Genomic DNA, 57,671 nt, shown 5'->3' on the forward strand with positions numbered 1-57,671 from the left:
GGGCGGACTGCCACCATGCCAGCTCAAGTTCGGCCCCCACGGAGCCTGCGGGAACCTCGCGCTCGGCGAGGTCGGCGAGGAGCTCACCGAGCCCGTGCTCGCGCATGTTCTCAACCAGCAGGGTGCGCTCGGGCAGTGTCTTCAGTGTGTCGGTATCCGCCACCAGCCGTCCAAGGCGCTCCATGAGCTCTTCGTAGCGCACGGCAGCCAAGGAACCGCCGGCCTCCGTGTGCCGCAGGGCCTCACCCAGGCGGGCCAGGTCGCCGTCCAGCGAACGGTACATCGCGTTCATCTCGGCGAGCCCGGACGGCACGGCGGGATGCCGCTGCGTGGTCGCATAGCCTGCCCACAGCGCCCGCTGCTCCTGCACCAGCAGCAGGGAGGTGTGAAGGTCGGCAATGTGGACCCCGGGCCGTACGTACTCCTTCGCGACCCTGCGCAGCCTTGAACGCTGCATCGAGGTCATCTCAATGCCGCGCTCCTTGCGCCAGGCCGAGGGCGCGGTGGCGGAAATGAGGTCCGTGACCGGGCGGTCGAAGATGTCCGGCGTGAACTTGTCCAGGCTGCCCCGCACCGCCACCAGGAGCTCAAGCTGCTCGCCCCACTCCGCAAAGGAGGCACCCAGCCGGATTTCCGCGTGCTCGGCAACCGCCTCCATGCGGTCGCGCAGCGCAGGCAGGCTCTTCTCCACGGAGCGGACCAGTTCCTGCGCTTCCTCGGTCTCTTTGCGCGTCAGCAGCCGGGCGCCATGCCACGGGCTGGTGGTGGAGGCCTTGCTGAAGCTGCCCAGCTCAGCTGCCCGGCGGAGCCTGCCTGCAAGCTCGTCACGGTCCCGGATGCTGTCCAGGACGCTCCGCTTCAGCCGGACGGTGGTGGCCGGGGCAGGGTGGATGGAGGTGAGCTCCGCCAGCGACTGCATGGCCTGGTACGGGGAGCAGCCCCACCGCTGCCTGACGTTGTGGAGCGAGGCCACGTGGTCCATCAGGGCGTGGCGGTGCTCCGTGAGGGTGTTGTGGAGATTTCCCAGCTGGGGTTCAAGCGACTTTTCGTTGCGGACGATGGCCCGGACCAGCTGGGCTTTCAGCTGCTGGGCGGTGACGTTTCCGGACAGCTGGAAGAGGATGGACTCCAGGCCCAGTCCCTCCAGCTGGCCGGATACTTCGTTGAGGCTGGCGCGGCGGTCCCCCACCACCAGGACGGTTTTTCCGGCATCCACCAACGCACCGATGGTGTTGATGGCGGTCTGGGTCTGGCCGGTGCCCGGCGGGGTCCTGACCACCAGGGAATCCCCGGCACGGGCAGCATCTATGACGTACTGCTGGTCCGTGTCCGCGTCCAGCAGGAGCAGTTCGTCCTGGGGGTGCCTGCTGTCCAGGGGAGGGAAGCGTGAGGGATCCGGCTCCTCGACGTCCACCATTTCGCCTCCGCCCGCGGTGGCCAGCGCGGAGATGAGCGGGTTGGAGTCGTTGATCCACGGGTCATCCAGGTTGCCCGAGAGGTCCGCGAAGGTTGAAACCAGCAGGTTGTGCTGGGCTTCTGCGCCGTGGATGGGCCTGATAAGCGTGCCCAGCCGGTCCAGGACGGGCTGCGGATCGAAGCGGGCCGTGCTGTACGCAAGCCGGGTGACGGCGTTGACGTCAAAGACAATGCCGTGGATGTTCTTCAGGTGCCGCACCAGGGCGGGGTTGATGTGCGCCTGCTCGGTCAGCTGGAGTTCGTAGTCGTCCTCCCCCGGCCGGACGGTCAGGGAAATGGCCGTGAGCATGACCGGCGCCGAGACGCGCTGGGGCTTGCCGCCGACGGCGGACGTCCACACCACGGTGCCTGCGGAGAGGTAGCCGGCGTCAATGCCGCGCTCATTGGAAAGCTCGAAGATCTTAGACCTGATGTTCCGGGATGCCCTGGCTGCGACGACGTACTGCTGGCGGTCCCGGATCAGGGTGGACAGCCGCGTCTTGCGTCCGGCCATGAGCTGGGCCAGCCCGGACGGGTGGGCGTGTGTCAGATCGATGGAACCTTCGGGAGTCTTGGTGAAGCGCAGCATTGTGTCCGCCCCGGTGACGGGTTTAAGCCCGGACAGCCATTTGCGGAGCTCCTCGGAGCCCTCCGGGTGGCCTTGACCAACTGACACTACTGCCTTCTTTTCTGCGCTTGCACGTGACGTCCTGGACCATACGGGCATAGGTTCGAGAGTAGCCGCTTAGGCGGCGGGACTGAGAGACCGCAACACTGCGCGCCCCGAAATTCCGGAGGATTTCACCCCGGAACACCAGTGGCCGGCCTCCCTTGACGGAGGCCGGCCACTCAGGATGCTACTCCCACTCGATGGTTCCCGGCGGCTTGCTGGTGACGTCGAGCACCACGCGGTTGACGCCTTCCACCTCGTTGGTGATGCGGTTGGAGATCCTGGCCAGCAGTTCGTACGGAAGCCGGGACCAGTCCGCCGTCATGGCGTCCTCGGAGGAGACGGGGCGGAGCACGATGGGGTGGCCGTAGGTGCGGCCGTCACCCATGACTCCGACGCTGCGCACGTCAGCCAGCAGCACCACGGGCATCTGCCAGACCTCGTTGTCCAGGCCCGCGGCGGTCAGCTCGGCGCGCGCGATGGCGTCGGCCTTGCGCAGCAGGTCAAGGCGCTCCTTGGTGACCTCGCCGACGATCCGGATCCCGAGGCCGGGGCCGGGGAAGGGCTGGCGACCCACGATTTCCTGGGGCAGGCCCAGCTGTGCACCCACGGCGCGGACTTCGTCCTTGAAGAGTGCCCGAAGCGGTTCGACGAGCTCGAACTGCAGGTCCTCGGGCAGGCCGCCCACGTTGTGGTGGCTCTTGATGTTCGCTGCGCCCTCGCCACCGCCGCTTTCGACGACGTCCGGGTAGAGGGTTCCCTGGACCAGGAACTTGATCTTCTCGCCATGGGCGGCGGCCTCGGCGATGATGGCCAGTTCGGCTTCCTCGAACGCGCGGATGAACTCGCGGCCAATGATCTTGCGCTTGGTTTCGGGATCGCTGACGCCGGCAAGCGCGGACAGGAAGCGCTCCTGCTCGTTCGCGACATACAGCTTCACGCCGGTGGCGGCCACGAAGTCGCGCTCCACCTGCTCGGCTTCGCCTTCGCGCAGCAGTCCGTGGTCCACGAACACACAGGTCAGCTGGTCACCGACGGCGCGCTGCACCAGGGCTGCGGCGACGGCGGAATCCACGCCGCCGGAGAGGCCGCAGATGACCCTCGCATCACCGATCTGCTTCCGGATCCGCTCCACCTGCTCCTCGAGGATGTTCCCGGTGGTCCAGTTGGGCTCGATCCGGGCACCCTTGAAGAGGAAGTTTTCCAGGACCTGCTGGCCGTAGGCGGAGTGCTTTACCTCGGGGTGCCACTGCACGCCGAACAGGCCCTTCTCCTCGTTGGCGAAGGCAGCCACTTCGGCGCCCGCCGTCGTCGCCAGCACTTCAAAGCCTTCCGGGGCCTCGTGGACGGAGTCGCCGTGGCTCATCCAGGTGTTCTGGTGCTGGGGCATGCCTTCCAGGACCGAGCGGCCTTCACCGATGATGGTGGTCTGGGTTGAGCCGTACTCGCGCAGCCCGGTCTTGTCCACCTTGCCGCCGAGGGCGTTCGCCATGGCCTGGAAGCCGTAGCAGATGCCGAAGACCGGGACCCCGGCCTCGAAGAGGTCGGCACCGACGCTCGGGGCCCCGTCAGCGTAAACGCTGGAGGGGCCGCCGGACAGGATGATGGCGGCGGGGTTCTTGGCCAGGAGCTGCTCGGTGGTGTAAGTATGCGGAACCACTTCCGAATACACGTTTGCTTCCCGGACGCGGCGGGCAATCAGCTGCGCGTACTGGGCACCGTAGTCAACAACCAGCACCGGCTTCTGGGAAGTCTGGGATGCAGTGGGAGTAGTCACCGTCATAGCCTACTTTGCGCCGTTGCGCCGGCGCACCTTGAGAAGCGGTGCTGTGACGGAGCAGACTCCCCGGCGGGCAGCCCCGGCCATTGCCGGTCAGTAGCGCCGGGGTGCCTGGGGGTTGGCGGCCAGCTCCGCGTCAACCTCGGCGTGGACCTTCTTTTCCACGATGAAGGAGAGGAAGGGAACCACGCCGCCCAGTGCCAGCAGGACCAGCTTGAGGAACGGCCAGCGCATCAGGGACCAGAGCCGGAAGTTGGAGATCAGGTACACCACGTACATCCAGCCGTGCACAATCAGGACGGCCACGGACAGGTTGACGCCTCCCAGCACACCCGGAGGCTCCGCATCGGCAAAACCGAAGCCGAAAGGCTGCCCGGTGACGGCGTTGGTGCCACCGGCAAACAGGTACTGCCCGAAGCCGTACCGGGCGGCCAGTTCGGCGCAGAGCAGCAGCAGCATGGTGCCGGTCAGGTAGGCGAGCACCTTGTAGAACTTCAGGGCAGAGCGGACCTGGGCCTCAGTCCCGCCGAAGCGCCGCTTCCTGCCGGCGGACTTTCCTGCCGGGCTGGTGCCGGTGTTGGTGCCTGTGGCAGAGGCGGGGTTGGCCGGTTTCGGGTCGATCATGGCTGTACCTTTTGCTGGTTGTGTTCGGGATGCAGGGTGTCTTCGTCTTCTTCCTCAAGGCTGTCCTCGAGGTCGCGGTGGTAGTCGTCCTTGACGAGCCGCCACCAGATGAAGAGGGCAAAGCCGGCGAAGACCACCCATTCGAGGGAATAGAAGAGGTTGAGCCAGTTGATCTGCTGGGCCGGCGGCTGCGGGCCGATGTTCAGGGGAAGGAGCTCGCCGGGCACGGCAGCCGGGCTGACGTCCTCGCCGCCCGTTATTTCCGCGGTGGCGGCGACGAAACCGGGGTAGCTGCTGACCTCCCAGTAGTTGATCAGCTCAGCCACGGAAACCGCGGTGGCTTCTCCCGGCCGGGGTGCCGTTCCCGGCACGGGCGCCTCGGACGGCAGGAGCCGCCCCGTCAGTTGGAGGATGCCCGACGGCGGCGCTGGAGCAGCCGCGCGGTCCGCCACCCAGCCGCGGGCCACCGGGATCCACGTCTGGGGTGAGGCGGCAACGCCGCTCAGCGTGGGTGCGCCGGAGACGGCAAAGGCGGTAACTACCCAGTAGCCTGGCCTGCCGTCGTGAAGCCGGCCGGGAACCAGCAGCTGCTTTGCGGGGTCATAGGATCCCTCTGCCGAAACCATCTGGTCGGCATCCGTTCCGTGGAAAAACTCGCCGGGCTGCAGGGTTTCAGTGAGGGGCCGGACCTGTTCGGTGGCGGGGTTGGCGGGGATTTCGGGCCTGGTGGACCGCCCGAACTGCCACTGGCTCAGCAGCACGAAGACCCCGGAGATGGCGATCGCGAAGACAAAACCGGCGATCCATCGGGGCTTAAGGGCTGTTTTCCACACGTCTTAACCGTACTTCGTGCCGCTGTAGAACAACTAAACGCCGGGACGGCGGCAGGAACCGCACCGGACGCTCGGTCCCGGTGGCCCGGGTGGTTGGCTGGGGCTGCCTAGTGATCGAAGAACACCAGGCTCGAGTTGATGAGCTCCGCAATCACCTCAGGATCGTAAGCCCGGCGCAGCGACTCCCGGAACGACTCCTTGGACAGCGACCGGGCCAAGGTTGCCAGGACTTCGAGGTGGTCCGAGAAGGAACTCGCGGGGGTGGCGATGAGCAGGATCACGGTAGCGGGACCGTCCGCCGCGCCAAAGTCCAGGGCATGTCCGTACTTGGCGATGCCGACGGCAATGGACGTGCGGGAAACAAACTCGCTGCGGGCGTGCGGAAGGCCAATCCCGCCGGGAAGCCCTGTGGCCAGCTGGTGTTCCCGGGCATTCACATGCTTGAGGAATCCGTCCAGGTCCGAAATCCGCCCGGCGGCATACAGCCGCTTGGCGAGTTGCGTGGCGGCATCAGCCTTGTCCGTTGCCTCCAGCTCCAGGATCACCATTTCGGGCGTGGTGAGCCCGGCATCGTACCGGTCAAGTGGTTCCGCCAAGGCGTGTCCCTTCGGTCAGGAGTGCTGTTGCCGTGGACCCCTCAGCGCAAGGGCACGATGTCTTCCACGCCCAGGCGGGCGGCGTCTGCGGATTCGTCGTCCGGCTGTTGCTGGCTGAGGCGTTCGGCCTCCACCCGTGCGATGTAGTGCCGGACCTCGTTTTCGCGCTGTTCGTCACTCCAGCCAAGAACGTCACCCATTAGTTTAGCGACAACCGGCACGGCGGACACGCCGCGGTCCCACGCCTCGATGGAAATCCGGGTCCTTCGGGTCAGGACGTCGTGCACGTGCCGGGCACCCTCGTGGGTGGCGGCGTACACGGCCTCGGCCTGGAGGTAGTCGTCAGCGCCGGGAATCGGCTCAGCCATTGCCGGATTCTCCTCGATGATGGCCAGCACTTCATCGGTCATGGAGCCATAGCGGTTCAGCAGGTGCTCGATGCGGGCCACATGCACGCCGGATTCCTCCGCGGTGCGGTTGCGCCGGTTCCAGGCCGCCCTGAAGCCGCTTGCGCCCAGCAGCGGGATGGTCTCCGTGCAGCTGGGCGGAACCCGCTCGTCCATGGTGCGGGTGGCCTCATCGACCGCGTCCTTGGCCATCACGCGGTAGGTGGTCCACTTCCCGCCGGCCACCACCACAAGGCCCGGAACGGGATGGGCCACCACGTGTTCGCGGGACAGCTTGGCGGTGGAGTCGTTTTCCCCGGCGAGGAGCGGACGCAGGCCGGCGTAGACCCCCTCCACATCCTCCCGGGTCAGCGGCCGCTTGAGGACCTTGTTGACGTGTTCCAGGATGTAGTCGATGTCCTTGCTGGAGGCGGCCGGGTGGGCCTTGTCCAGGTTCCAGTCGGTGTCCGTGGTGCCGATGATCCAGTGCCGGCCCCAGGGAATCACGAACAGCACCGACTTTTCGGTGCGCAGGATCAGCCCCACCGTTGACTGGAAGCGGTCCCGCGGAACCACCAGGTGGATGCCCTTGGAGGCCCTGACCTTCAGCTGGCCGCGGTCGGTCACCATGGCCTGGGTTTCGTCCGTCCAGACGCCCGTGGCATTGATGACCTGCTTGGCGCGGATGTTGAACTGCGTCCCGTCCTCATGGTTGACCACCTTGGCCCCCACTACCCGTTCACCCTCGCGGAGGAAATCCACCACCTTCATCTGGTTGACGGCGTGGGCGCCATAGTAGGCGGCGGTCCGCACCAGGTTGGCGCAGTATTTGGCGTCGTCCACCTGGCCGTCGTAATACCGGATGGAGCCAACGAAGGCATCGTTCTTGAGGCTGGGGGCGGCACGCAGGGTGCCCCGGCGGGTGAGGTGTTTATGGAACGGCACTCCCCTGCTGTGCCCGCTGGAGATGGACATGACGTCATACAGCGCGATGCCGGCACCCACGTAGGGCCGCTCGATGAAGGGCTTGGTCAGCGGATACAGGAAAGGCACCGGCCGCGCGAGGTGGGGCGCCAGTTCCGAGAGCAGCAGCCCCCGCTCCTGCAAGGCCTCCTTCACCAGGCCGAAATCCAGCATTTCGAGGTAGCGGAGGCCGCCATGGATAAGCTTCGAGGACCTGGAGGACGTGCCTGCCGCCCAGTCGTTCGCCTCAACGATGCCCACCGTCAGGCCCCGCGTGACGGCGTCCAGCGCGGCTCCGGTGCCCACGATCCCGCCGCCAACAATGAGGATGTCCAGCTCCTGGCCGGGCTCCGAGGTCGCACGCAGCCGTTGGATGGATGCTTCCCTGGCTTCCGGGCCGAGTGCCCCGCCGTTAACAGGAAATTTCTTCATTGAACGCCTCCAGTGCCTCTCGTGCCGGTAGTAAAACCACCCTACTTGCTTGCGGCACGCTTGGGCAGGAGTCTGTCAGTTTCCGGCGTAAGGGGAAACCACGACGTCGACCCGCTGGAATTCCTTCAGGTCCGAGTAGCCGGTGGTCGCCATGGAGCGGCGCAGTGCGCCGATGAGGTTGGAGGTTCCGTTGGTGTGGTGGCCCGGCCCGAACAGCACTTCCTCCAGCGGGCCTACAGTGCCCACGTTGGCGCGGTCGCCGCGGGGAAGTTCGAGGTGGTGGGCTTCCTGGCCCCAGTGCCATCCCTTGCCTGGCGCCTCCTCGGCCCGGGCCAGGGCGCTGCCGAGCATCACGGCGTCGGCTCCCATTGCGATCGCCTTGACGATGTCGCCCGAGGTGCCCATGCCGCCGTCGGCAATCACGTGGACATAGCGGCCGCCGGATTCGTCCATGTAGTCCCGGCGTGCGGCGGCGACGTCGGAAATGGCGGAGGCCATGGGCGAGTGGATGCCCAGGGCGCGGCGGGTGGTGGTGGTGGCACCGCCGCCAAAGCCCACCAGGACACCGGCCGCGCCGGTGCGCATGAGGTGCAGGGCGGGCGTGTAGCCGGCCGCGCCGCCCACGATGACGGGGACGTCGAGTTCGTAGATGAACTGCTTGAGGTTCAGCGGCTCGTGGTCCTTGGAGACGTGCTCGGCGGATACGGTGGTGCCGCGGATGACGAAGATGTCGACGCCGGCGGCCACGACGGTCTTGTAGTGCTCCTGGGTGCGCTGCGGGGTGAGCGACCCCGCAACGGTCACTCCGGCCTCGCGGATCTCCGCCAGGCGGGACGTAATCAGCTCAGGCTGGATGGGTGCCTTGTACAGCTCCTGCATCCGCCCCGTCACGGCGGGGCTGTTGGTTTCATCCTCCAGCGCGCCGATCTCGTCCAGGATGGGCTGCGGGTCCTCGTAGCGGGTCCACAGGCCTTCGAGGTCAAGCACGCCGAGGCCGCCGAGCCGGCCCAGGGCAATGGCGGTCTGGGGCGACATGGCTGAATCCATCGGCGCCGCGATCACCGGCATGCTGAACTGGTAGGCGTCGATCTGCCAGGAGACGGAGACGTCCTTGGGGTCGCGGGTACGACGGTTAGGGACGATTGCAATGTCATCCAGGGAGTAGGCTCGACGCCCACGCTTGCCACGGCCGATCTCGATCTCGTAAGTCACTGCTCTAGGTTATCCCAGCCGGGGTGCTGGCCACGGCTGCGGCTGTCCGTGGCTACAGTGGCCTGATGGGTTCACAGTGGGTATTCGACGGCCATATTGCCGGCATTGGCACGGGCTCCGGACTGCGGGCGGTGGTGGGTATCTGGCAGGAGTCCCCGTTCGGACGGTTTGCGGACGTGATGGTCCAGCACCCCTCCGGGCACCGGCAACTGCTGGCCCCCACCGGGGCGGCGGCGGACTTCATTTCCGCCACCTACACCTTCGACGACGTTGCAGTGGTCGGCGTGTCCGCGCGGCTGGAGCAGGGGATCCTGACGGTCGACGCCGGTCCCTTGGGGATCAGCGCCAGCCTGGGCAGCCGGACCCTCCTTGGCAGCGCGCTGCGGGCCGTCCCCCGGCGGCTGGCAGTCCACCCCGGCTGGCTGCGCGCCGTCAGTCCCGTGGCCGGCATTGTCAGCGGCGGCTCCCGGACGTCCGGCACCGCGGGCAGCGGCCGGCGGGAGTACTACGGGGTGAGCGACCTGCACACCATCAGTGCCGCCGTCGTCAGCTGGGACGGCGCTGACGCCGGCGCACTGGCGCCTGTCCACCCGCCGGTGACCTTCGGTTTCAGCAGCGTTCCGCCACAGCCAAGCCTCGCCCGCGTGCGCACCACCGTGGTTGAGGCCGCGCCCCGCCGGCCGCCTGTGGCCGGCGCCCGCCGGTTCCCTGGCAGGCGAAGCGGGGTCAGGGGCTGGTGGGGACGCTGAGCTGGGACTCGAACATCCGGAAGTACCGCCCGCGCAGCGCCACCAGTTCCTTGTGCGTGCCCTGCTCCACGATCCTGCCGTCCTCCAGCATGTACACGATGTCCGCCTTCTCGATGGTGGCCAGGCGGTGGCTGATGGCGATGATCGTGCTGCCGCGGTCGGCGAAGAGGCGGGTGAAGATCCGGTGCTCGGCGAGGGCGTCTATGGCTGACGTCGGCTCGTCCATCACCATGAATGAAGCGTTCCGGTAGAAGTTGCGGGCCATCGCGAGCCGCTGCCACTGGCCGCCCGAGAGGCCGCTGCCCTTCCGGCCGCGCGGGTCCTCCATCCAGTTACTGACGTGGTTTTCCAGGCCGTTGGGCAGTTTGTTGATGAACTCCAGCGCCTCCGCGTCTCCAGCAGCCTTGCGGATGCGCGCATCGTCCCGCGGCGAGTCGACGTCGCCGAAGTAGATGTTTTCCGCAGCCGTGGCGAACTCGTATTTGAGGAACTCCTGGCTCAGCACCGCCAGGTGCCGGTGCCAGGAGGTGACGTCGACGGCGGCGAGGTCAACGCCGTCGAGCATCACCTGCCCGGAGTCGGGGCGGTAGAGTCCGGCGAGTATACGTATCAGGGTGGACTTTCCGGCGCCGTTCTCCCCCACGACGGCGATGTGCTGGCCCTCGCGGATGGTCATGCTGATGCCGCGGATCACCTCGATGTCGCTGCCCGTGTAGGTGAAGCGGATGTCTTTCAGCTCAACGGTTTTCGGGGATGCCAGCAGGGGCGGCGCGTGTTCCGAGTGCACCGGCAACGCCATGAACAGCTCGTAGTCCTTGAGGTTGGCCAGGTCCTCATCGATGGAACTGAGGGAGGATACGAGGCTGTTCGCGGTGGACAGTGCCCTGCTGACAATCTGCTGTACGTAGAGGAACTGGCCCACGGGCTGGGCCCGGGCGATGATCTGCCCCACCACCCAGATCAGGGACACCACTTCCGCGCCGTACTGCAGGGCATCAGCGGCGAGCTGCTTCGGGATATACCGGCGCTGGAAATCAAGGCGGCGGCGCTCGTCCGCGTCCCGGAGGCGGGAACGGAGGCCCATCAGGAATCCCACGATGCCGTAGAGGCGCATCTCCGCGATGTGCTGCGGCCGGAGGAGGTTCGTTTCGATCATCCTGCGCTGCCGGCGCGAGTCCACCTGGGTGTTCCAGTGGGCAATCTGCTCACGGGACAGCTTGAACTGAAGGTAGACGCTGGGCACGATGGCCACCAGGACAATCACCGCGATCCACCAGCTGACCAGGAGCAGCGCCCCGACGGCCAGGATCACCGATACGAGCTGGGTGAAGATGGCTGCGATCCGGTCCAGCACCCGGGCGTAGGAATCGGAGAAACGCTTGGCACGGTCGTACAGGTCAACGGTTTCTTTGTCGTCGTATCGCCAGAACTCCAGCGCCAGGAACCGCTCGTACATCTGGTCGCCCACGATGGCGCCAACCCTGAAGCTCATCAGTTGCTGGATGTAGCGGTCCACGCTGCTGAAGGCGCCCCAGAACAGCCCGAGGGCAGCGGTGATGATGACGTAGACGATGGCCAGCTGCCCTGCGCCGGAGTCACCGGCGTAGGCCGCCGCCAGCGCCGTGGTGGTGAGCGCGGCGAAGTAGGTGGTCACCAAGGGAAGCACGGCCGAGATCAGAGAGCCGAGCACCTTCATGATCACAGCGCCAGGCGAGGCATGGAAGCTGACGCGCAGTACCTGGGCCACCGCGCGGGCGTATGGGCGAAGGGCCAGCCGCCGCGAGGGCTCCCGCTTGGGGGTAAGCTCCGCCGGATGTTGCGTTGGGGGCATGGTCCCAGCCTAGTGCCGCGCCCCGGGTCGGGCGGGCGTCAGTACTCCTCGCCGTACTCGTACTCGGGGAAGGGGAAGCAGGCGCTGTAGCCGGACACCCTGAGTGTCTCGGGTGCATCCCGGAAGGACACCAGCAGGTGGGTACCGTCACTGTGCAACAGGTCGACCCTCCGCTTTCCGCCGGCGGTTTTGCCGTCATCCACTGTCCAGCCGTCCTTGGTGGACATCGACGCCACGACATCGTCCAGGAATGCATCCCGGTCAACTCCCGGCGCAAGCTCCGCCTCGGCGTCGCCGGTCCACTTTCGTTGTTCCCCGGAACAGGGCATCAGCGGCGAGGTGTCGTGGGCGAACCTGGACAGCACCATGTCCTGGGGCAGGAGGCCTACGATCTCCTGCTCGGTGGACATGACCTTGTCCTTGGCTGATTCCAGGCTGATGTCCATGTTCTTTCCATTTCCGGCCTGTCCGCACGAGGCCACCATTGCTAGCAGTGCTGTTGCTCCTGCAAGTCGCCAGGCAGAAGCGCGCCTGGACTTACCGGCCACTGATTTCCTCTTCGATGTCATCAAGGGCTTCCTCGTTTTCGGGAACAGTCTCGGCAATCAGCGAATGGTTGTCGATGCTGTACATCTCCGAGGGCCTGAGACCGCCCGGCGGAGCGTAGACGTGCTTGTCAAAGGCGGGCTCCCGCATGGGGTAGTTCTCGCCCACCAGCCCGTTGGCCTCTGCCGTGAGCAGGATATCGGGGTAGGTGTAGCTGGTGTAGTCGGTCCCAGGGCTGGGCGTCCAGCCCGGCGGCATCGCGGCACCCGAGAGCGCGATGACCTTGCTGTAGGACGCCCCCTCCATTTCGGAGCCCGTCACGTTCCGCAGGCCCCAGCTGTGGCCCATGCCCACCGTCTGGGCGTCGCGTGGCAGCTCCAGGTCCACCGCCTCCTGGAAGGCAGCGAGGACCGGTGCCGATGCAGCCACGAATTCATCGCTTTTGGCCTCCACCAGGAAGGCCTCCACGAGGTCGCCGTCGGGGAACTCGGATCCCTTGTAGACAAATGCCGCCGTGCTCCCGGAGGTATCGGCCTGGACCAGGCGGTTGGGCACAGCCTGTGGGCCGCCGTCGTAAAAAGACGCCTCGTTGGTGGTGGTTCCGGGAACGTAGGTGATCACCGTCGTCGTGGCAGCGTTGTATTCACCCAGCAGCTCCACGATCGAACTTTGGCCGGGATCGTAGGCTGCCAGGTGGATCTTGCCTTCCACGACATTTTGAAGGTATCCGATGCCATCTTGACGCTTGCGCCACGCCTCATGTTCGGCAGCGAAGCGTGCGGGATAGCCCGAGTCGAGGATCCAGGGATTCAGCCTGGGCTCAGGATCGTTGTTTTGCAGCCAGTCGATCCGTAACCGGGCGTTGAGCCGGTTGGCCACGATCCGCGCGTCGAAAGGGATCCCGTTGGTGTTTCCCGCCTCGTGGGGGTGGTTGCGGATGAATGCCTGCTGCTGGTGGCCGGCCAGCCCGAACCACCAGGTCCTTATCTCCGCCGGGGATCTGCCGTGAAGGTCCTCGGGCCGGGGCTCCGGGGACCGCTCGAGGCCAGGCGGGGACAGCATCGCTGAAGCACCGCCTGCAGCACTTGCCCGCTGCTGTTCATCCGCCTGCCGCATCAGGTCCTTAGCTGCCTGCTGCAGGAGTATGGCGGCTGCCCCAAGCGAGCGGCTGTGGACGGTTTTCCAGTCCTGGCGGAATATCTCAGCGTCCGGACCGGGCCAGGGCGTGCCAGCCACCCGGCCGTTCAGAGCCAGCCGTTGCATCTCCAGCATCCGGCCCGCGCTGCTCATGGTTGTTGCGAGCTGCTGCAACTGCGCGACGTCAGCTCCGTAGAATCCGCCGTTCAAGACCGTCCCCCAATTGCCGGATGTTGATCCATCGAATGTACTTGACGGCGCAAAAAGAAGGGATGGGCAGCACTGCCCATCCCTTCCTGGTGTTTAGCGGGAGCCGTAGTTCGGCGCCTCGACGGTCATCTGGATATCGTGCGGGTGCGATTCCTTCAGGCCGGCCGGGGTGATCCGGACGAACTTGCCGCGGGCCTTCAGTTCGGCAACGGTGGGCGCACCGGTGTAGAACATGGTCTGGCGGAGGCCGCCCACCAGCTGGTAGGCCACGGAGGACAACGGACCGCGGTAGGCAACCCGGCCTTCGATGCCCTCGGGGATGAGCTTGTCATCACCGGAGACGTCCGCCTGGAAGTAGCGGTCCTTGGAGTAGGACGTGTTCTTGCCGCGGGACTGCATGGCGCCCAGCGAGCCCATGCCGCGGTAGGACTTGAACTGCTTGCCGTTGACGAAGATCAGTTCACCCGGGGACTCGTCGCAGCCCGCGAGCAGGGAGCCGAGCATGACGGTGTCGGCTCCGGCAACCAGCGCCTTGCCGATGTCGCCCGAGTACTGCAGGCCGCCGTCGGCAATCAGCGGAACGCCGGCCGGGATGGCGGCCTTGGCGGACTCGTAGATGGCGGTGATCTGCGGGACGCCAACACCGGCCACCACGCGGGTGGTGCAGATGGAGCCCGGCCCCACGCCCACCTTGATGCCGTCGGCACCGGCGTCGATCAGCGCCTGGGCGCCTTCGCGGGTGGCGGCCTGGCCGCCGATGATGTCCACGTGCGCGGCAACGGGATCGGATTTGAGCCTGCGGATCATGTCCAGCACGCCCTGGGAGTGGCCGTTGGCGGTATCGACGAACAGGGCGTCGACGCCGGCGTCCACGAGTGCCATGGCGCGCTCCCAGCCGTCCCCGAAGAAGCCGATGGCGGCGCCCACGCGGAGCCGGCCTTCGTCGTCCTTGGTGGCCAGCGGGTACTGCTCCGCCTTGGTGAAGTCCTTGGTGGTGATGAGGCCTTTGAGCCGGCCCTGGTCGTCAACCAGGGGCAGCTTCTCGATCTTGTTGGTGGCCAGCTTGTGCGAGGCTTCCTCGCGGCTGATTCCCACGTGTCCGGTAACTAGCGGCATCTTGGTCATGACGTCGCTGACCAGCCGGAGCGGAAAGTCGGACTCGGGGACAAAGCGGGTGTCGCGGTTGGTGACAATGCCCAGCAGGCGGTTGTCCTCATCCACCACGGGAAGGCCTGAGACCCGGTACTGGGCGCAGAGGTTGTCCAGCTCGCGCAGGGTTGCCTCGGGCCGGATGGTGAGCGGGTTGGTGATCATGCCGGATTCGCTGCGCTTGACCCGGTCCACCTGGTCCGCCTGGTCCGCGATGGAAAGGTTCCGGTGCACCACGCCCAGGCCGCCCTGCCGCGCCATGGCGATGGCCATGCGGGATTCGGTGACGGTGTCCATGGCCGCGGAAAGCAACGGCGTCTGCACAGTGATCCGCTTGGAGATCCGGGAGGACGTGTCGGCCTCGGACGGGATGACCTCGGTGTGGCCCGGCAGGAGCAGGACGTCATCGTAGGTCAGGCCTATGAAGCCGAAGGGGTTGTGTTCGGGCTCGGTCATGAGTGCGCCTCTTACCTTGGTTGCTGGACGGGTAGGGGTTGCAGCCGATGACCAGCCCGTCATTACGGGACTGGCCTGTGCAGGAGATGTTGCCGGGCAGCCGCGGGGGCGGCGCCCTGCGGGCCGGAAAGTATTGAGTAAATATTAGAACCTCCGCGCCAATCCCCCTATTCCACGCGTGCAATGTGAGCAACTGCACGTCCCGGCCGGCCGCTGAGCAGCCCCGGCCCTCAGCTCCAGCCCGTGGCTGCCAGCAACCGCTCCTCAAACATGGGGATCATGCTTTCCACATACGTCCGGGTGAGGTGGTTGTCGTCCTTGTACACATAGACGTTCCCCACCACGCCGGGGCAGATCCCCCGGGCACAGATGAAGTCGCTCAGATCCATCAGGTGCAGCCGCTCCAGTTTGCCCCGGTAGCCGTCCAGCGGCGACGGGTCCGCCAGGGACTCCGCCAGGGGCACACTGCATTCCGCGGCGTCCGCGCCGTTCCGCTGCACGCACTCGGGCATGTTGAAGGTGAAGCGGGGGTTGTCCCTGATCCCGATCACATCGATTCCCGCGGCCGCGAACGGGCGGACTCCCTCAAGGTATCCCGGGACCTCAGTCTCGTAGGGCGCCTCCTCGTGCGTCAGCGAGGCCACCGTGAACACGGCGTCGGGCCGATGCTCCAGGACGTAGGCAGCGCTGGCCCGGTTGTGGGCGTTGCACTCGGCGCTCCTTTCGGCCGATTCCGCCCCGAAGCGGCAGGCCGGCATCAGCAGCGTCACCAGTTCCCAGCCCCGGCTGGCCGCGACCGGCGCCAGCGCGCCGAGGTACTGCTGGGAGTGGGAGTCGCCCAGGACCACAATGCGCCTCGCCGCCTCCCCTTCCGGAAGCTCCTGCCGGCAGCCCTCAAGGATGGGGTCGCTGGTGGCGTTGGCCCCGGTGCAGGGAGCATGGATCCCGGCCCAGTCGTTGTCCAGCGCGGCAGGCCCGGGAATGATCCTGGCATCCGGGGCCGGCACCGGCGCGTTTTCCAGGTTCAGTGCCGCGGCACCGGGCGTGAGCTCCCGGGGCTGCGCCGCCGTCGCGCTTTCCTCGGCGGTGAGCGTGGTCTGCCACACTGCGACGGGCCCCGCCAGGACGGCACCGCAGGCGGCAATGACGACGGCGGTGCGCCGGGCCCGCAGCTGGGGCCAGCGCCAGTCGCGGAGCGGCTTTTCCACAAAACGCGTGGTGAGGACGGCGAGCACGATGGAGGCGCCGACGATCCCCAGGCCCTGGACGAGATTGGGCGTCTCCACGCCGGTGGCGGCGAGCGAGAGGACCAGGACGGGCCAGTGCCACAGGTACAGGGCATACGAATTGTCTCCCAGTGCCACCAGCGGCTTGCTGCCGAGGAGCCGGTCCACGCCCCACCGGCTGCCGGTCTGCCCGGCCAGGATGATCGCGGCGCCGGCCAGGGTGGGCCAGAGTGCAACGTACCCGGGAAACGAGCGGTCCACGGTCAGGAGCAGGCCGCAGGAGACCATGGCAGCCAGCCCTGCCCAGCCCAGCACCACGCGGAGGGCCCGTGCCGGCCTCAGCCAGGGCAGGGCAAGCGCCAGGAGGGAGCCCAGCGCGAACTCCCAGAGCCGGGTCCTGGTGTCGAAATAGGCGTAGGCCTGGTTGGAGGCTGTCTGCTCCACGGAGTATGCCAGCGATGCCGCGAACACCGTGCCGAAGGCCAGCCCCAACAACCCGCGGTAGTTGACCCCGGCCAGTGCCGGGACGCGGTGCAGCAACGCCAGCAGCGCCGCGGTGCCGGTGAAGATCAGTGGCCACAGGATGAACACCTGGCCCTGGATGGACAGCGACCAGAAATGCTGAAGCGGGCTGGCGCCTGCGTGGTCCTGCGCGTAGTAGTCCACCGCCGTGTCCGCGAGCAGCCAGTTCTGGCCGTAAAGCAGCGAGGCCCAGGCCTGTTCCAGGACCTGCGGCCAACGGCTCTGCGGGAGGATCAGCCAGGTGCCGGCGAGGACGCCGAGGATTACCACGACGGCGGCCGGCAGCAGCCGCTTGAACAGGTGCAGCCAGTGGGCCAGGAGTCCAAACGGGCGCCCTGATTCGGCTTTCCGGACAAAGGAGAGTGTCAGCAGGAAGGCGGAGACCAACAGGAAGATGTCCACTCCGCCCGATACCCGGCCAAGCCACACATGGTAGGCGACGACCATCAGGACGGCGAGCGCCCGGAGCCCTTGGACTTCGGGACGGAAGGTCGGTTTCCGCTGGCCGGACCGGGCCTGGCGTCCACGGCGTGGTTCAACCAAGGTCCCCGCACTCGACATGAAAACCCCTCCAGACCCGCCAGCCAAAACATCAAGCCTACGGATCGGCGTCGGCCAAGGCCAATAAACGGCAGCGCCCCAGCACACGAACTATGCTTGCCACAACCAGGGAGGGGAGCCGACGTGATTGTCCAGCTGCGGGTCTGTGTGCCGGAAGAGTTGTCGGCAGTGACGCTGAATACTTGTCAGGACCATCCCGGAACGGCCGAGGCAGCCTTTTTTCCAGGCGCATCCGTGGCGCCCCCGGGCGATGTCATCGAACTCCAGGTTGCCCGGGAATCGGTCGAGGGGCTGCTTGAGAAACTTGATGTCCTCAAGGCGCAAGAGATGGGATCGATCGTCATTTCGATGCCGGAGCTCGTACTCTCGCGGCGCGCAGACAGTGCCGAGTCAGCTGCCCCTGGATTCGGCGCGGATGCGGTGATTTGGGACGAGGTCTCGCACCAGACCGGCGAGGACTCAAAATTATCGTGGAGCTATCTGGCCTTCCTGGTCCTGGCCACCCAGCTTGCTGCGATCGGCATCGTGACCAATTCCACAATCGCCATCGTGGGGGCGATGGCCGTAGGGCCGGAGTTCGGTCCCCTGGCTGCGCTGGCCGTGGCACTGGCGCGGGGCCAGTGGGGGCTCGGGCGGAAGGCCGCCGTCGCGCTTGGCGTCGGTTTTCCGGTGGCGATGCTGCTGGCGGCGCTGACCGCCTGGCTATCCATCCCGCTCGGGCTCTTCCCCGCCGATGCCCTGGACACCGGATCCGCCGTCGAATTCATCTACCATCCAGGACCCTATTCACTGATCGTCGCCATCCTGGCCGGCGCCGCCGGAATGCTGTCCGTCATCAGTCGCCGGTCAGCGGCGCTCATCGGCGTCTTTATCTCGGTCACCACCGTCCCGGCGGCGGGATACGTTGCCGTGGCGCTGGTGTTGGGCGAGTTCCAGAAGGCGGCCGGATCCGCCTTCCAGCTGTTGCTGAACCTCGTCGGCATAGTTGTAGCCGCTGTGGCGATCCTCCTCATCTACCGTGTTGTCTCCAAACGGCTGCCTGAGGCCACAACGCGGCGGCTCAAGTGGGAGCTACGGCGGACTCGCGGTTGAGCGGAGCAGGAATTCTGGCCGCAAGGTACCGCGCGTCGCGGCCGACTCCGGGAAGGGTTGCGGAGGCCGCCGCGTACAGGAATTCCTGCCCCAGGAAGAACAGCCCGGGGGTGTCCAGGGCGATACCGCGGTGCTGGCGCGGCAGCGCGCCGCCGTCGAGCAGGTCCGGGTCGATCCAGCTGAAATCGTCCCGGAACCCCGTGCACCAGATCACGTTTGCGGCATCCTGCCGGGTGCCGTCCGCCAGGACCGGCTTCCCGTCCTCCACGCCGGCCACCCGCGGTGCGAGCCGCACGCCGGCCGCCGCCAGGTCCTTGGTCTTGGTCCTGATCAGGGGCGTGGCGTGCGCTTTGAAGACCGGCGCCGCTTTGCGCCCGATGGGCGTGCCAAGCGTGAGAACATGCAGCCCAAGGAAGCGGACAAGGGGCAGAGCGTAGCGGGCGGCGGCCCGGCCGTGTTTCACCGGAAGCTCGCCGCCGGGCTTGCCCGCCACGGTAGTGGGGTGGGTCCGGCATACTTCGAGGGCTATCTCCGCCCCCGAGTTGCCCAGCCCCACCACCAGGACCGGCCCGTCCTGCAGCTGGCCCGGATTCCGGTAGCCGCTGGAGTGGAGTTGGAGTATGGAGGGGGCAAGCTCCGCCGCAAAAGCAGGCACTTTGGGTGCCTGGCTGACCCCGGTAGCCACGACGGCGTTGCGCGCCTCCCAGCGGCGGCCGTTGGACGCTGCGACGAAGTGGTCCGCTTCCCGCCACAGGCGTTCCACCCGGGTGCCGTGGACTATGGGCAGCCCCTTCCCCGCGGCATAGCTTTCCAGATATCCGGCCACCTCGTCCTTCGTGGGGAAGGACAGCGGATCGGCCGGGAACGGTTCTCCGGGAAGTCCGTCGAACTTCGCGGGCGTGAACAGCCGGAGCGAATCCCACCGCTGGCGCCAGGCGTCGCCGGTGCGCGGATTTGCATCCAGGATGAGGAAGTTCCGGTGCTGCTCCTTGAGGTGGTGGCCCAGGGCGAGTCCCGCCTGGCCGCCGCCGATGATCATTGTGTCCAGCATGCCGGTCACGTTGCTGCTGTTCATGGCTGTGCTCCTGTTGTGCTGATGGGAATGCCTGATTCTGAGCCTTCCTGTCCTGACGCGTGGGCGCCTCCCTCAGTGCGGCCTGCGCCGCCGTAGCGCAGCCACCACACCAGCATCAGGCCGGAAGCCGCGACGTAGGCGAGATGGAGGGCCCAGATGGGCCCGGCCGGGAGGTTGAACACGTACACGGAATGGACCGCATTGGCCACATTTGTCAGCAGCAGGTTTCCCAGGCTGTAGGAGGACAGGTTCTTGGTCCGTGCCGCCTTGACCAGCATCGGCAGCATACCGAGGGCGAAGAGCACCGTGGAAAGGGTGCCGGCAAGGACTGAAAGGTTCATGCTTGAAGGCTATGGGCCGCGAACGGGCGGGCGCGTCGGGCAAAACATGCAACTGGGCCGCAGGACCTGCTGGGTAATTTTGTGTACCCCCTAGCCGGTGAGCCCGTGCTCGAAGGCGTACCTGGTGGCCGCTGCCCGCGAAGACAGTCCGAGCTTCAGGAAGATGTTGCTGATGTGCCGGGCCACGGTTTTCTCGCTGAGGAACAGGTGCGCCGCGATGGCGCGGTTACCCTCCCCGGACGCCACGAGCCGCAGCACCTCGACCTCCCGCTCGGTCAAGGGGCCTTGGTGCCGGCCGGCGTCGTCCGTGCCTGCCTGCATGAGGGAGGCCGCCCACGCGGCGGCCGGAGCGGCGCCAAGTTCGAGGAATTCAGCATGGGCGGACTCAAAATCCATCAGCGCAGAGGCTTCATCGCCCAACGCCCGGCAGGCAATTCCGATCAGCACACGGCACTGGGCAGCCTCGTACGGCACGCCAAGTCCAGCCCACAGGTGCCAGGCCTGCCTCAAAGACACGCACGCCGCGGCAGGATTACCTTCCGCCAGCCGGACCGCCCCATCAGCCTGGCTGGCTGCCGCCCGGACCATTGGTTTGGGGTACTCCCGGGCGAAGAACTCCAGCTCTGCGGCAGCCCGGGCCGCTGCTTCCACATCGGCTGCTGCCAACTCGATCTCCACCAGTGCCGGCAGCAGGTGCCGGCGGGTGGCCTCATCAGCTTCGCCGGCGGTCCGGCGGATCATCGTCTGCGCCTGCCGAGGGTCACCCCGTGCCAGCCAAAGGAGGGCAAGGCCAGGTTGGGGCTCGTAGCCGCTCCTGGCCGCCTGGCGGTACGAAGCGTCCGCTGCGTCAAGGTCGCCGGCGAGGCGCTGCACCTCGCCCTGCTGGTAGTAGCCGCCGAACAGCGCCTGGGGATCGCCTTGGACGGCCCGTTGCTGTGCGACCGCCGCTGCCTCCAGTGCTTCATGCCAGGCGCCGTGGAGCCGGAAGAGTTCGGCCCGGTGGGACTGGCACTGGCCGCTGAACGGCACCATATCCGGGCGGGCAGCGCACCAGCGGTCGAGGGCCGCTGTCCACTCCAGCGCCCTCTTCAGGTCGAAGGCCAGATGGCAATTGCCGATGACCGCGCAGTAGATGATGCCGGAAGGGATCGGGGACAGCTCACCTGTTGTCACAGCGACCATGGCCTCATCGAACAAGGTCATCGCCTCGTCCGCCCGGCCCAGCATAAGGGTGGCCTGGCCGGTGCCAAGGAGGCCCAGCGCGGACAGGTCCTTATCCTGGAACCTCCGGCCGACCTCGGCAGCCTGGGAGAAGAGCTGGAGTGCGGCTGCGGGCTCCCCGCCATAAAGTTTGCCCAGGGCTGCGGGGACCAGCAGGAAGCCCTCCACGACGTTGGGCTCGGTCAGCTCATCGAGGAGCCGCTGGCCGCGGGCGAACCATCCCCCGGCCTGCGCCGCCTCGCCGAGGTTCATGAACTGGATCCCGAGCCAGCCGGCGCACCGGGCGGCCCCTGCCACATCGCCGATTTCCAGGTACTCTTCGTGGGCCCGGGTGAGTGTGTCCAGGCCCGTTGTTGTGTTTCCGGTCAGGATCTCGGCGGTGGCCAGCCGTTCAAGGTCGGCGGCGGGAAGCCCGCCACGCTGGTTCGCGTCCGTGAAGCTCCTGAGGGAATCGGTCCAGCGATTCTCCCGGAAGGCTGACCTGCCCTCGTCAATGGCCGTTTCAGTTGACACTCGGACCTCCTTGGGCACCTGCCCGCCCCGCCGGCCTCGCCGCCCCGGACGCCGGACGCCGGACGCCCGGGACCTAAGCGTCACGCTACGCCCGGTACACACCGGGCACAAGCGGCTGGAAGAGGCGGGTCCGGCTACGGCCGCAGCAGCCCCCGCAGGGTCTGGATGGTGTCCGCTTCCGCGGCCGGCTTGTCGTCCCGGTAGCGTTTTACGCGCGCGAACCTCAGCGCGATACCGCCTGGATAGCGGGACGACTGCTGTACACCGTCGATGGCAATCTCGACCACCGTGACCGGCTCTACCCAGACGGTGCCCGCCGTGCGCCGCACCTCGAGTTCCTGGAACCGCCCGGTCTGCCAGCGCAGCCGCTCATCAGTGAGGCCTTTGAAGGTCTTGCCCACCATGACGAAGCCGCCGGGATCACCAAACTCACCCGTGGGGTCCAAGGCGCCAAGGTGCAGGTTGGACAGCAGCCCGGTGCGCCGGCCCGAGCCCCATTCGCAGGCGAGCACCACCAGGTCGTAAGTGAGCACCGGCTTCACCTTGATCCAGTTGGAGCCCCGGCGGCCGGCCGCGTAAGGGGACCCCACGGCCTTCACCACCACGCCCTCATGGCCGGCGGCGAGTGCATCGCGCGACACCCTTTCGGCAACAGCCGCGTCCGCCGTGATCTCCCCGGGGATCCTGTGCCCGGGCACGATGCTTTCAAGCACGCCGATGCGGGTGGACAAGGGTTCATCCAGCAGGTCCCGCCCGTCAAGGTGCAGCACGTCGAAGAACCACGGATGCAGCAGGGTCTCGCGTGCAGCGTCCGCCCCGAACCGGGACATGGTTTCCTGGAACGGCCGGGGGCCGCCGTCCTCGTCCAGGGCGAGGGTCTCGCCGTCGAGGATCACGTCCCGCACCCCAAGTCCTCGCACCACCTCCACCACCTCAGGCAGCCTGTGGGTCACTTCCGCCAAGGTGCGTGTGTAGATGCGCACGTCGTCGCCGGTGCGGTGCACCTGGATGCGTGCGCCGTCGAGCTTGTATTCCACGGACGCCTCCCCGGTGACCTCCAGCGCCGCGCCGACGCTGGCCGCGGTTGAGGCGAGCATGGGCTGAACGGGGCGTCCCACGACGAGTCCGACGTCGTCAAGCTCGGCAGGCGTTCCCGTGAGCGCCAGGACGGCGGTGTCGCCCAGGTCGCCGGAGAGCATGGCCGCCCGGCGCACGGCCTCGACCGGCCGGCCGGAGGCACGGGCAACCGCATCCGCCAGGACGCCTTCGAGCGCACCGGTCCGCAGTTCTCCCAGCAGCACGCCGGCGATGAATGCCTGCTCGCGTTCAGTAGCTGCCGCTGTGAGCGTCCTGAGGGTCGCAGCACGTTCTGCTGCCGATCCCGCGCCTGCTGTTGCGAGCAGCCGGTCCAACGCCGCATCGAGGTCTGCGACAGTAAGCCTGGGCTCGGCGGCCGGCTCCCCCATGGCCGCTGACATGCCGCGCCAGCCAATCCCTACCCGGCCCTGGCGCGGCCTGGCAGCCAGCAGGCCCACCGCCGTCGCGATCTCCGCGGGCTCGAGGCGGCGCAGCAGGTGGGCCAGTGCGTCCACTTTCGCCAGCCGGGACCGGGTGGACGCGACGGCATCCGAAGTACTCACGAGCTCGTCGAGCAGCATTGCCCCAGTCTGCCACGGCTGTTGTGCCGCGGGCGGCGGATGCTGGACAGGGCCGGAACTCCGTCCCAAAATGGGCTGGTGGGGATCATTATCGCCAACCTGTTCATCACCCTCGACGGCGTCTACCAGGCGCCCGGCGGCCGCGAGGAGGACACTGCGGGCGGCTTCGCCTTCGGCGGCTGGCAGGCGCCCGTGTCCGACGACGAGGCTGAAGCGGCCATCGAGGCTGAGATCAGCCAGATCGACGCCCTGCTTCTCGGCCGGAAAACCTACGACATTTTCGCTTCGTACTGGCCCCGCCAGTCCGGTGATATCGGGGGCACGCTCAACCGGGTGCCGAAGTACGTTGTCTCCGGCACCCTCACCTCTCCGGGCTGGGCGGGCACAAAAGTCCTGCCGGATGCCACGGCCGCGGGCCGGCTGCGGGAGGAATACGACCAGGTGCACATGTTCGGCAGCGGCGTCCTCATCCGTTCGCTGCTCGCGGCAAACGTACTGGACCGCCTCCACCTCTGGCTCTATCCGATAACCCTCGGGCAGGGCAAGCGCCTGTTCGACGCCGGGACCATCCCTGCGTCCTTCCGCCTCGCGGAGCCGGCACGCAGTTTCCCGAAGGGGGCGGTGTCGCTGGCCTACGAGCGCACCGGCGACGTGGAAACGCAGGACATGCCGGGAGCGTAGAGCGGATGCCCTGAACGGACGGCCCCGGGGCAACAAAAAACCGGCCCAGCGGAGGCTGGACCGGTTTTTTGCGTTACACGGTTGCCCGTGCGCAGCTACTTGCTAGTGGCTGTGTCCCGCGTGCTCGTCTTCCTCGGCAGGCTTCTCGACAACCAGGGTCTCGGTGGTGAGAACCAGGGCAGCGATGGAAGCCGCGTTGCGGAGGGCCGCGCGGGTGACCTTGACGGGGTCGATGACACCGGCAGCGATCAGGTCCTCGTACTCGCCCGACTTGGCGTTGAAGCCGTTGTTGGTTTCGAGCTCGGCAACCTTGGCGGTGATGACGTAGCCGTCGAAACCGGCGTTCTGGGCAATCCAGCGCAGCGGCTGGACCAGCGCGCGGCGGACAATGCCCACGGCAGCGGCGGCGTCGCCTTCGAGTGCCTTGACGGCCGGGTCCTCATCCAGTGCCTTCAAGGCGTGGATCAGGGCCGAGCCACCGCCGGCCACGATGCCCTCTTCCAGGGCAGCTCGGGTGGAGGAAACAGCATCCTCGATGCGGTGCTTCTTCTCCTTGAGCTCAACCTCGGTGGCTGCGCCAACCTTGATGACACCGATGCCGCCGGCCAGCTTGGCCAGGCGTTCCTGGAGCTTTTCACGGTCCCAGTCGGAATCGGTGCGGGTCAGCTCGGCGCGGAGCTGGGCCACGCGCGCTGCCACGTCTTCGGCCGAGCCTGCGCCGTCAACGATGGTGGTGTTGTCCTTGGTGACGGTGATGCGGCGGGCGGTGCCCAGCACCTCAAGGCCGACGGTGTCCAGGCTGAGGCCCAGTTCCGGGGACACAACCTGCGCACCGGTGAGGGTGGCGATGTCCTGCAGCATGGCCTTGCGGCGGTCACCGAAGCCGGGAGCCTTGACGGCGACGACGTTCAGGGTGCCGCGGATGCGGTTGACGATCAGCGTGGACAGTGCCTCGCCCTCAACGTCTTCGGCAATGATGAACAGCGGCTTGGAAGCCTGCAGCGCCTTTTCCAGCAGCGGCAGGAATTCCTGGATGCTGGAGATCTTGCCCTGGTTGATCAGGATGAGGGCGTCCTCGAGGACTGCTTCCTGGCGTTCCGCGTCCGTGACGAAGTACGGGGACAGGTAGCCCTTGTCGAACTGCATGCCCTCGGTCAGGACCAGTTCGGTCTGCGTGGTGGAGGACTCCTCGATGGTGATCACACCATCCTTGCCCACCTTGCCGAATGCCTCGGCGAGGAGCTCGCCGATCTCGTCGCTCTGGGCGGAGATGGCTGCAACGTTGGCCACCTGGGTGCCTTCAACGGGGCGGGCGTTCTCCAGCAGGCGGGCGGCGACGGCCTCAACGGCAACCTCGATGCCCCGCTTGATCTGGCCGGGAGCTGCGCCTGCAGCCACGTTGCGCAGGCCTTCCTTGACCAGGGCCTGCGCCAGGACGGTTGCCGTGGTGGTGCCGTCACCGGCAACATCGTTGGTCTTGGTTGCGACTTCCTTGGCCAGCTGCGCGCCAAGGTTCTCGTAGGGGTCGTCCAGTTCCACTTCGCGGGCGATGGTGACGCCGTCGTTCGTGATGGTGGGAGCGCCCCACTTCTTGTCCAGGACGACGTTGCGGCCGCGGGGGCCGAGCGTCACCTTGACGGTGTTGGCGAGCTTATCGATGCCGGCTTCAAGAGACCGGCGGGCAGCGTCGTTAAACGCAAGCTGCTTTGCCATGGTTTTGTCCTTTCAAGACAGAACCCCGCGCAGCCGACCAGCAGAATGCATGACCAGCGGCACGGGGATCCGGAGAGTTACTTTACGACGATCGCCAGGACGTCGCGGGCGGACAGCACGAGGTACTCGGTGCCGCCGGTCTTGACTTCGGTTCCGCCGTACTTGGAGTAGATAACGACGTCGCCAACGGCTACGTCGACAGGAACGCGGTTGCCGTCCTCAAAGCGGCCGGGGCCTACTGCAACAACTTCGCCTTCCTGCGGCTTCTCCTGTGCGGAGTCCGGGATGACCAGGCCGGAAGCCGTGGTCTGCTCGGCTTCGAGCGGGCGGACAACAATACGATCCTCAAGAGGCTTAATAGAGACCGACACTCGGACCTCTCCTTCTTCGTCAGCAAATTCGTGGACTGGAAAGCTTTCCGCCCTGGCTGGCAAACCGTCGTCGCGGTGCCGGCAGCAGCCAGGCTGGCAGCTCTTCATGTGTTAGCACCCTCCTAGGGAGAGTGCTAATGATGACTCTATGTAAGGCTTAGCACTCGGTCAAGGCGAGTGCCAGCGTTTCGTCATGGGCGGACACCAATCCATGTACATTTGACCGGTGCGAGCAGCCCTGTACCTGACCCTTGCCACCCTCTTCTGGGCGGGTAACTTCGTTGTAGGCCAGGCCGCCATGGAAACCATGCAGCCGCTCCAGCTGACCTTCTGGCGCTGGGCCCTGGCTGCCGTGCCGCTGCTGGCCCTGGCACAGGCGGTGGACCGGCCGGACTGGCGCGCTGTCCTGCGCCGCTGGCCGATGCTCCTGCTCCTGAGCTGCCTTGGGATGAGCGCCTATACCCTGCTGCTCTACAGTGCGCTGGGGCACACCTCAGCCCTGAACGCCTCCCTGGTAACGGCTGCGAACCCGGCCCTGATCATGGTCCTGGCCGCCATCCTGCTTCGGGACAGGCCGGGTCCCCTGAGCTGGGTGGGCGTTGCCCTGGGCCTGGCAGGCGTCCTGCTGGTCCTCACCGGAGGCAACCTGCAGCGGCTGCTGACTTTCTCGATCGATGCCGGCGAATTGCTGATCGTGGCCGCCATCACCGTCTGGGGCTTCTATACGATCATCGCCCGCAGGCTCTCCGTCCCGGCGATTACGTCCACCGCGGTGCAGGTGGCCATGGCGGCGATTGTCCTGGTTCCCTTTGCGGTGGCCACCGGGGCAGGGCTGCCGGCCACCGCCTCGGAGGGCTGGTCGCTGGCCTACATTGCCCTGTTCCCCTCCTTGGGTTCCTACCTGCTCTGGAACCTTGCACTCAAGCGCACCACCGCTGCCAATGCGGGCAACTACCTGAACCTCATTGCCGTCTTCACCGCGATCATCACGGTGGCCCTGGGCCAGCCCATCACGGTCCCGCAGGTCCTGGGCGGCGTCCTGGTCATTTCCGGGGTCCTGCTCACCAGCGCGGGCGGCAGGCCACCTCAGCGGCCCAGGTCGTCGAAGTCGACGTCCTCTCCGCCGTCGGCCCCGCCTGCGGAGTTCCGCCCCCGGTAGAGGAGGAAGGCAGAGACCAGGGCGGTCAACAGCGACGCGGCAAGGAAGACGACGCTGCCGGCCCGGGCTCCGTCGTACAGCCCCCGGATGTCGCGGGCCTCCTGGGTGTCGTCCTTGATGTCGTTGCCGCCCACCGAATAGACGGTGGCGTTGAAGGTGTCCAGGAAGAAGATGATCACCAGGAGCGCCAGGCACACCACCGCCACCACGGAACCTGCGATCAGTGCCGGCCGGGCGAACCTCGCCGGGCCGCCGTCCCCGGGTTGGTGCTGACGGGGCTGCTGCGGACCTGCACTCTGGTTCATGGCTTCAACACTATCGGCATAGCGGCGGCCCGCTCCTCCACTAGGCTGGAACCCATGGCTCACGCTCCCCAGGACCAGATTGCACCGCTGCTCACCCCTGAAGGCTGGGAGCTCCTGGCGTCCCTGGGCCCCTACCAGGAAGAGAAGTCCTTCGAGCTGAACTCGGCCCTCCGCAAGGCCGGCCACTCCCCCGAACTGGTTTCCGCCGTCCTGACCCAGTCCCGGCTCCGCACCAAGGCCGCGGCGAAGTTCGGTGAGTTCGCCCGCAGCATGCTGTTCACCCAGGCAGGGCTGGAACAGGCAACCCGGCTGAACGTCGCCGCCCGCCATGCCCAGAGGTTCGCCGAGGCCGGAGTCCGCCACGTGGCGGACCTGGGCTGCGGCCTGGCCGCGGATTCGCTGGCGCTGGCTTCCATGGACATCAACGTCACCGCTGTGGAGATGGACGAGACGACGGCGGCCTGCGCCACGGTGAACCTCATTCCGTTCCCCAACGCCACCGTGGTCCACGCAGACGCCACGGCGGTGCCGCTGGACGGGGTCGACGGCGTCTGGCTGGATCCCGCGCGCCGGGTCACTTCGACGTCGGGCACCAAGCGGATCTGGGACCCTGAAGCCTTTTCGCCGCCCTTGTCCTTCGTTGAGGGCCTGGCCGCGTCCGGCCTGGCCGTCGGGGTCAAGATGGGCCCGGGCATGCCGCACGAGTCCGTTCCGGCCGGCTGTGAGGCACAGTGGGTTTCGGTGGCGGGCGACGTCACCGAGGTTGCGCTGTGGTTCAACGCAGTGCGCCGGCCCGGAGTCCGCCGGGCCGCTCTGGTGCTCGGCGCCCGGGGCGCGGCGGAGCTTACCAGCGGAGAAGACTTCGGCGCCGGTCCTGCCGCTCCGGTGGGGCCGGTGGAGGGCTACCTCTACGAACCGGACGGCGCGGTGATCCGGGCCGGCCTGGTGGCCGACGTCGCGCTGCAGCTTTGCGGACACCTGGTGGATGAGCACATCGCCTATGTGTGCGCACCGGAGCTGGTGGATACACCGTTCGCGCGCGCCTACAAGGTCCTGGACGTGATGCCCTACAACGTCAAGGCGCTCAAGGCCTGGGTGAAGGCAGAGGGCATCGGGGTGCTGGACATCAAAAAGCGCGGCACCGCCGTCACTCCCGAGGAGCTCCGCAGGCAGCTCCTGCCAGGGGGGAAGAGCGCAGCCGGAAAGAACTCCGGCAAGAAGGCCGGGACCAAAACAGCCACCCTGGTCCTGACCCGTATCGGGGAGGACCGGGTGGCCATCGTGGTGGAGCCGGTGCCGGGCACTGCCCGCGAAGAAACGGCTACTGCGCGCGCATGAACTCTTCCGCCGCGCGCACCTGCCCGGCAGTGGGCCGGATGCCGGTGTACAGCACGAACTGCTCCAGGGCCTGGATGGTTGCCACTTCCGCACCGGTAATCACGGGTTTCCCCGCCGCCCGCGCAGCCTTGACCAGCGGCGTCTCGGCGGGCAGCGCAACCACGTCGAACACCACTTTGGCGGCGTCGATGGCTTCCTGCGGGAAGGCCAGGGCACCTGCCTCGGATCCGCCCGCCATGCCAATCGGCGTCACGTTGATGATCAGGTCGGCGGTCCCGCCGTCGAGTTCGGCGCGCCACTGGAACCCGTACTGTTCTGCGAGCGCCCGGCCCGTGGTTTCGTTCCGTGCAATGACCGTGACGTCGGTAAAGCCGGCGTCCCGAAGCGCGGCGACAGTGGCCTTGGCCATCCCGCCCGCGCCCTGGACCAGGACGGAATAGCCCGTAGGCACCTTGTTGGCGGCCAGAAGCTGTTCGATTGCCGTGTAGTCGGTGTTGTAGGCCTTGAGGTGCCCGTCCGTGTTCACGATGGTGTTCACTGAATCAATGGCCTTGGCCGAGGGGTCCATCTCGTCGACGAGGGCGATGACGTCCTCCTTGTACGGCATGGAGATGGCGCAACCGCGGATGCCCAGCCCCCGGACCCCGGCGATGGCCTGTTCAAGGTTGGTGGGGGCGAAGGCCTTGTAGATCCAGTTGAGGTCCAGCTGCTCATACAGGTGGTTGTGGAACCGGGTCCCGTTGTTGCTGGGCCGGGCCGAGAGCGAGATGCAGAGGGTCATGTCTTTATTCAGAATGGGCACCCCACCATTTAACCCGCTCCCACCCAACTAGGTAGCGCTAAGTGTCGTTTTGAGCCCCCAAAACGACACTTAGCGCTACCTAGTTGGGTTAGGGGCAGCCGGTGCCGGCCGGGAAGCTTCCGACGGCGGCGGGCAGCTTCCCGGGGGCGGGCGCCTTCCCTGCCAGGACGGCGGCCAGGGCGTCGAAGGCACCGTCGGTGCGGCCATAGAGGGCTATCTTCACCGGAGCGGGCGAGTCCTGCAGCGGCCAGGGCGCATCGAGCGCGACGGCGATGTCCCCTTCCACCCCGCGCCCGCCGTAGCCGATGAGGCTCACCAGCGGCCCGGAGCCCACGGACAGTCCGGCCCGGGCGGCAGCGGCCTCAAACCGGGCCCTGTCCCCCGGCCCGCCGCCGGCCACCCGCACCGCTCCGGGCACCAGGGGTCCGCTGCACGGTCCGGAGAGCACGGTGACGGCGGAGGCGGAAACCCGGGCTGAGAGGGCTCCCCCGCTTCCCGCCGGCGCACCGTTCGCCGCAGCGGTCCTGCCGTGCCACGCCATCATCGTTGCCACCCGCCGGGCGGCCTCGTCCAGGCGCTCAGCCGGCAGGGCGCCGGAGGCGACGGCCTGGACGATGGCCGCATGCGCCTGCCCCACGTCGGCCGGCATCAGCAGGAGGTCAGCTCCGGCGGCAAGGGCCATCACGGCGGCGGTTCCGCCGGGGTACTGCTTGGCCACGGCGCCCATGTTCAGGGCGTCCGTCACCGCCACCCCGTTGAAGCCCAGGCCCCGCAGTGCGGCATACGTGGGTCCGGAGAGCGACGCCGGCACGCCGGGTTGCAGCGCCGGGACGGCGATGTGCCCTGTCATCACCATGGGCGAACCGGCGGCGATGGCGGCCCCGAACGGTTTCCAGTCGCGGCCGCCGAGGTCCGCAACGGCCGCGGGCTGCACGGGGAGGCTGACATGGGAATCAACGGCCACCGAACCGTGTCCCGGGAAGTGCTTGACCGCAGGCAGGACGCCCGCCGCGAGCATCCCCTGGGAGAATGCCACGCCGAGCGAAGCGGCAGCGCCCGGGTCCGAGGACATGGACCGGGCACCGATGGTGGGATCCTTCGGGCCGATGGTGACGTCCGTATCGGGAGCGAAGTCCACGTTGAACCCCAGCGGCACCAGCTCCGCAGCCAGACCTTGCCCGGCCTCCTTGGCCAGTGGCACGCTCCCGGCGGCCCCGTAGCTCATGGGCGTGGGCCATTCCGTCAGGGGTGGCCCCAGCCTGGCAACCTGGCCGCCTTCCTGGTCCACCGCGATGATCCCGGGCCAGGGCCGGCCGCCGGCGGCTGCAGCCTGGGCCAGCCGCTGGTTGACGGCGGCCATGCCGGACACGTCCAGCCTGCCCTGGGGGTCGAGCGGAACGTTGTCGCCCATGATGATGGACCCGGCAAGGTGCAGGCGCTCGATGGCGGCAGCGTGGGCCTCCACCTCCTTGCCCTTGAAGGACGGAAGGAGGACCTGCCCGGCTTTCTCCTCGGTGGTCATCGCCGCCACCGCCGCGGCGGCCTTGTCCTGGTCGCGCTGCCGGGGCCCCCAGCCCAGTGGCCGGGCACCCGGATCAGGTGGCGGGGAGGAGGTGGCGGGCGCCGTCGTCGTACTCGGCGATGCGGCGGGCGGGGCTGGCGCAGAAGGGGCCGACGACGGGACGGGGCCGGGTGCGGCCGTACAGGACGCCAGGGCTACTGCGGCGGAGGCTGCCGCCAGGAGGGGGAAGGTTTTGTTAGGACTCTCACGCAGGTGTTGGAACAAGGCCATCAATACGATGCTACCCCTGCACTAGACTTGAACCATCCGTTCGCCTGCCGGCAACAGCCTGTCAGTGACGGCGTGAGCCAGCGGCAAACAGGACAGTTAGGAAATGCGTGAAGATCGATTTCGCCCCCTCAAGGCAGTCAACGCTGGGAGTTGAGTGGGAACTCGCGCTGGTGGACGGCAGGACAGGCGAACTCGCGTCCGTAGCCAATGAGGTGCTTCGCGGCGTTTCTTCACGACACCCGGAACTCAATGATGACGACGAGCATCCCCACATCAAGCAGGAACTGCTCCTGAACACGGTTGAACTGGTGACCGGCATCTGCGAGACCGCCGCTGAAGCCAAGGAGGACCTCAGCCGTTCCCTGGCCGCCGTCCGCGAAATCACCGATCCCATGGGCGTGGAACTCTTTTGTGCCGGAAGCCACCCGTTCAGCCCGCCGCAGCTGCAGCCGGTGACGGACAAGGCCCGTTATGCCAAGCTGATCGACCGCACCCAGTGGTGGGGCCGGCAGATGGTCATCTACGGCGTGCACGTCCACGTCGGCCTGGACCGCCGCGACAAGGCGCTGCCCGTGCTGGACGGCCTGGTCAACTACTTCCCGCATTTCCAGGCGCTCTCCGCATCAAGCCCGTTCTGGGGCGGCGAGGACACCGGCTACGCTTCACAGCGGGCGCTGATGTTCCAGCAGCTCCCCACCGCCGGCCTGCCCTTCCAGTTCAAGTCCTGGGAGGAGTACGAGTCCTACGTGCAGGACATGTTCACCACCGGCGTGATCGACACCCTCTCGGAGATCCGCTGGGACATCCGGCCGGTGCCCAACCTGGGCACCATTGAGATGCGCATCTGCGACGGCCTGGCCACGCTGGAGGAAGTGGGCGCCATCGCGGCCCTCACCCAGTGCCTGGTGGACGAGTTCTCCACGATCCTGGACAACGGCGGCACCATCCCCACCATGCCGCCCTGGCACATCCAGGAAAACAAGTGGCGCGCAGCCCGCTACGGCATGGACGCCATTATCATCCTGGACGCCGCGGGCCACGAGCAGCTGGTCACCGAGCACCTGCTGGAGACCCTGAACCGGCTTGAGCCCGTGGCCGCCAAGCTGGGCTGCCCGGACGAGCTGGCCGACGTCGAAAAGATCATCCGCCGCGGTGCCGGCTACCAGCGCCAGCGCCGCGTGGCCGCCGAACACGGCGGAGACCTCCGGGCCGTGGTCCTGGACCTGGTCAACCAGATGCGCAACGGCCCCACCGCTTAGGCCCCTTCCCGCGGTTTACGCCGGGAGGGACACCGAGGTGACCGGCATGGACGAGTCCGGGGCGAAGCGGAGGCCGCTGGGTTCCACGCCCGCCATCACCAGCTGCGCGCCCAGTGCCGCCACCATGGCGCCGTTGTCCGTGCAGAGGTCCAGCGGCGGCACGTGCAGCCTGATCCCGGCGGAGGCGCAGCGCTGGCCCGTGAGCTCGCGCAGCCTTGAGTTGGCCGCTACGCCGCCGCCCACGAGCACGTCCTTGATGCCGTGTTCACGGCAGGCCAGGACGGCCTTGGAAGAGATGATGTCCACCACGGCCTCCTGGAAGGCGGCCGCAATGTCAGCCACCGGAATCTCCTCGCCGCGCGCCTCGAACTGCTCCACGCAGCGGGCCACCGCCGTCTTGAGGCCGCTGAAGGACCAGTCATAGCGGTGCGGGCCGGGCTCCTCGGCCGTGCCCATGTACTTGGGCTGGCTGAGGCCGCGGGGAAACCGGATGGACTTCGGGTTGCCGGTGCGGGCCACCTTGTCGATGGCCGGTCCGCCCGGATAGCCGAGGCCCAGGATGCGGGCCACCTTGTCGTAGGCTTCGCCGGCGGCATCGTCGATGGTGGAGCCGAGGAGCACCACGTCGTCGGTAATGCTGTTGATTTTCAGGATTTCAGTGTGGCCGCCGGAGACCAGCAGGGCGCCGAGGTTCTCGGGCAGCTGCGGGGTACCAGGGGCCGTTCCGGCCGGGGCGCCCCCGTCCAGCAGTCCCACACCCACGTGGGCCACCAGGTGGTTGATGGCGTACAGGGGCTTGCCGGTTGCCACCGACAGCGCCTTGGCCGCGCACACCCCCACCATGAGGGCTCCGGCCAGGCCAGGACCGGACGTGACGGCGATGGCGTCCACCTCGTCGAGGGTCACGCCGGCGTCGGAAAGCGCCTGTTCCAGGGTGGGAACGAAGGCATCCAGGTGGGCCCGGGAGGCGATCTCGGGAATGACACCGCCAAACCGGACGTGCTCGTCCATGGAGGAGGACACGGTGTTGGTGAGCAGCGTTGTGCCGCGGACCACGCCGACGCCGGTCTCGTCGCAGGACGATTCGATGCCCAGCACCAGTGGCTGCGAGCGGTTCATGGCCGGCGTCCTTCCGTGGGATTCGCGTCTTCAGTGCCTGTTCCCGGGGTTCCGGTGAGCTGGAGGCGCATGATGAGGGCGTCGGTGCCGTCGCGGTAATACCGGGGGCGGACGTGGATCTGTTCGAAGCCGAAGCGGACATACAGCTGCTGGGCCCGCGGGTTGTCCGCCCGGACCTCCAGCAGGACGTCCGCCGCCCGCCTGCGCCGGGCTTCGTCGATGAGGCTGGTGAGCAGCGCGGTGCCGATGCCCCGGCCCTCATACTCAGGGACGACGGCGATGGTCTGGACGTCCGCGATGGGCTCAATGCACATCAGGCCGGCGTAGCCCACGATGCCGTCGCTGCCTTGCGCCACCAGGTAGCGGCGGGTTTCCGGCTGGGACAGTTCGTCGAGGAACATCTGCAGGGGCCAGGCATCGACCGGGAAGAGCCGCTGTTCCAGGGCACTGACGGCGGGGATGTCGTCCAGGGTCATGTCGCGGACGGTGACGTCCTGGCTGCGGGAGCCGGGCGTGGCGTTCACAGGGCCCTCTTCCTTGGTCCGGGGACTTGGGCGTCGGATTCCCGAAGGTACAGCGGCGTGGAGTCGGGAAGTCCGTTGCCGGCCGCCAGCCTGGCCAGCGCGAACTGCCCCAGGTACAGGGCGTCCGGCTGTTCCTCCGCGAAGTCGGGGTGGACTTTCAGTACGTCCGCGTACAGGCCGGCTCCGGCACCGAAAGCGGGCAGGTCGGGCAGGTCGGCGGCGAAGCTGACATGCGGGCCGTCTTCCAGGACTGGAAGCTGGCCTTCCGTGAGGCTGTAGCGAGCCCAGTAGACCTCTTTGCGGCGCGCGTCGGTTGCCACGAGGAACTCGCTCACCGCCGCCGAGGATTCCGCCACTTCCAGGGCCACGGCATCCAGGCTCATCAGCCCGTGGAGGGGCTTGCCCCAGACAAAGGCCAGGGTCCTCGCGGTGGCGATTCCGGACCGCAGCCCGGTGAAAGGCCCGGGACCCACCCCCACAACCAGGGCGTCGATGTCGTTTCCGGTAACGCCGGCGTCGGCGAGCATCCCTGCGATCCCGGGGGCAAGGACCTCGGCGTGGCTGCGGGTGTCCTCTGTGGAGAAGCTGGCGAGCACTCCTTCCGGCACATGGTCTGAAACCAGGGCGGCGCTGGCTACGGCGGAGGTGTCAATGGCGAGGATCAGCATCAGCGGACGCCTTCCTTCGCGGCGCCGAGCGCCGGGGCTTCAGGCCAGCGGGGACCGTACCCGCGCATGACGATGGTGCGGGGCTCGTCCGCGTCTTCCGTGTCGAAGTCCAGGCCGGCCGAGGGCAGGCCAGTGCCGAGCCCGATGGCCCGGTGCAGGTCGATCTCCAGCCTGCTTTCGCTGAGGTGTTCCACCCGCTCCTTGCCCCACTCCACCACCGTGACGGAGGAGTCCATGGTGTTTTCAAGGTCGATGTCGTCAATCTCGGCTGCTGATCCCAGCCGGTAGGCATCCACATGGACCAGGTCCGGGCCGCCGGGCCGTGGTCCCGCCGGCAGGTTGGGGTGGATGCGGACCAGGACGAACGTTGGGGAAATGATGCCCTCGCGGACGCCCAGCCCCTCTCCCAGCCCCTGGGTGAAGGTGGTCTTCCCGGCACCCAGCTCGCCGCTCAGCACCAGCAGGTCCCCGGCCTCCAGGACCGCAGCAAGGCGGACGGCGAGCGCATGGGTCTGCTCCGCCGTCGTCGCGGTGAAAGTCTGTTCCCAGTTGGGCAGGGCAGCCTCGCCATTGGTGCTCACGGGAGCTTCTCCTGGCTGGACACGGAGCCCGGGTCCTCTTCGTTGACGAAGCAGCGCGGCACCCTGGGGCTGATCCTGGTGACGATCTCATAGTTGATGGTGCCGGCCGCCCGCGCCCAGTCATCGGCGGTGGGGCCGCCGTCCGCGCCGTCGCCGAACAGTTCCGCCTCCGCGCCCAGCAGGTCCGCGCTGGCGGGGCCGGCGTCGCCCATGTCAATGACCATCTGGTCCATCGCAATCCGGCCCACCACGGGATAGGTCGTGCCTGCCACCCGGACAGGGCCGCCGGTAGCGACGCGCGGGACGCCGTCGGCATAACCCATCGGGATCAGGCCCAGCGTGCTGGGGCCGCTGGTGTGGTAGCGGAGGCCGTAGGAGACGCCCTGCCCGTCCGGCACGTCCTTGCACTGTGACACCAGGGTCCGCAGGGTCATGGCCGGACGCAGCCCCAGCTCGGCTGAGCTCTGCCCGCTGAACGGCGAGAGGCCGTAGATGCCAAGGCCTACCCGGACCAGGTCAAAGTGGGTGTCGGGCCGGGAGAGCGTGGCAGGGGTATTGGCAAGGTGCCGGACCTCCGGGTCCACCCCGGCGTCCTCGGCAACGGCAAGGACCTCCCGGAATGTGGCCAGCTGCTGGTCTGTTTCGGGGCGCTCGGGCTCATCGGCAACCGCAAGGTGGGAGAAGATTCCCACTACGCGCAGCAGGCCCTGGTCCTGGTACTCCATGGCCTCGCCCACCAGCTGGTCCCAGGTGTCCAGGGCGGCTCCGTTCCGTCCCAGTCCGGTGTCCACTTTCAGGTGGATGCGGGCGGGGCGCTCCTGCTCCCGGGCCGCGGCCACGATGCTTTCCAGCTCCCAGCCCGAGCAGCCAATGTCGACGCCGGCCGCCACGGCAGCACCGAAGTTGCTTTCCGTGGTGTGCAGCCAGGCGAGCAGCGGCGCGTCGATACCGGCAGCGCGCAGCGCCAGGGCCTCGGAAATGTGGGCCACGCCCAACCAGGCGGCGCCTGCCTCCAGGGCTGCCCGCGCCACCGGGACCGCACCGTGCCCGTACGCATCAGCCTTGACCACGGCCATGACTTTCGCAGGGGAGGCGGCGGCGGCCAGGCGCCGGACGTTGTGCCGGATCGCGTCGAGGTCGATCACGGCCGACCGTTCATAGCGGGGGCCGGGCCCCGGGGCAGCGCTGAATTCTCCGGTTGTTGCGGGGTAAGTCACCCTAGTGATTCTAGTGCTGGCGCTTCAGGCCGAATAATCCGTCAGGCGTCCGAGAGGTGGGCGATGGTTGCCGAAGCCCGGCGCTGGGCGGCGAGCGGGACGTCCTGGATGATGTCGGCGAGGAAGCCGAAGCGCCGCAGCCATTGGCTTGTCTGGCGCTCGGGACGGGCGTTGGCGCGCTTCCACCAGTCGGCGATATCTCCCCAGCCGGGGGCGGCCAGCGATCCGCCCACCTCCTGCACCGCCAGCGAGGCGCAGAGGTTGGCAAAACGCAGCCTGTTGCCCAGCGGCCAGCCAGCGAGGCTGCCAACGATGAACGCGGCGTCGAAGCAGTCCCCCGCGCCGGTCGGATCGTAGGCCTTGACCGGAAGCGACGGCACCCATTCCTCCTCCCCCGTTTCGGAGTCCACGGCCATGGCACCCTGGGCACCGAGCGTCACCACGGCCACCGGGACCCGGTCCGCCAGCGCATAGAGGGCTGTCCAGGGATCGTCCTTCCCGGTGAAGGCCATGGCCTCGCGCTGGTTGGGCAGGAAGGCATGGAAGTACTGCAGGTTGTCCAGCCGGGCGGGCGCCCATTCTCCGCTCGGGTCCCAGCCGACGTCGCCGAACAGCTTGACCCCCGCGTGGTGAGCTGCCTTGGCCCACGGCTCGATCTCCCTGCCCACTTCCGCGATGCCTGCGAGCGCAGGAGGGGGGTCCCCGATCAGCTCGGAGGAGGTGATGGGCGCGGCGTGGCCGTGGGTCACCATCGACCGGTCCTTCTCCACGCAGAGGGAGACGGTGACGGGTGAGTGCCAGCCGGGCACTTTCTGCGACAGCGAGAGGTCCACGTGCTCCTGGCCGGAGAGAATCTTCCAGTTGAAGTCCCCGTAGCCGTCGTCGCCGAACGCGGCGGCCAGTCCTGTCTTCAGTCCCAGCCGTGCCGCGGCGATGGCCTGGTTGGCAACCCCGCCGGGGCAGCTGCCCATGCCGTCGCTCCAGATTTCGGTGCCGGGCTCCGGCGCGTGCGGAAGGCCTGTGAAAATGATGTCCTGGAAAACTGTTCCGGCCAGCAGCACGTCGAATCCGGGAGTGGAGGGCGGGCGGACAGCTTCCAGGGGGTCGAAGGGGCGGGCTGGGATCGCGTCCATGTCCGCACACTACGCCCTGCCGCGGACATCCGGTAGGGGCCTGCCGGGCGCGGGCCTAGACTGCTGATTATGCGGCTTCTTATTGCCGGCGGCGGGGGTTTCCGGGTGCCGCTGATATACCGGGCGCTGGCCTCCGGCCGCTTTGCGGGGATGGTCAGCGACCTTGTGCTGTACGACGTCGACCCCGCCCGCCTCGAGGCTGTCACCGCTGTTCTTCGCAGCATGCCGGGAGGACCCGGTGCACGCCTTCCCGTCCATTCCACCACCGACCTTCCCGAGGCGCTGGACGGTGCCGGGATGGTGTTCGCCGCGATCCGGCCCGGCGGGACGGCAGGACGGGTGGTGGACGAAAAGGTGGCCCAGGACCTTGGCCTGCTGGGGCAGGAAACGACGGGCGCGGGCGGGATTTCCTACGCCGTGCGGACCATCCCGCACATGCTTCGACTGGCCCGGCTGATGAGGGAGCATTGCCCGGATGCCTGGCTGATCAACTTCACCAATCCAGCGGGCATGGTCACGGAGGCGCTGTTCCCTGAGCTGGGCCGGAAGGTGATCGGCATCTGCGACTCCGCAGGGGCCCTGGTGCAGCGGGCCGCACGGGCGGCCGGCGCGGCGCTTCCGGAAGGACGGCTCGACGGCGTGGGCTACTACGGGCTCAACCACCTGGGCTGGCTTTACCGGCTGGAGTCCGGCGGGCTGGATGTGCTGCCGGAGCTGCTCCGGGACCCGCGGGCGCTGGGCTCGTTCGAGGAAGGCCGGCTGTTCCCGCAGCCGTTCCTGGCCGGCCTTGGCGCCCTGCCCAACGAGTACCTCTATTACTACTACCGGCAGGACGCCGCGCGGACGGCGATGCGCGCCATGGCCCGGACCCGCGGAGAAACCATCCATAGCCAGCAGCAGGAGCTTTATCCACGGCTGGCCGCGGCGGGCGCCGACGCCTTCCGGCTGTGGGAAGAGGCGCGCCGGTCCCGCGAGGAGGGCTACCTCGCCGAGGCCCGCCATGGGGGCGGGCAGCGGGACGAGGCCGACCTGGCGGGCGGCGGCTACGAGCGGGTGGCCCTTGCCGCAATGCACGCCTTGTCCGGAGGAGGCGGCACGCAGCTGATCCTCAACACCCGCAACTCCCTCTCCCGCCCAGCGGAGACAAGCACGCCTGAACCGGCCACCGCAGGCCCGGCCGCCCTTGAACCGGCGATTCCCGGGCTGCCGGCGGACGCCGTCGTCGAAGTTCCCTGCACGGTGACGGCCGACGGCGCGCTGCCGCTGGCCCAGCAGGCTCCCGCGGAGCCGCAACTGGCACTCGTCCGGCGGGTCAAGGAGGTGGAGCGGCTGACGGTGCGGGCGGCCACGGCCGGTGACCGGGACGCGGCCCTGGACGCGTTCACGCGCCATCCGCTGGTGGATTCCCGGGAGCTGGCCGCGCAGCTGCTGGCGGGTTATGAGCGGGAGTTCCCCGAGCTCCGGGACCTGTGGCGCCGTGGCGGGCGTTAAGGGAGGAGTAGTGTTTTATCGGATGCGCACTCTACCGGCGCTGCCCGTACACGCCGGTGGCCGGAAGGAGGTCCCGTGGCACTGATCCGCAGGGTTGCTTTGCTCTCCCTCCACACCTCCCCCATGGAGCAGCCCGGTTCCGGTGACGCAGGCGGGATGAACGTGTACATCCGCGAACTGGCATCGGCGCTGGCGGAAGCGGGCGTCGAGGTGGAGATCTTCACCCGGTCCACCGCGGCCAACCAGCCCGCCGTCGAACACCCCGATCCCGGCGTCTGCGTGCACAACGTCCTGGCCGGGCCGCTGAAGAAGATTCCCAAGGAAGATCTGCCCGGCCTGCTGCACAGCATGGTGGCGGAGATCGAGCAGATCCGCCGCCGGCAGCCGCACGGCCGCTACGACGTCATCCATTCCCACTACTGGGTGTCCGGGATTGCCGGCCTGGAGCTGTCCGAGCTCTGGGGCGTGCCGCTGGTCCATACGATGCACACCATGGCCAAGGTCAAGAACCTGCTGCTGGAATCCGGTGAGCAGCCGGAGCCGCGGCGGCGTGAACTGGGCGAGCACCGCATTGTGGACGGCGCCGCCCGGCTCATCGCCAACACCAGTGCCGAGGCCGCCGAACTGGTCTCGCACTACGGCGCCACGTACGACCGGATCGACATTGCCCCGCCCGGCGTGGACCTGGGCACCTTCACGCCTGCCTTCCGGGCACGGTCCCGGGCAGAACGGGGCATCCGTCCCGGGACGTTCCACCTTGTTTTCGCCGGCCGCATCCAGCGGCTGAAGGGGCCCCAGGTCCTGGTCAAGGCCGCCGCGCTGCTCCGGCGGCGCCGCCCGGACATCGACCTCCAGGTCACCATCCTTGGCTCGCTGAGCGGTAACAAGGAATTCAACCTCCGCCGCCTGGTCTCCGAGGCGGACATGGACGACGTCGTCACGCAGCTTCCGCCGGTCACGGCGCCGGAACTTGCGGCGTGGTTCAGGGCGGCGGACGTAGTGGTGATGCCTTCCTTCAGCGAGTCCTTCGGGCTGGTGGCGCTCGAAGCGCAGGCCTGCGGCACGCCGGTGGTGGCCACGCGGGTGGGCGGGCTGTCGCGGGCGATCTTCCACGGCAGGACCGGGCTGCTGGTGGACGGTCATCACGCCGCCGACTGGGCTGATGCGCTTGAGGCCCTTTATGACGATCCCGCCACCCGCGAGGACATGGGGCGGGCAGCCGCCATCCGCGCACAGAACTCCGGATGGGCCCGCACCGCCGCCATCACGCTCGAAAGCTACCACGCCGCCGTCGACCGTTACTCGGGAAGCAGGCTGGTGCAGGCCTTTCCCGCCTCCTGACCACCCCTACACCCCACCGGACCCGCCAAGCAAAGGACAATGATGCCTTCCACCCCAAGTGACCTGGAGATCGCCAGGACGGCACGGATCCGGCCCATCGAGGAAATCGCAGCGGCGGCCGGCATCAACGCTGACGCCCTGGAACAGTACGGGCGCTACAAAGCGAAGATCGACCCCGCGCGGCTGCAGGCTCCGGCCCCGGCAGGGAAGGTGGTGCTGGTCTCCGCGATGTCCCCCACCCCCGCCGGCGAGGGGAAGTCCACCACCACGGTGGGGCTTGCCGATTCCCTTGCCCGGGCCGGCCACAAGGTAATGATCGCCCTGCGCGAGCCCTCGCTGGGCCCGGTGCTGGGCATGAAGGGCGGCGCCACCGGCGGCGGCTACTCCCAGGTGCTGCCGATGGACGAAATCAACCTCCACTTCACTGGGGATTTCCATGCCGTCACGGCCGCCAACAATGCCCTGATGGCCCTGGTGGACAACCACATCTACCAGGGCAACCAGCTCAACATCGATCCCCGGCGCATGACGTTCAAGCGGGTGCTGGACATGAACGACCGCGCACTGCGGGAGGTGGTCATAGGTTTGGGCGGGCCCACGCAGGGCGTCCCGCGCCAGGACGGTTTCGACATCACCGTGGCGTCCGAGATCATGGCGGTCTTCTGCCTGGCCACGGACTTGGCCGACCTCCGGTCCCGGCTGGGCCGGATCACCTTCGGCTACACCTTTGACCGGTCGCCCGTGACCGTCGCGGATCTCGGCGTGCAGGGGGCGCTGACGCTGCTGCTGAAGGAAGCCGTCAAGCCCAACCTCGTGCAGACCATCGCCGGTACCCCCGCCCTGGTCCACGGCGGCCCGTTCGCCAACATTGCCCACGGCTGCAATTCGCTCATTGCCACCCAGACGGCCCGGCGGCTGGCGGACATTGTGGTCACGGAGGCGGGCTTCGGCGCCGACCTTGGTGCCGAGAAGTTCATGGACATCAAGGCACGGACCGGTGGCCTGGCCCCCTCGGCGGTGGTGGTGGTGGCAACGGTGCGGGCCCTGAAGATGCAGGGTGGCGTGGCCAAGGACCAGCTCACCGCACCGAACCTCGCCGCCCTCGAGGCGGGAATGGCCAACCTGCACCGGCACGTGCGGAACGTGGAGAAATTTGGGGTTCCGCCCGTGGTGGCCATCAACAGGTTCGCCTCCGACTCGGCCGAGGAACTCGACTGGCTGCTGGCGTGGTGCGCGGCGGAAGGAGTGCCGGCCGCCGTCGCCGATGTGTGGGGACGCGGCGGCGGAGGTGACGGCGGGGATGAACTTGCGGCGCTCGTGGCGAAGACGGTGGCGGGGCCAAACAATTTCCGGCACCTGTACGCGCTGGGGCTGCCGGTGGAGGACAAGATCCGGACCATCGCCCAGGAAATCTACGGGGCGGACGGGGTGGACTTCTCCGTACCGGCCCTGAAACGGCTGGCCGATATCGAGCGGAACGGCTGGGGCGGCCTCCCCGTATGCATGGCCAAGACCCAGTATTCGTTCACGGACGACGCCTCACGCCTGGGCGCCCCCAAGGGATTCACCATCCACGTCAGGGACCTCCTGCCCAAAACCGGTGCCGGCTTCATTGTGGCGCTGACCGGAGCTGTGATGACCATGCCCGGGCTGCCCGCCGCGCCGGCCGCGATGCGGATGGACGTGGACGGCGACGGCAACCCCGTGGGCCTCGCCTAGCCGCACCCTCTCTCACTTAATGCGCGCTTTCCTGCGATCCTCTCTCACTTAATGCGGGCTTTTCACAGACGCTCTCTCGCTTCCGACGAGTCAGGGACCGGTGCGGCCGACGCTTGTGGGGTCACAACGGTCCGTGACGGCCCGCCCATCCGGTCTCCGCGCTTCAGCGAAACGAAGATCGCCACCGTAGTCAGCACCACAAGCCCGCAGACGAACGCCACGGAAATGGGGTCCTCGCTGACCAACTTCGGAATCGCCCGCCCGGGCACTGTGACGGCAAAGATAAACGCCACCGCGATTCCGATATAGCTGCCGATCATGTTTCCCCTGTGCGATGCGATGTTGCCGCGAACGGCACTGACCAGGCCCAGAGTAACGGTCACGATGGTGAAGGCCGAGAGCCCGTGCAGCCAGCTGAAATGCCCGTCGGACACAATCCAGAAACTGCTGAAGCAGACGTAGTACATGGCAGCCACCCATAAGTAGCCCATGGTGCGGTGGATGCGGTCTCGCCGTGGGCGCAGTATCTGCGCGGGCCCGATGGCCAGAACAAAAAGGGCGGCAACCACGTGGCTGGCAAGTAGGACATTCCAAGGCTCCATGGGCTTAGGATAGAGCCACTATCCAAGTGTGTACACCAGGATAGCCGGGGCCGGATTCACTATCCAAACAGACGGGCAGGGAAAGAGGCGGGATGCAGCTCCATGAACTGAGCCAGCGGTCAGGAGTCACACCCGCAAGCATCAAGTACTACCTGCGCGAAGGCCTGCTTCCGCCGGGCGAGGCCGTTCACGCAACCCGTGCCGAGTATTCAGCCAGTCATCTCGAGCGGCTCGAATTAATCCAGGCGCTCCGCCGGATCGTGGGCCTCAACATCGGGCAAATCCGCGGCCTCGTGAAAATGGCCGACGACGGCGTGCCCCGCCTCGATCTCCTAGCTGCGGTCCAGCGGGTGGTGCTGGATCTCGGAAACTACACCACGGTGATCGGTGGCGAAGCGGCAGAGGCGACTGCCGCCGTCGTACGTCTCCGCGGCTGGCCGGATTCCCCAAGTGACGCCCGGAACGCACTCACAGCCCACCTGGAGCTGATGGCGGGCCTCAAGATTGCCGTCTCAGCGACAGTGCTGGAGGCGTACAGCAAGGCGATGGACGATGTGGCCGGAATCGACATTGCCGCAACGACCGCCCCGGAGAGCACCGACAGGCTCATACTTACTGCCGCCGTCGGCATGCATATGCACAGCCAGCTTCTGCTCAAACTCCTGGCACTCGCCCAGGCCAGCCACGCTATCCGCCGATACCAGGATTAAAGGCGCGGCGCTCCCCCACCGAAGTGAGAGAGCGCCGCGTGAAAGCCCACGTTAAGTGAGAGAGGATCGTCCAGAAACCCGCGTTAAGTGAGAGAGGGTCTCAGGGGCAAACCGGACTGGAGGGTTAGCGCTCGAGGTCTCCGCGGATGAAGGCTTCCACCTTTTCGCGGGCGAGGTCGTCGTTGAACTGCTCCGGCGGGGACTTCATGAAGTAGCTCGATGCCGAAAGCAGGGGTCCGCCGATGCCGCGGTCCAGGCCGATCTTGGCGGCGCGGATGGCGTCGATGATCACGCCGGCGGAGTTCGGGGAATCCCAGACCTCCAGCTTGTATTCGAGCGACACGGGCGCGTCGCCGAAGTTGCGGCCCTCAAGGCGGACGAACGCCCACTTGCGGTCGTCGAGCCACTGGACGTAGTCGGACGGGCCGATGTGCACGTCCTTGGCAGCCAGTTCGGCTTCGACGTTCGACGTCACAGCCTGCGTCTTGGAGATCTTCTTGGACTCCAGGCGGTCGCGCTCCAGCATGTTCTTGAAGTCCATGTTGCCGCCGACGTTCAGCTGGTAGGTGCGGTCCAGGGTGACGCCGCGGTCTTCGAAGAGCTTCGCCATGACGCGGTGCGTGATGGTGGCACCGATCTGGCTCTTGATGTCGTCGCCCACGATCGGAACGCCGGCGGCGGTGAACTTGTCAGCCCACTCCTTGGTCCCGGCAATGAACACGGGCAGGGCGTTCACGAAGGCGACGCCGGCGTCGATGGCGCACTGGGCGTAGAACTCGGCAGCTTCCTGCGACCCCACCGGCAGATAGCACACCATGACGTCGACGTTGGCGTCCTTGAGCGCCTGGACGACGTCCACGGGCTCTTCGGTGGACTGCTCAATGGTCTCGAGGTAGTACTTGCCCAGGCCGTCGAGGGTGTGGCCGCGCTGGACGGTGACGCCGGTGGGCGGCACGTCAGCGATCTTGATGGTGTTGTTTTCGCTGGCCAGAATGGCGTCGGCAAGGTCAACGCCGACCTTCTTGCCGTCGACGTCGAACGCGGCGACGAACTCAACGTCACCCACGTGGTACGGGCCGAACTCAACGTGCATCAGGCCCGGAACCGTGGCCTTGGGGTCGGCGTCCTTGTAGTAATGGACGCCCTGGACCAGCGAAGCGGCGCAGTTACCTACGCCGACGATTGCAACACGAATCGGATGTGAAGACACGGAACTCCTTTGAGGACAAACGTCAGCCCGCCGCGATCGCGTCGAAGAATGGACGACGGCGGCGCGGCAGGCTCTGCGCCAAGCGGCGCGTTTTCATAGTATCCAACTGAGTGGGACCGGGGCTTGTTCCCCCGTCCCACTCTGTGGAATCACGGTAACGGAATCAGGCAGGCTGCTTCCAGAGGTTGATGTCCGATTCAACGGCGAACTCGTCGATGGCGTTCAGCTCGTCCGCGGTGAACTCGAGGTTGTTGATGGCGGACAGGGTGTCCTCCAGCTGGCGGACGCTGGAGGCGCCGATGAGGGCGGAGGTGACCGGCGAGCCCTTCGGCTGGTCCCGCAGGATCCAGGCAACGGCCATCTGGGCCAGCGACTGCCCGCGGCCCTCGGCGATCCTGTGCAGGCCCCGGATCCGGTCCAGCTTCTCCTCCGTGATGGCGTCCTCGGAGAGGAAACGTGCCTTGGCTGCCCGGGAATCGGCGGGGATGCCGTTCAGGTAGCGGTCGGTGAGCATGCCTTGGGCCAGCGGGGAGAAAGCGATGGAACCTGCACCCACCTGGTCGAGCGCCTCGTACAGGTTCGGAGTTCCGTTCTCGGTCCAGCGGTTGAGCATGGAGTAGCTGGGCTGGTGGATGAGCAGCGGGGTGCCGAGCTCTTTTAGGATGCGGGCGGCTTCAAGGGTCTGCTCGGGTGTGTAGGACGAGATGCCGGCGTACAGCGCCTTGCCGGAGCGGACGGCGTAGTCCAGGGCGCCCATGGTCTCCTCCATGGGCGTCTCGGGGTCCGGCCGGTGGCTGTAGAAGATGTCCACATAGTCCAGGCCCATCCGCTGCAGCGACTGGTCCAGGCTGGAGATGAGGTACTTGCGGGAGCCCCACTCCCCGTACGGGCCAGGCCACATGTAGTAGCCGGCCTTGGTGGAGATGACCAGCTCGTCCCGGTAGGGCTTGAAGTCATCCTGCAGGTGGCGGCCGAAGTTGGTTTCGGCGGAGCCGTCCGGCGGGCCGTAGTTGTTGGCGAGGTCGAAGTGGTTCACGCCCAGATCGAAGGCGCGGCGGAGGATGGCGCGCTGTTCGTCAAAGCGCTTGTCGTCACCGAAGTTGTGCCAGAGGCCCAGCGAGATGGCCGGGAGTTTCAGGCCGCTCCGGCCGACGCGGCGGTAGGGCATGGATTCATAGCGGTTTTCCGCGGCTGAATAAGTCATACGTTCCATCCTGCCAGTTGTGACGGGCGCTACAGTCCGGAGCGCAAAAGTTACGCCGCGGGCTGACAGCTCCAGCCCGCGGCGCAAACGTTGCCTGACCAGGGATCAGGACTTCACAATGGCCGCGCTCCAGGGCGCCAGTGCGAGGGCTTCGCCGTCGAGGCCGGTCCCCTCGTCCGTTGCCAGCAGGACGGCACCGGGCACATTTTCCAGCCGGACCTTGGCGTCCGACAGGTTCAGCAGCACCTCAATGCTCCCCCGCCGGAATCGCAGCCAGCCCGCGTCGTCGTCGAACGTCACGTCCGTCCCGCCAAAGCCAAGGCCGGCAAGTTCCGCGTGCTCCCGGCGCAATGCCGTCAGGGAGCAGTAAAGCTCGAGGAGCCGCGCGTGGTCACCCCTGGCGGCCTCGTCCCAGTTCAGCTTGGACCGGCGGAAGGTCTCCGGGTCCTGCGGATCGGGCACGACGGCGGGATCCCACCCCATGCGCTCGAACTCCTTGATCCGGCCTTCCGCAGTGGCCTTGCCGAGCTCCGGCTCAGGGTGGGAGGTGAAGAACTGCCAGGGCGTGCTCGCGGCAAACTCCTCGCCCATGAACAGCATGGGCGTGAACGGCGAGGTCAGCGTGAGTACGGCGGCCACGGCCAGCTGCCCGTGGGACAGCGACTGCGAGAGCCTGTCCCCCGTGGCGCGGTTGCCGATCTGGTCGTGGTTCTGGCTGCACACCACCAATGCCGCCGGGTGCACCAGCGAAGCATTGATGGGCCGGCCGTGGTGCCGGCCGCGGAAGCTGGAGTAGCTGCCGTCGTGCAGGAAGCCGTCCTTGAGTACCTTCGCCAGGACCCCCAGCGATTGGAAGTCCTCGTAGTACCCGGTGGTCTCGCCGCTGACGCTCACGTGCACCGCGTGGTGGAAGTCGTCGCTCCACTGCCCGGCCAGCCCGTACCCGTTGGCGTCCCGCGGGTACAGCAGGCGGGGGTTGTTCAGGTCGGATTCCGCAATCAGGGTCTTCGGCAGCCCCGTTTCGGCCGAGACGGCGTCGCCCAGCGCACCGAACTCTTCCAGGATGTGCACGGCCCGCTCATCGCGCAGCGCATGCACCGCATCCAGCCGGAGCCCGTCCACGTGATAGTCGCGGAGCCACAGCGCCAGGTTGTCCAGGATGTACTGGCGCACCACGTCCGAGCCGGGGCCGTCCAGGTTCACCGAGTCGCCCCACGTGTTGGCGTCGCCCTGCTTCAGGTAGGGACCGAACCTGGACAGGTAGTTCCCGCTGGGGCCGAGGTGGTTGTAGACAACGTCCTGGATGACGCCAATGCCGGCAGCATGGGCCGCGTCCACGAACCGCTGGTAGGCCGCCGGGCCGCCGTAGCCTTCGTGGACCGCGTACCACTGGACGCCGTCGTAGCCCCAGTTGTGGGTTCCGTTGAAGCCGTTGACCGGCAGCAGTTCGACGAAGTCGACGCCGAGGTCCGCCAGATAGCCCAGCTTTGCGGCGGCGGCCTCCAGGGTTCCCTCGGGCGTGAAGGTCCCCACGTGGAGTTCGTAGATGACCGAGCCCTGCAGTTCCTTGCCCTTCCAGCCGCCGTCCTGCCAGGCATGGGCGGCGGGGTCGAAGGTCCTGGAGAGCTCATGCACTCCGGCAGGCAGCCGCCGCGACCGCGGATCCGGCAGCGGGTGGCCGTCCCCGTCCAGCAGGTACCCGTAGTCCACCTCGCCCTCGCCCGGTGCGTCCGGAGCGGCCCACCAGCCGTCCGAGCCGGGCGCCGTCTCCTTCTTCACCATGGGGTACTGCCGGCCGTCCGCGAGCAGGGTTACCGACCTGGCCTCCGGGGCCCAGACATCGAAACGCTCCGGCCCAACATTCACGAGGGTCATGCCTGTTCTCCATCCACTGGTACCAGCAAAGCCACAGGGTAGGTACCCAGCACGTCTGCCACCGAAACTGCGCCCGGCCCGTAGCCGGCGCCGGTCAGCGCATCCCGCATGGTCACGGGAAGTTCGACGGCGGTGTCCCGCCAGCCGCCGTTGGCCGCCAGTCCGGCGGGCAGCCGGGTGGCCAGCGTCAGGGCGCCCGCGGCACCGTCACTCCCGCGGTGGAAGGCGAGCAGGTGCGCTGCCGCGGAACCTGTAGCCGTCACAGGGTGGTAGCCCTGGAACAGTTCGGGCCGGTCGCGGCGGAGCCGGAGTGCCCGGGAGGTGGCCAGGAGCTTGCTGGTTTCGGTGCCCGCCTCAGGCAAGGTGCCGGCGTCGAGCTTTGCCAGCTCCTCCTGCCGGCGGGCGAAGTCCACGGGCCGCCGGTTGTCGGGGTCGGTCAGGGACCGTTCCCAGAACTCGCTGCCCTGGTACACGTCCGGAACGCCCGGCATGGTCAGTTGGACCAGCTTGGCGGACACGGAGTTGGACGCGGCGTAGGAGTCGATCCGTGCCACGAAATCCTCCACCACCCTGGCGACCCGGGCGTCGTCGAACATTGCGTCCACGGCTGCCTTGACTGAGGACTCGAAGTCCCCGTCCGGGTCCGTCCAGGTGGTGGAGTTGCCGGCTTCCCGGGCGGCCTTTTCCGCGTAGCCCTGGAGCCGTTCCCGGCTGGCGGGCCACGCTCCGACGACCGCCTGCCAGAGCAGGTTCTCGTACGGGCCGTCCGGGATCGGGGCAAGTTCGCGCAGCGTGTCCAAGGTGTCCGCCCACTCCCGGGGAAGTTCAGCGATGACCGAGATCCGTGCCCTGGCGTCCTCGCTGCGCTTGGTGTCATGGGTGGACATGGTGGTCATGGACAGCGGCAGCTCCTGCTGGCGGCGAAGCATCCTGTGGTGGAACTCCTCAACCGGCACGGAGAATTCGGTCGGTTCGGCCCCCACCTCCGTCAGCGTGCCCAGACGGGTGTAGCGGTAGAACGCGGTGTCCTCCACGCCCTTGGCCATCACCATGCCGGAGGTCTGCTGGAACCGGACCGCGACGGGATTCGCGGGATCAAGGAGCAGCGGCAGCAGCGTTCCCACCGCAACCTCCAGCTCGGGCCGCGAGGCAGCGGCGGACTCGCACGCCTCCTTGAGGATCTCAGCGCCGGTGGGCAGGTAGGTCCGGTACACCGGGAACGCGGCAATGATCTCGGCGATGGCGTCGGCTGCCTGTTCCACCGTAAGCCCGTGGGACTCGGGAACCAGCCGGGCCAGCCGCAGCACCTCGGAGCGCAGGATGCCGTCCGCGATCATCCGCTTGGTGCCCCGGATCATCCCGGCATAATCCGCGGGAATATCGGAGTTCCGGAGCTTCGCGTCCAAGGCATCCAGCGCCTGTTCTCCGGCCGGGTCCACGAACACCCGGTCCACGTCCGCCAGGGCGTCGTACCCGGTGGTTCCTTCACACGCGAACTCGCTGGGCAGGTCCTCGCCCGGCTCGAGGATTTTCTCCACCAGCACATAGGCGCCGCCGCTGAGGTCCTTCAGCCAGCGCAGGTACCCCACCGGATCTGCCAGGCCGTCAGGGTGGTCCACCCGCAGGCCGTCCACCAGGCCCTCGCGGAACCACCGGCCCACCTCGGCATGGGCTTCCTCGAACACGCGCGGAGTTTCCACCCGGATCCCCGCGAGCGTGGTGACCGCGAAGAAGCGCCGGTAGTTGAGCTCCGCGTCCGCGCGGCGCCAGTCCATCAGCTCGTAGTGCTGGCGGCTGTGCACATCCTGCGGTGAATCGCCGTCGGAGTACGTGCCCTCGGCGAGCGGGAAGCGGTGGTCGTAGTACCGGAGTTCGCCGTCCTTGATCTCCAGCTTGTCCAGGTCCCCGTCAGAGCCCAGCATGGGCAGCCGGATTTTCCCGCCGGCAAGCTCCCACTCGACATCGAACGCTTCGGCGTACGGTGAGCCCTGCCCTTCCTTCAGCAAAGACCACCACCACGGGTTCTGGGCCGGCGTCGCCACGCCCACATGGTTGGGCACAATGTCCACCAAAACGCCCATGCCGTGTTCGCGCGCGGCCTTGGACAGCGCCGCCAGCCCCTCGGGGCCGCCCCGCGCCGGGTCCACGGCGGAGGGATCGGTCACGTCATAGCCGTGGTCGGAGCCCTGCTCCGCCGTCAGGATGGGTGAAAGATACACCCAGTCCACCCCGAGCGACTTCAGGTACGGCACCTTTTCGGCAGCATCAAACAGTGTGAAGCTGCTTCGGATCTGCAGGCGGTAGGTGGATGCGGGCACCCTCATTTTTTGGAAGACTTCCGCGAGCCGACCTTGGTGGTCTTCCCGGGTTCGGCCACCATGGGCGTGGTGAGCGACTCGGTTTCGCTGGTGGAGGTCTGCGTCAGGGCCGCCAGGGATGCGGCCACGGAGTGGTCAGGCTCAACTTCCTCGACTTGGTGCGCGCGCAGGACCACCAGGGACTTTGCTTCCACGGGCAGCGGCTCCCCGGCGTTGACCGGCTGGGTGTCCGCGTTCTGCCCGGCAGTGTCGATGATGACGTCCCAGGCCGGTGCGTATTCGTCCGCAGGCAGGGTGAACTTGACGGTGTCATCGTGGGCATTGAAGTACAGCAGGAAGTTCACGTCGGTGATCCTCCGGCCGCGGCTGTCCTTGCCCTGGATGCCGTGGCCGTTCAGGAAGACGCCCACGGACCGCCCGAATCCGCTGTCCCACGCTTCCGGCTTCATGGTCTCGCCCGACGGATCCAGCCAAACGATGTCCGGCAGCCGTTCTCCCTCGCCCCGCAGCACGGGCCGTCCGTCGAAGAACCGGCTGCGGCGGAAGGTGGGGTGCTTGGCCCGCAGCGCGTTGACCGCTGCCGTGAACTCGATCAGCGGCTGGTCGACGGTGTCCCAGTTGACCCAGGTCAGCTCGGAGTCCTGGCAGTAGCCGTTGTTGTTGCCCTGCTGGGTGCGCCCCATTTCGTCACCGTGCAGGAGCATGGGGACGCCCTGGGACAGCAGCAGCGAGGCAATGAAGTTCCGTTGCTGCCGGGCGCGCAGGCCAAGGACTTCGGGGTCATCGGTGGGACCTTCGACGCCACAGTTCCAGGACCGGTTGTGGGATTCACCGTCGTTGTTGCCTTCGCCGTTGGCCTCGTTGTGCTTCTCGTTGTAGGACACCAGGTCCGCCAGCGTGAAGCCGTCATGCGCTGTGACGAAGTTGATGGAGGCCACCGGCCGGCGGCCGGAGTGCTCGTACAGGTCCGCGGAACCGGTGATGCGGGAGGCAAATTCGCCGAGCGTGGCGGGCTCGCCGCGCCAGAAGTCCCGCACGGTGTCGCGGTATTTGCCGTTCCATTCAGTCCACTGCGGCGGGAAGTTGCCCACCTGGTAGCCGCCGGGACCAACGTCCCAGGGCTCGGCGATGAGCTTCACCTGGGAGACGACCGGGTCCTGCTGGATGAGTTCGAAGAAGGTGGACAGCTTGTCAACGTCGTAGAACTCGCGGGCCAGGGTGGAGGCGAGGTCGAAGCGGAAGCCGTCCACGTGCATCTCGCTGACCCAGTAGCGCAGTGAGTCCATCAGCAGCTGCAGGGAGTGCGGCTGGCGGACGTTGAGGGAGTTGCCGGTGCCGGTGTAGTCCATGTAGTGCTTCTCGTCGCCCTCCATCAAACGGTAGTAGGCGGCGTTGTCGATGCCCTTGAAGGACAGCGTGGGGCCCAGGTGGTTGCCTTCCGCGGTGTGGTTGTAGACGACGTCCAGGATGACCTCGATGCCGGCCTTGTGCAGGGACCGCACCATGGCCTTGAAGTCCTGGACCTGCTGGCCGGTGTCGCCGGTGGAGCTGTAGGTGTTCTGCGGCGCAAAGAAGCCGATGGTGTTGTAGCCCCAGTAGTTGTTCAGGCCCTTGTCCTGCAGGGTGCCTTCATTGACGAACTGGTGCACGGGCATCAGCTCGATGGCGGTGACGCCGAGCTTCTGCAGGTGGGAGATGACGGCGGGGTGCGCCACACCGGCGTAGGTTCCGCGCTGTTCCTCGGGGATTTCCGGGTGGAGCTGGGTGAGGCCCTTGACGTGGGCTTCGTAGATGACGGACTGGTGGTAGGGAATCCGGAGGTTCTGGTCCCCGTCCCAGTCGAAGAAGGGGTTGATGACCACGCCCATCATCATGTGGCTGGCGGAGTCCTCGTTGTTGATGGAGTCCGGCTCGCCCAGGTTGTAGGTGAACAGGGACGGATCCCAGTCCACCTGGCCGTGCACGGCCTTGGCATAGGGGTCCAACAGGAGCTTGTTGGGGTTGAAGCGGTTGCCCGACGCGGGGTCGTAGGGTCCGTGGACGCGGTAGCCGTACTTCTGGCCCGGCTGGACCTGCGGGATGTAGCAGTGCCAGACGTATCCGTCCACCTCGTCCAGGGTGATGCGGGTTTCCTTGCCGTCCTCATCGAAGAGGCAAAGTTCGACTTTTTCTGCTCGTTCGCTGAACAGGGCAAAGTTGGTGCCGGTTCCGTTGAACGTGGCACCCAGGGGATAAGCCGATCCAGGCCAGACTTCCATAATGCTCCTCTTTGTGATTCGGCAGCAGAGGAGCAGGAGCGCCCCTACTGCCGGTGCGAACTAATGCCTACCGTAACGGCTGGCTGTGACTATTACATTTCCCGGCCCCAGAGTTACTAAGCTTGCTGACTTTACCCCACACTTCGGGTAAGGCGTCGGCAATTCCGCCAGCAGCGATCGGACCACCGGAGCACGCGTCCGACGCCGACGTGCCGGCTTTCCCGTGCAGGGCGGCTCCCAGCGCGGCAGTAGCGGCCCAGCGCGCGTCCCCGTCAGCGCCCTCCGTCCGGAAGCGTCCGACGTCGGAACCTGCCTGGGCGAGCAGCGCACCGATGACGCCGGCCAGGACGTCGCCGCTGCCGGCGGTGGCGAGCCAGGGTGTGCCGTCAGCCTGGCTGTACACGCTGCCGGAGGGTGCGGCCACCAGGGTGGTTGCGCCCTTGAGCAGCACTGTGGCCCCGGTCAGCTGCGAAGCCTGGCGGACGGCGGCCAGGGTTCCGGCTTCCACGGCTTCCCTGTCCTCCCCCCGGCCAAGGCGCCGCAGGAGCGCGGCGAGCTCGCCGGCATGCGGGGTGAGGACAACCTGCGGGGCCAGAACATCGGGAAGGGCGGGCAGGGCCCCGGCATCTGCCACGACAGGGAGCCCGGAGTCCACGGCATCACGGGCGCGCTGGAGCTGGTCATGGTCCCCGGGACCCATGCCCGAGCCCACCAGCCAGGCCTGGACGCGGTTCTCCGCAACCGTGCCGGTACTGCAGACCACTTCGGGGCAGGACTGCCGCACCAGGTCAGCGACTTCGGGCGGACCGAGGTAGCGGACCATCCCCACCCCGGCGGCGAGCGCACCCCGGCAGGCCAGGACGGCGGCGCCCGGATAATCAGCGGACCCTGCCACCACTCCCAGCACCCCGCGCGAATACTTGTGGGCCCGGCGGGCAGGGCGCGGGAGGATCCTGGCCATGTCCACTTCTTCGAGCCGGCGCAGCAACGGTTCGGGCAGGTGTTCCTCGATGCCGATCGGCACTACCTCCACCCTGCCGGCAAAGTCGGCGCCCGGGTCGGCCAGCAGGCCCGCCTTGGCGCCGCCGAACGTGACGGTCAGGTCAGCGGGCAGCACAGGCCGGGACACTTCCCCGGTGTCGGCGTCCACGCCGCTGGGAAGGTCGCAGGCCACAACAAAGTTCTTTCCGGCGCCGTCAGCCCTGAGCTCGGCGAGGGCGGCCACGAGGCCGGCAGCACTTCCCCGCAGCCCGCCTTGCGCACCTGTGCCCAGCACGGCATCGATCACGACGTCGGCGCAGGCCGTTTCTGCCGCAAGTTTCCCGGGTGCCGCTTCGGAGAGGCGGCGGACCCGGCCGCCGGCGCGCTCAAAGGCAGCCAACGCCAGTGCGTGGGCGGAATCCCCGGTGAGGACCGCCGTCGTCCGCACGCCCCGGGCCGCAAGGAACGAGGCCGCGTACAGCCCGTCCCCGCCGTTGTTGCCCTTGCCGGCCAGCACTGCGACGCTGGCACCGTAAACGCGGCGGCCGCGGGTTTTGAGCTCGGCGAAGACCGCGTTGGCCAGGCCGTGGGCGGCGCGCTGCATGAGGGCGTCCCCCAGGCCGGAGGCGAGGAGCGGTTCCTCGGCCTGCCGGACCTGGGTGCCGGTGTAGGCGCTGATCAACGTGTCAGTCCCGTGACGGCCGGAGCCGCTCAGCCTTCGGCCAGGACCGTCGCAGTGGCGATGCCGCCGTCGTGGCTCATGGAGAGGTGCCAGCGCTTGACGCCCTTCGCCTCTGCCACGGCCAGCACGGTGCCCTTCACCTGGACGGTGGGCCCGTTGTGGTCCAGGCCGATCCAGCAGTCCTGCCAGTTCATGCCGGCCGGCGCGCCCAGGACCTTGGCCACAGCCTCCTTCGCGGCAAACCGCGCGGCGAGGGACCGGGTGTTCAGCTCCCGCTCAGCCGGAACGAACAGCCGGTCCCGGAGGCCGGGGGTGCGCTCAAGCTGGCGGCCGAACCGCTCGATGTCTACAACGTCTACGCCAATGCCAACAATCATGCGGCTTATTCTACGGTGACGCCCCCGGGCTGCCGCCTATGCCGGGCCGGAGCACATGCTTAAAAGCTGAAGCCCCGGGCTCTGTGCCCGGGGCTTCAGCTCTAAATCAGGTCCAGTTACTCGACGGTGACGCTCTTGGCGAGGTTGCGGGGCTGGTCCACGTCGTAGCCCTTTGCCTGGGCCAGTTCCGCGGCGAAGATCTGCAGCGGGACGGTGGTCAGCAGCGGCATCAGCAGCGTCGGGGTTTCCGGGACGTAGAAAACGTGCTCGGCGTAGGCCTTGACCGCTTCGTCGCCTTCCTCGGCGATGACCAGGGTGCGGGCGCCGCGGGCGCGGACTTCCTGGATGTTGGACACCACCTTGGCGTGCAGGGAATCACGGCCGCGCGGGGACGGGACCACCACGAACACCGGCTGGCCTTCATCGATCAGGGCAATCGGGCCGTGCTTGAGCTCACCGGCGGCGAAGCCCTCGGCATGGATGTACGCGATTTCCTTCAGCTTCAGCGCACCCTCCAGGGCCACCGGATAGCCCACGTGGCGGCCCAGGAACAGCACCGACTTCTCGTTGGCCATGCTCCGGGCCAGCTCGCGGAGCGGGCCGGCGTTGTCCAGGATCTTCTGGATCTTCGCCGGGATCTTGTTCAGGTCCGCGAGGACGTCCTTGATCTGGCCGGAGAAGATGTTCCCGCGCAGCTGCGCCAGGTACAGGCCCAGCAGGTACGCGGCGGTGATCTGGGCCAGGAACGCCTTGGTGGAGGCCACCGCGATCTCCGGGCCGGCGTGCGTGTAGAGCACGGCGTCGGACTCGCGCGGGATGGTGGAACCGTTGGTGTTGCAGATCGAGATGGTCTTGGCGCCCTGTTCCCGGGCGTAGCGGACGGCCATCAGGGTATCCATGGTTTCCCCGGACTGGCTGATGGACACCACCAGGGTGTTCGCATCCAGGATCGGGTCCCGGTAGCGGAACTCGTGCGCGAGCTCCACCTCGGTGGGGATCCGGCACCAGTTCTCGATCGCGTACTTCGCCACCATGCCCGCGTACGCCGCGGTGCCGCAGGCCAACACGATGATCTTGTTGACCTGCTTCAGCAGCGCCGGGTCGATCCGCAGCTCATCCAGGGTCAGCTTGTGGTTGATGTCCGAGCGGCCCAGCAGGGTCTGCGCCACGGCGTCCGGCTGGTCATGGATTTCCTTCTCCATGAACGAGCTGAACCCGCCCTTTTCGGCGGACGCCGGGTCCCAGTCCACGTGGTATTCCTTGCCCGCGGCCGGGTTGCCGTAGAAGTCGGTGATCTCCACCGTGTCCGCGGTGATGGTGACGATCTGGTCCTGGCCCAGCTCCACCGCCCGGCGGGTGTAGTCGATGAACCCGGACACGTCCGAGCCGAGGAAGTTCTCCCCCTCACCCAGGCCCACCACCAGGGGCGAGTTGCGGCGGGCGGCCACCACGACGTCGGGCTGGTCGGCGTGGACCGCGAGGAGCGTGAACGCACCCTCAAGGCGCTGGCAGGCGAGCTCCATGGCGCGGGTCAGGCCGCCGTCGGACGCGTCCCCGCCGAGCTTGTTCCGGAAAATGTCGCCCAGCAGCGCCGCAGCCACCTCGGTGTCCGTCTCGGACAGGAACGTGACGCCCTTGTCCAGCAGCTCCTGCTTGAGCTCGGCAAAGTTTTCGATGATGCCGTTGTGGATCACGGCAAGCCTGCCCTCATCGGCCAGGTGCGGGTGCGCATTCCGGTCCGTCGGCCCGCCGTGCGTGGCCCAGCGGGTGTGGCCGATCCCGGTCATCGTCTCCGGCAGCGGACGCGCCTCCAGCTCAGCAATCAGGTTGCTCAGCTTCCCGGACTTCTTCCGGGACTCGATCACGCCCTTGGACACCACAGCCACCCCCGCGGAGTCGTAGCCCCGGTACTCCAGGCGGCGCAGCCCCTCAAGGACAACATCCAACGCACTGTGACTTCCGCCGTTACCAGAACGGCCCACATAACCCACGATTCCACACATAGGCTCAAGACTATCGGCAGGGGTGCCCTACATCTAAACCGGGACACTCTGTACGGGCTGTGATCCGCGGCGCTCATAGCCGCTGCTGCCGCGCTCAAATCCGCTTCCATTTCGCTATGTGCCGGGCGAGGGGCAGAATCACTAACGTGACTTTGCAACGCAACGAGGCGAACGGAGAGGGTGTCTCCCCGTTCGTGGAGCTGGACCGGCAGACCTGGTCCCGGCTCGCAGACGAGATGGAACAGCCTCTTAACCAAGAGGACATCATCCGTCTCCGCGGCCTCGGGGATCCTTTGGACATGAAGGAGATCCGCGAGGTCTACCTTCCCCTGTCGCGGCTCCTGCACCTGTACGTCGAGGCTGCCGGGCAGCTGCACGCCGCCACCACCACGTTCCTGGGTGAGCACACCCAGCGCACGCCGTTTGTGATCGGCGTGGCGGGGTCCGTGGCGGTGGGCAAGTCGACCATTGCGCGCGTGCTCCGGGAGATGCTGCGGCGCTGGCCCGGCACCCCCAACGTGGAACTCATCACGACGGACGGCTTCCTTTATCCGCTGGCGGAGCTGAAGCGGCGGCAGCTGCTGGAGCGCAAGGGCTTCCCGGAGTCGTACGACCGGCGCGCCCTGCTGCGTTTCGTGAGTGAGATCAAGAGCGGCGCCGAGGAAGTGCGCGCCCCGTGGTACTCGCACGTGACATACGACATCGTTCCGGACAAGGAAGTGGTGGTGCGCCGGCCCGATGTCCTGATTGTTGAGGGGCTGAACGTGCTGGCCCCGGCGCGGCCGCGGCACGACGGCCGCCAGGGCCTGGCCTTGAGCGACTTCTTCGACTTCTCCATCTACGTGGATGCCAAGACTTCCTACATCGAGGAATGGTACGTGGACCGGTTCCGCAAGCTGCGGAGCACGGCGTTTGCCCAGCCGGAATCGTACTTCCACCGCTACGCCACGTTGTCCGACGAAGAAGCTGAGGTCACCGCGCGGGACATCTGGAAGCGCAT

The 57,671-nt window shown here is 67.4% G+C and carries 47 protein-coding genes (2 of these 47 running past the window's edge); 11 read left to right on the forward strand and 36 right to left on the reverse strand.

All coding sequences use genetic code 11. The annotated features are described in order from the left end of the window. The 7 genes from SMD14_RS13975 to SMD14_RS14005 all read right to left on the reverse strand — a co-directional run. Positions 1–2,182 carry the 5' portion of a DUF4011 domain-containing protein gene (locus SMD14_RS13975; RefSeq protein ID WP_321214018.1) on the reverse strand. It extends 1,976 nt beyond the left edge of the window, so the window shows 2,182 of its 4,158 coding nt (coding positions 1–2,182); its start codon is at positions 2,180–2,182; its stop codon lies beyond the left edge, outside the window. Positions 2,183–2,312: 130 nt separating this feature from the next. Further along, a complete protein-coding gene (gene guaA, locus SMD14_RS13980) occupies positions 2,313–3,908 on the reverse strand; it encodes a glutamine-hydrolyzing GMP synthase (RefSeq protein ID WP_157241662.1) in 1,596 nt (531 codons plus the stop codon). 90 nt (positions 3,909–3,998) lie between these two features. Continuing rightward, positions 3,999–4,529 (reverse strand): DUF3817 domain-containing protein, encoded by a 531-nt coding sequence (locus tag SMD14_RS13985; RefSeq protein ID WP_321214019.1) that lies wholly within the window; start codon positions 4,527–4,529, stop codon positions 3,999–4,001. Continuing rightward, positions 4,526–5,362: an SURF1 family protein gene (locus tag SMD14_RS13990; protein ID WP_321214020.1), complete on the reverse strand. Its 837-nt coding sequence runs from the start codon at positions 5,360–5,362 to the stop codon at positions 4,526–4,528. The genes SMD14_RS13985 and SMD14_RS13990 overlap by 4 nt, the downstream gene beginning before the upstream one ends. A 107-nt stretch (positions 5,363–5,469) precedes the next feature. Next, positions 5,470–5,958, reverse strand: coding sequence for a PTS sugar transporter subunit IIA (locus SMD14_RS13995; RefSeq protein ID WP_157241660.1), 489 nt, complete (start codon positions 5,956–5,958; stop codon positions 5,470–5,472). A 41-nt stretch (positions 5,959–5,999) separates the two neighbouring features. Beyond that, a complete protein-coding gene (locus SMD14_RS14000) occupies positions 6,000–7,739 on the reverse strand; it encodes a glycerol-3-phosphate dehydrogenase/oxidase (protein ID WP_321214021.1) in 1,740 nt (579 codons plus the stop codon). A 75-nt stretch (positions 7,740–7,814) separates the two neighbouring features. Further along, entirely contained in the window at positions 7,815–8,951 is a 1,137-nt protein-coding gene (locus SMD14_RS14005; RefSeq protein WP_321214022.1) for a GuaB3 family IMP dehydrogenase-related protein, read from the reverse strand. Between the two features lie 65 nt (positions 8,952–9,016). Here SMD14_RS14005 and SMD14_RS14010 point away from each other — a divergent pair, with 65 nt between their 5' ends. Further along, the gene (locus SMD14_RS14010) at positions 9,017–9,700 is read left to right on the forward strand and encodes a hypothetical protein (RefSeq protein WP_321214023.1); all 684 of its coding nucleotides are present in this window, start codon (positions 9,017–9,019) and stop codon (positions 9,698–9,700) included. On the opposite strand, the gene SMD14_RS14015 is transcribed toward SMD14_RS14010, so the two are convergent. From SMD14_RS14015 to SMD14_RS14035, 5 genes are all read right to left on the reverse strand, one after another. Beyond that, positions 9,678–11,531, reverse strand: coding sequence for an ABC transporter ATP-binding protein (locus SMD14_RS14015; RefSeq protein ID WP_321214024.1), 1,854 nt, complete (start codon positions 11,529–11,531; stop codon positions 9,678–9,680). The two genes, SMD14_RS14010 and SMD14_RS14015, sit on opposite strands and share 23 nt — an antisense overlap. Before the next feature lie 38 nt (positions 11,532–11,569). Then, the gene (locus tag SMD14_RS14020) at positions 11,570–11,977 is read right to left on the reverse strand and encodes a hypothetical protein (RefSeq protein WP_321214025.1); all 408 of its coding nucleotides are present in this window, start codon (positions 11,975–11,977) and stop codon (positions 11,570–11,572) included. A gap of 91 nt (positions 11,978–12,068) precedes the next feature. Next, positions 12,069–13,424 carry a hypothetical protein gene (locus SMD14_RS14025; protein ID WP_321214026.1) on the reverse strand — a complete coding sequence of 452 codons (1,356 nt, stop codon included), beginning with the start codon at positions 13,422–13,424 and terminating at the stop codon, positions 12,069–12,071. A gap of 93 nt (positions 13,425–13,517) precedes the next feature. Continuing rightward, positions 13,518–15,029 (reverse strand): IMP dehydrogenase, encoded by a 1,512-nt coding sequence (gene guaB / locus SMD14_RS14030; RefSeq protein WP_104998577.1) that lies wholly within the window; start codon positions 15,027–15,029, stop codon positions 13,518–13,520. 230 nt (positions 15,030–15,259) lie between these two features. Continuing rightward, positions 15,260–17,338, reverse strand: a complete 2,079-nt coding sequence (locus SMD14_RS14035) for an acyltransferase family protein (RefSeq protein WP_321214027.1) — start codon at positions 17,336–17,338, stop codon at positions 15,260–15,262. A 123-nt stretch (positions 17,339–17,461) separates the two neighbouring features. On the opposite strand from SMD14_RS14035, the gene SMD14_RS14040 reads away from it, so the two are divergent. Then, positions 17,462–18,430 carry a DUF389 domain-containing protein gene (locus tag SMD14_RS14040; RefSeq protein WP_321214028.1) on the forward strand — a complete coding sequence of 323 codons (969 nt, stop codon included), beginning with the start codon at positions 17,462–17,464 and terminating at the stop codon, positions 18,428–18,430. On the opposite strand, the gene SMD14_RS14045 is transcribed toward SMD14_RS14040, so the two are convergent. From SMD14_RS14045 to SMD14_RS14060, 4 genes are all read right to left on the reverse strand, one after another. Further along, positions 18,399–19,505, reverse strand: coding sequence for an NAD(P)-binding domain-containing protein (locus tag SMD14_RS14045; protein WP_321214029.1), 1,107 nt, complete (start codon positions 19,503–19,505; stop codon positions 18,399–18,401). The genes SMD14_RS14040 and SMD14_RS14045 overlap by 32 nt on opposite strands. Continuing rightward, on the reverse strand, positions 19,502–19,846 hold the full coding sequence (locus SMD14_RS14050; protein ID WP_157241652.1) for a hypothetical protein: 345 nt from the start codon (positions 19,844–19,846) through the stop codon (positions 19,502–19,504). Before SMD14_RS14050 ends, SMD14_RS14045 begins: the two co-directional genes overlap by 4 nt. Positions 19,847–19,936: 90 nt before the next feature. Then, entirely contained in the window at positions 19,937–21,580 is a 1,644-nt protein-coding gene (locus SMD14_RS14055; protein ID WP_321214030.1) for a response regulator transcription factor, read from the reverse strand. Positions 21,581–21,714: 134 nt separating this feature from the next. Beyond that, entirely contained in the window at positions 21,715–23,238 is a 1,524-nt protein-coding gene (locus SMD14_RS14060; RefSeq protein WP_321214031.1) for an ATP-dependent DNA ligase, read from the reverse strand. Between the two features lie 78 nt (positions 23,239–23,316). On the opposite strand from SMD14_RS14060, the gene SMD14_RS14065 reads away from it, so the two are divergent. Next, positions 23,317–23,919, forward strand: coding sequence for a dihydrofolate reductase family protein (locus tag SMD14_RS14065; RefSeq protein WP_321214032.1), 603 nt, complete (start codon positions 23,317–23,319; stop codon positions 23,917–23,919). A 102-nt stretch (positions 23,920–24,021) separates the two neighbouring features. Here SMD14_RS14065 and groL read toward each other — a convergent pair whose 3' ends face one another. Beyond that, entirely contained in the window at positions 24,022–25,632 is a 1,611-nt protein-coding gene (gene groL / locus SMD14_RS14070; protein WP_157241649.1) for a chaperonin GroEL, read from the reverse strand. Positions 25,633–25,709: 77 nt separating this feature from the next. Next, entirely contained in the window at positions 25,710–26,003 is a 294-nt protein-coding gene (groES, locus tag SMD14_RS14075) for a co-chaperone GroES (protein WP_003805290.1), read from the reverse strand. A 226-nt stretch (positions 26,004–26,229) separates the two neighbouring features. Between groES and SMD14_RS14080 the strand changes: the two genes are divergently transcribed. Then, the gene (locus SMD14_RS14080; protein ID WP_321214033.1) at positions 26,230–27,162 is read left to right on the forward strand and encodes a DMT family transporter; all 933 of its coding nucleotides are present in this window, start codon (positions 26,230–26,232) and stop codon (positions 27,160–27,162) included. Here the strand turns inward: SMD14_RS14080 and SMD14_RS14085 are convergent. Beyond that, a complete protein-coding gene (locus SMD14_RS14085; protein ID WP_157241648.1) occupies positions 27,090–27,467 on the reverse strand; it encodes a hypothetical protein in 378 nt (125 codons plus the stop codon). The two genes, SMD14_RS14080 and SMD14_RS14085, sit on opposite strands and share 73 nt — an antisense overlap. 54 nt (positions 27,468–27,521) lie before the next feature. Between SMD14_RS14085 and SMD14_RS14090 the strand changes: the two genes are divergently transcribed. After that, complete coding sequence (locus SMD14_RS14090) at positions 27,522–28,805, forward strand: class I SAM-dependent methyltransferase (RefSeq protein ID WP_321214034.1); 1,284 nt, start codon at positions 27,522–27,524, stop codon at positions 28,803–28,805. On the opposite strand, the gene SMD14_RS14095 is transcribed toward SMD14_RS14090, so the two are convergent. Beyond that, positions 28,789–29,586, reverse strand: coding sequence for a shikimate 5-dehydrogenase (locus SMD14_RS14095; protein ID WP_157243042.1), 798 nt, complete (start codon positions 29,584–29,586; stop codon positions 28,789–28,791). The genes SMD14_RS14090 and SMD14_RS14095 overlap by 17 nt on opposite strands. Positions 29,587–29,695: 109 nt before the next feature. Then, positions 29,696–31,129, reverse strand: a complete 1,434-nt coding sequence (locus SMD14_RS14100) for a glycoside hydrolase family 3 N-terminal domain-containing protein (RefSeq protein ID WP_321216277.1) — start codon at positions 31,127–31,129, stop codon at positions 29,696–29,698. Positions 31,130–31,506: 377 nt separating this feature from the next. On the opposite strand from SMD14_RS14100, the gene SMD14_RS14105 reads away from it, so the two are divergent. Continuing rightward, positions 31,507–32,658, forward strand: a complete 1,152-nt coding sequence (locus SMD14_RS14105; protein ID WP_321214035.1) for a glutamate--cysteine ligase — start codon at positions 31,507–31,509, stop codon at positions 32,656–32,658. Between the two features lie 15 nt (positions 32,659–32,673). Here SMD14_RS14105 and tsaD read toward each other — a convergent pair whose 3' ends face one another. Genes tsaD through SMD14_RS14135 form a run of 6 tightly spaced genes read right to left on the reverse strand, consistent with a single transcriptional unit; the run spans position 32,674 to position 37,900 of the window. After that, the gene (tsaD, locus tag SMD14_RS14110) at positions 32,674–33,777 is read right to left on the reverse strand and encodes a tRNA (adenosine(37)-N6)-threonylcarbamoyltransferase complex transferase subunit TsaD (protein WP_321214036.1); all 1,104 of its coding nucleotides are present in this window, start codon (positions 33,775–33,777) and stop codon (positions 32,674–32,676) included. Then, positions 33,774–34,253, reverse strand: a complete 480-nt coding sequence (gene rimI, locus SMD14_RS14115; RefSeq protein WP_321216278.1) for a ribosomal protein S18-alanine N-acetyltransferase — start codon at positions 34,251–34,253, stop codon at positions 33,774–33,776. Before rimI ends, tsaD begins: the two co-directional genes overlap by 4 nt. 44 nt (positions 34,254–34,297) lie before the next feature. Continuing rightward, on the reverse strand, positions 34,298–34,969 hold the full coding sequence (gene tsaB / locus SMD14_RS14120) for a tRNA (adenosine(37)-N6)-threonylcarbamoyltransferase complex dimerization subunit type 1 TsaB (RefSeq protein WP_157241645.1): 672 nt from the start codon (positions 34,967–34,969) through the stop codon (positions 34,298–34,300). Beyond that, a complete protein-coding gene (gene tsaE, locus SMD14_RS14125; protein WP_321214037.1) occupies positions 34,969–35,550 on the reverse strand; it encodes a tRNA (adenosine(37)-N6)-threonylcarbamoyltransferase complex ATPase subunit type 1 TsaE in 582 nt (193 codons plus the stop codon). The genes tsaB and tsaE overlap by 1 nt, the downstream gene beginning before the upstream one ends. Further along, entirely contained in the window at positions 35,547–36,767 is a 1,221-nt protein-coding gene (alr, locus tag SMD14_RS14130; RefSeq protein WP_321214038.1) for an alanine racemase, read from the reverse strand. The genes tsaE and alr overlap by 4 nt, the downstream gene beginning before the upstream one ends. 41 nt (positions 36,768–36,808) lie before the next feature. Then, a complete protein-coding gene (locus SMD14_RS14135) occupies positions 36,809–37,900 on the reverse strand; it encodes a carbohydrate kinase family protein (RefSeq protein WP_157241644.1) in 1,092 nt (363 codons plus the stop codon). 69 nt (positions 37,901–37,969) lie between these two features. Here SMD14_RS14135 and SMD14_RS14140 point away from each other — a divergent pair, with 69 nt between their 5' ends. From SMD14_RS14140 to SMD14_RS14150, 3 genes are all read left to right on the forward strand, one after another. Further along, positions 37,970–39,391 (forward strand): 6-phospho-beta-glucosidase, encoded by a 1,422-nt coding sequence (locus tag SMD14_RS14140; protein ID WP_321214039.1) that lies wholly within the window; start codon positions 37,970–37,972, stop codon positions 39,389–39,391. Positions 39,392–39,466: 75 nt separating this feature from the next. Continuing rightward, positions 39,467–40,732: a D-inositol-3-phosphate glycosyltransferase gene (gene mshA, locus SMD14_RS14145; protein WP_321214040.1), complete on the forward strand. Its 1,266-nt coding sequence runs from the start codon at positions 39,467–39,469 to the stop codon at positions 40,730–40,732. Between the two features lie 42 nt (positions 40,733–40,774). Next, positions 40,775–42,451 (forward strand): formate--tetrahydrofolate ligase, encoded by a 1,677-nt coding sequence (locus SMD14_RS14150; protein WP_157243037.1) that lies wholly within the window; start codon positions 40,775–40,777, stop codon positions 42,449–42,451. 62 nt (positions 42,452–42,513) lie between these two features. Here the strand turns inward: SMD14_RS14150 and SMD14_RS14155 are convergent, their stop codons facing one another. Continuing rightward, positions 42,514–43,053 (reverse strand): DUF2306 domain-containing protein, encoded by a 540-nt coding sequence (locus tag SMD14_RS14155; RefSeq protein WP_321214041.1) that lies wholly within the window; start codon positions 43,051–43,053, stop codon positions 42,514–42,516. Between the two features lie 92 nt (positions 43,054–43,145). Between SMD14_RS14155 and SMD14_RS14160 the strand changes: the two genes are divergently transcribed. Continuing rightward, positions 43,146–43,763 carry a MerR family transcriptional regulator gene (locus tag SMD14_RS14160; protein WP_321214042.1) on the forward strand — a complete coding sequence of 206 codons (618 nt, stop codon included), beginning with the start codon at positions 43,146–43,148 and terminating at the stop codon, positions 43,761–43,763. 124 nt (positions 43,764–43,887) lie between these two features. On the opposite strand, the gene SMD14_RS14165 is transcribed toward SMD14_RS14160, so the two are convergent. From SMD14_RS14165 to glmS, 8 genes are all read right to left on the reverse strand, one after another. Beyond that, positions 43,888–44,973, reverse strand: coding sequence for an inositol-3-phosphate synthase (locus SMD14_RS14165; protein ID WP_321214043.1), 1,086 nt, complete (start codon positions 44,971–44,973; stop codon positions 43,888–43,890). A gap of 163 nt (positions 44,974–45,136) precedes the next feature. Further along, a complete protein-coding gene (gene mgrA, locus SMD14_RS14170) occupies positions 45,137–46,177 on the reverse strand; it encodes an L-glyceraldehyde 3-phosphate reductase (protein ID WP_321214044.1) in 1,041 nt (346 codons plus the stop codon). A gap of 105 nt (positions 46,178–46,282) precedes the next feature. Next, entirely contained in the window at positions 46,283–48,052 is a 1,770-nt protein-coding gene (treZ, locus tag SMD14_RS14175; RefSeq protein ID WP_321214045.1) for a malto-oligosyltrehalose trehalohydrolase, read from the reverse strand. After that, positions 48,049–50,376, reverse strand: coding sequence for a malto-oligosyltrehalose synthase (gene treY, locus SMD14_RS14180; RefSeq protein WP_321214046.1), 2,328 nt, complete (start codon positions 50,374–50,376; stop codon positions 48,049–48,051). The genes treZ and treY overlap by 4 nt, the downstream gene beginning before the upstream one ends. Next, positions 50,373–52,628, reverse strand: a complete 2,256-nt coding sequence (glgX, locus tag SMD14_RS14185; protein WP_157241636.1) for a glycogen debranching protein GlgX — start codon at positions 52,626–52,628, stop codon at positions 50,373–50,375. Before glgX ends, treY begins: the two co-directional genes overlap by 4 nt. A gap of 67 nt (positions 52,629–52,695) precedes the next feature. Beyond that, positions 52,696–54,291 (reverse strand): NAD(P)H-hydrate dehydratase, encoded by a 1,596-nt coding sequence (locus SMD14_RS14190; protein ID WP_321214047.1) that lies wholly within the window; start codon positions 54,289–54,291, stop codon positions 52,696–52,698. Positions 54,292–54,320: 29 nt separating this feature from the next. Continuing rightward, positions 54,321–54,668 (reverse strand): holo-ACP synthase, encoded by a 348-nt coding sequence (locus SMD14_RS14195; protein ID WP_157241634.1) that lies wholly within the window; start codon positions 54,666–54,668, stop codon positions 54,321–54,323. A 116-nt stretch (positions 54,669–54,784) separates the two neighbouring features. Beyond that, positions 54,785–56,671 (reverse strand): glutamine--fructose-6-phosphate transaminase (isomerizing), encoded by a 1,887-nt coding sequence (gene glmS / locus SMD14_RS14200; protein ID WP_157241633.1) that lies wholly within the window; start codon positions 56,669–56,671, stop codon positions 54,785–54,787. 116 nt (positions 56,672–56,787) lie between these two features. Here glmS and coaA point away from each other — a divergent pair, with 116 nt between their 5' ends. Further along, positions 56,788–57,671, forward strand: partial view of a type I pantothenate kinase gene (gene coaA, locus SMD14_RS14205; RefSeq protein WP_321214048.1) — the 5' portion only. The gene runs 112 nt beyond the window's last position; 884 of the gene's 996 nt are visible here — the first part of the coding sequence; the start codon lies at positions 56,788–56,790; its stop codon lies off the right edge, out of view.

This window comes from Pseudarthrobacter oxydans, from assembly GCF_034258515.1.
GTDB lineage: Bacteria > Actinomycetota > Actinomycetes > Actinomycetales > Micrococcaceae > Arthrobacter.

Bases quoted from the DNA above. Each gene is read 5' to 3' on its own strand.
- mgrA (WP_321214044.1), bottom strand. From the start codon at position 46,177: ATGACTTATTCAGCCGCGGAAAACCGCTATGAATCCATGCCCTACCGC.
- SMD14_RS14140 (WP_321214039.1), top strand. From the start codon at position 37,970: ATGCGGCTTCTTATTGCCGGCGGCGGGGGTTTCCGGGTGCCGCTGATA.
- SMD14_RS14195 (WP_157241634.1), bottom strand. From the start codon at position 54,668: ATGATTGTTGGCATTGGCGTAGACGTTGTAGACATCGAGCGGTTCGGC.
- SMD14_RS14090 (WP_321214034.1), top strand. From the start codon at position 27,522: ATGGCTCACGCTCCCCAGGACCAGATTGCACCGCTGCTCACCCCTGAA.
- guaB (WP_104998577.1), bottom strand. From the start codon at position 15,029: ATGACCGAGCCCGAACACAACCCCTTCGGCTTCATAGGCCTGACCTAC.
- groL (WP_157241649.1), bottom strand. From the start codon at position 25,632: ATGGCAAAGCAGCTTGCGTTTAACGACGCTGCCCGCCGGTCTCTTGAA.
- SMD14_RS14150 (WP_157243037.1), top strand. From the start codon at position 40,775: ATGCCTTCCACCCCAAGTGACCTGGAGATCGCCAGGACGGCACGGATC.
- SMD14_RS14135 (WP_157241644.1), bottom strand. From the start codon at position 37,900: ATGGACGCGATCCCAGCCCGCCCCTTCGACCCCCTGGAAGCTGTCCGC.
- treZ (WP_321214045.1), bottom strand. From the start codon at position 48,052: ATGACCCTCGTGAATGTTGGGCCGGAGCGTTTCGATGTCTGGGCCCCG.
- SMD14_RS14160 (WP_321214042.1), top strand. From the start codon at position 43,146: ATGCAGCTCCATGAACTGAGCCAGCGGTCAGGAGTCACACCCGCAAGC.
- tsaD (WP_321214036.1), bottom strand. From the start codon at position 33,777: ATGAACCGCTCGCAGCCACTGGTGCTGGGCATCGAATCGTCCTGCGAC.
- SMD14_RS13985 (WP_321214019.1), bottom strand. From the start codon at position 4,529: ATGATCGACCCGAAACCGGCCAACCCCGCCTCTGCCACAGGCACCAAC.
- SMD14_RS14095 (WP_157243042.1), bottom strand. From the start codon at position 29,586: ATGACCCTCTGCATCTCGCTCTCGGCCCGGCCCAGCAACAACGGGACC.
- glgX (WP_157241636.1), bottom strand. From the start codon at position 52,628: ATGGAAGTCTGGCCTGGATCGGCTTATCCCCTGGGTGCCACGTTCAAC.
- rimI (WP_321216278.1), bottom strand. From the start codon at position 34,253: ATGACCCTGGACGACATCCCCGCCGTCAGTGCCCTGGAACAGCGGCTC.
- SMD14_RS14085 (WP_157241648.1), bottom strand. From the start codon at position 27,467: ATGAACCAGAGTGCAGGTCCGCAGCAGCCCCGTCAGCACCAACCCGGG.
- SMD14_RS14045 (WP_321214029.1), bottom strand. From the start codon at position 19,505: ATGAACAGCAGCAACGTGACCGGCATGCTGGACACAATGATCATCGGC.
- SMD14_RS14020 (WP_321214025.1), bottom strand. From the start codon at position 11,977: ATGGACATCAGCCTGGAATCAGCCAAGGACAAGGTCATGTCCACCGAG.
- treY (WP_321214046.1), bottom strand. From the start codon at position 50,376: ATGAGGGTGCCCGCATCCACCTACCGCCTGCAGATCCGAAGCAGCTTC.
- tsaB (WP_157241645.1), bottom strand. From the start codon at position 34,969: ATGCTGATCCTCGCCATTGACACCTCCGCCGTAGCCAGCGCCGCCCTG.
- SMD14_RS14155 (WP_321214041.1), bottom strand. From the start codon at position 43,053: ATGGAGCCTTGGAATGTCCTACTTGCCAGCCACGTGGTTGCCGCCCTT.
- SMD14_RS14015 (WP_321214024.1), bottom strand. From the start codon at position 11,531: ATGCCCCCAACGCAACATCCGGCGGAGCTTACCCCCAAGCGGGAGCCC.
- SMD14_RS14000 (WP_321214021.1), bottom strand. From the start codon at position 7,739: ATGAAGAAATTTCCTGTTAACGGCGGGGCACTCGGCCCGGAAGCCAGG.
- guaA (WP_157241662.1), bottom strand. From the start codon at position 3,908: ATGACGGTGACTACTCCCACTGCATCCCAGACTTCCCAGAAGCCGGTG.
- SMD14_RS14010 (WP_321214023.1), top strand. From the start codon at position 9,017: ATGGGTTCACAGTGGGTATTCGACGGCCATATTGCCGGCATTGGCACG.
- SMD14_RS14100 (WP_321216277.1), bottom strand. From the start codon at position 31,129: ATGACCACCGAGGAGAAAGCCGGGCAGGTCCTCCTTCCGTCCTTCAAG.
- SMD14_RS14035 (WP_321214027.1), bottom strand. From the start codon at position 17,338: ATGTCGAGTGCGGGGACCTTGGTTGAACCACGCCGTGGACGCCAGGCC.
- glmS (WP_157241633.1), bottom strand. From the start codon at position 56,671: ATGTGTGGAATCGTGGGTTATGTGGGCCGTTCTGGTAACGGCGGAAGT.
- SMD14_RS14050 (WP_157241652.1), bottom strand. From the start codon at position 19,846: ATGAACCTTTCAGTCCTTGCCGGCACCCTTTCCACGGTGCTCTTCGCC.
- SMD14_RS14060 (WP_321214031.1), bottom strand. From the start codon at position 23,238: ATGCTGCTCGACGAGCTCGTGAGTACTTCGGATGCCGTCGCGTCCACC.